Source organism: Oceanospirillum sediminis, assembly GCF_014164585.1.
Lineage (GTDB): Bacteria > Pseudomonadota > Gammaproteobacteria > Pseudomonadales > Halomonadaceae > Oceanospirillum > Oceanospirillum sediminis.
Map to the genome: position 1 here is coordinate 262,189 of NZ_JACJFM010000002.1, position 57,671 is coordinate 319,859.

General features: G+C 47.8%; 35 protein-coding genes, 1 tRNA gene and 1 pseudogene (1 of these 37 running past the window's edge). 21 read left to right on the plus strand and 16 right to left on the minus strand.

What is annotated here, in order from left to right:
- Positions 1-789: 789 nt before the first annotated feature.
- Complete coding sequence (locus tag H4O21_RS27980) at positions 790-1,377, minus strand: hypothetical protein (RefSeq protein ID WP_502243738.1); 588 nt, start codon at positions 1,375-1,377, stop codon at positions 790-792.
- Positions 1,378-1,570: 193 nt separating this feature from the next.
- On the opposite strand from H4O21_RS27980, the gene H4O21_RS27985 reads away from it, so the two are divergent.
- Complete coding sequence (locus H4O21_RS27985; protein ID WP_502243739.1) at positions 1,571-3,304, plus strand: calcium-binding protein; 1,734 nt, start codon at positions 1,571-1,573, stop codon at positions 3,302-3,304.
- A 193-nt stretch (positions 3,305-3,497) separates the two neighbouring features.
- On the opposite strand, the gene H4O21_RS02775 is transcribed toward H4O21_RS27985, so the two are convergent.
- From H4O21_RS02775 to H4O21_RS02790, 4 genes are all read right to left on the minus strand, one after another.
- Complete coding sequence (locus H4O21_RS02775) at positions 3,498-11,129, minus strand: FecR domain-containing protein (RefSeq protein ID WP_182807304.1); 7,632 nt, start codon at positions 11,127-11,129, stop codon at positions 3,498-3,500.
- The gene (locus H4O21_RS02780; protein WP_182807305.1) at positions 11,129-12,454 is read right to left on the minus strand and encodes a surface lipoprotein assembly modifier; all 1,326 of its coding nucleotides are present in this window, start codon (positions 12,452-12,454) and stop codon (positions 11,129-11,131) included. The genes H4O21_RS02775 and H4O21_RS02780 overlap by 1 nt, the downstream gene beginning before the upstream one ends.
- A 798-nt stretch (positions 12,455-13,252) precedes the next feature.
- Complete coding sequence (locus tag H4O21_RS02785; RefSeq protein WP_182807306.1) at positions 13,253-20,185, minus strand: FecR domain-containing protein; 6,933 nt, start codon at positions 20,183-20,185, stop codon at positions 13,253-13,255.
- 2 nt (positions 20,186-20,187) lie between these two features.
- On the minus strand, positions 20,188-21,528 hold the full coding sequence (locus H4O21_RS02790; RefSeq protein ID WP_182807307.1) for a surface lipoprotein assembly modifier: 1,341 nt from the start codon (positions 21,526-21,528) through the stop codon (positions 20,188-20,190).
- Positions 21,529-21,676: 148 nt separating this feature from the next.
- Between H4O21_RS02790 and H4O21_RS02795 the strand changes: the two genes are divergently transcribed.
- Positions 21,677-21,752: transfer RNA gene (locus H4O21_RS02795), tRNA-Asn, on the plus strand.
- 379 nt (positions 21,753-22,131) lie between these two features.
- On the opposite strand, the gene H4O21_RS02800 is transcribed toward H4O21_RS02795, so the two are convergent.
- Positions 22,132-23,427, minus strand: a complete 1,296-nt coding sequence (locus H4O21_RS02800) for a M18 family aminopeptidase (protein WP_182807308.1) — start codon at positions 23,425-23,427, stop codon at positions 22,132-22,134.
- A gap of 168 nt (positions 23,428-23,595) precedes the next feature.
- Here H4O21_RS02800 and H4O21_RS02805 point away from each other — a divergent pair, with 168 nt between their 5' ends.
- A complete protein-coding gene (locus tag H4O21_RS02805; RefSeq protein ID WP_182807309.1) occupies positions 23,596-25,689 on the plus strand; it encodes a carboxy terminal-processing peptidase in 2,094 nt (697 codons plus the stop codon).
- 110 nt (positions 25,690-25,799) lie between these two features.
- Here H4O21_RS02805 and H4O21_RS02810 read toward each other — a convergent pair whose 3' ends face one another.
- Positions 25,800-26,468: a thiopurine S-methyltransferase gene (locus H4O21_RS02810; protein ID WP_182807310.1), complete on the minus strand. Its 669-nt coding sequence runs from the start codon at positions 26,466-26,468 to the stop codon at positions 25,800-25,802.
- A 98-nt stretch (positions 26,469-26,566) separates the two neighbouring features.
- Positions 26,567-26,899 (minus strand): DUF1820 family protein, encoded by a 333-nt coding sequence (locus tag H4O21_RS02815; RefSeq protein ID WP_182807311.1) that lies wholly within the window; start codon positions 26,897-26,899, stop codon positions 26,567-26,569.
- A 281-nt stretch (positions 26,900-27,180) separates the two neighbouring features.
- Between H4O21_RS02815 and miaB the strand changes: the two genes are divergently transcribed.
- The 7 genes and pseudogenes from miaB to H4O21_RS27060 all read left to right on the plus strand — a co-directional run bounded on the left by miaB (position 27,181) and on the right by H4O21_RS27060 (position 35,169).
- Complete coding sequence (miaB, locus tag H4O21_RS02820) at positions 27,181-28,524, plus strand: tRNA (N6-isopentenyl adenosine(37)-C2)-methylthiotransferase MiaB (RefSeq protein ID WP_182807312.1); 1,344 nt, start codon at positions 27,181-27,183, stop codon at positions 28,522-28,524.
- Between the two features lie 373 nt (positions 28,525-28,897).
- On the plus strand, positions 28,898-30,004 hold the full coding sequence (locus H4O21_RS02825) for a PhoH family protein (protein ID WP_255487097.1): 1,107 nt from the start codon (positions 28,898-28,900) through the stop codon (positions 30,002-30,004).
- The gene (ybeY, locus tag H4O21_RS02830) at positions 29,997-30,458 is read left to right on the plus strand and encodes an rRNA maturation RNase YbeY (RefSeq protein ID WP_182807314.1); all 462 of its coding nucleotides are present in this window, start codon (positions 29,997-29,999) and stop codon (positions 30,456-30,458) included. The genes H4O21_RS02825 and ybeY overlap by 8 nt, the downstream gene beginning before the upstream one ends.
- Positions 30,459-30,480: 22 nt before the next feature.
- The gene (locus H4O21_RS02835; RefSeq protein WP_182807315.1) at positions 30,481-31,329 is read left to right on the plus strand and encodes a CorC family transporter; all 849 of its coding nucleotides are present in this window, start codon (positions 30,481-30,483) and stop codon (positions 31,327-31,329) included.
- 186 nt (positions 31,330-31,515) lie between these two features.
- A complete protein-coding gene (lnt, locus tag H4O21_RS02840) occupies positions 31,516-33,063 on the plus strand; it encodes an apolipoprotein N-acyltransferase (protein WP_182807316.1) in 1,548 nt (515 codons plus the stop codon).
- Between the two features lie 252 nt (positions 33,064-33,315).
- A pseudogene (locus H4O21_RS27055) lies at positions 33,316-34,311 on the plus strand (cache domain-containing protein); the annotation flags it as partial.
- 66 nt (positions 34,312-34,377) lie between these two features.
- Entirely contained in the window at positions 34,378-35,169 is a 792-nt protein-coding gene (locus H4O21_RS27060; protein ID WP_370463909.1) for a methyl-accepting chemotaxis protein, read from the plus strand.
- A gap of 306 nt (positions 35,170-35,475) precedes the next feature.
- On the opposite strand, the gene H4O21_RS02850 is transcribed toward H4O21_RS27060, so the two are convergent.
- Entirely contained in the window at positions 35,476-36,975 is a 1,500-nt protein-coding gene (locus H4O21_RS02850; RefSeq protein WP_182807318.1) for a 4Fe-4S dicluster domain-containing protein, read from the minus strand.
- 180 nt (positions 36,976-37,155) lie between these two features.
- Between H4O21_RS02850 and H4O21_RS02855 the strand changes: the two genes are divergently transcribed.
- A complete protein-coding gene (locus H4O21_RS02855) occupies positions 37,156-38,580 on the plus strand; it encodes an aminotransferase-like domain-containing protein (RefSeq protein WP_182807319.1) in 1,425 nt (474 codons plus the stop codon).
- Positions 38,581-38,615: 35 nt separating this feature from the next.
- On the opposite strand, the gene H4O21_RS02860 is transcribed toward H4O21_RS02855, so the two are convergent.
- A complete protein-coding gene (locus tag H4O21_RS02860) occupies positions 38,616-38,762 on the minus strand; it encodes a hypothetical protein (protein ID WP_182807320.1) in 147 nt (48 codons plus the stop codon).
- Between the two features lie 343 nt (positions 38,763-39,105).
- Here H4O21_RS02860 and proV point away from each other — a divergent pair, with 343 nt between their 5' ends.
- From proV to proX, 3 genes are all read left to right on the plus strand, one after another.
- The gene (proV, locus tag H4O21_RS02865; protein ID WP_182807321.1) at positions 39,106-40,296 is read left to right on the plus strand and encodes a glycine betaine/L-proline ABC transporter ATP-binding protein ProV; all 1,191 of its coding nucleotides are present in this window, start codon (positions 39,106-39,108) and stop codon (positions 40,294-40,296) included.
- 2 nt (positions 40,297-40,298) lie between these two features.
- Positions 40,299-41,414, plus strand: coding sequence for a glycine betaine/L-proline ABC transporter permease ProW (gene proW, locus H4O21_RS02870; protein WP_182807322.1), 1,116 nt, complete (start codon positions 40,299-40,301; stop codon positions 41,412-41,414).
- 196 nt (positions 41,415-41,610) lie between these two features.
- Positions 41,611-42,597: a glycine betaine/L-proline ABC transporter substrate-binding protein ProX gene (proX, locus tag H4O21_RS02875; RefSeq protein ID WP_182807323.1), complete on the plus strand. Its 987-nt coding sequence runs from the start codon at positions 41,611-41,613 to the stop codon at positions 42,595-42,597.
- Between the two features lie 158 nt (positions 42,598-42,755).
- Here proX and H4O21_RS02880 read toward each other — a convergent pair whose 3' ends face one another.
- Positions 42,756-44,261 (minus strand): HD-GYP domain-containing protein, encoded by a 1,506-nt coding sequence (locus H4O21_RS02880; protein ID WP_220495473.1) that lies wholly within the window; start codon positions 44,259-44,261, stop codon positions 42,756-42,758.
- A gap of 1,706 nt (positions 44,262-45,967) precedes the next feature.
- A complete protein-coding gene (locus H4O21_RS02885) occupies positions 45,968-47,590 on the minus strand; it encodes a M48 family metalloprotease (RefSeq protein WP_182807324.1) in 1,623 nt (540 codons plus the stop codon).
- Positions 47,591-47,876: 286 nt separating this feature from the next.
- Here H4O21_RS02885 and H4O21_RS02890 point away from each other — a divergent pair, with 286 nt between their 5' ends.
- Together H4O21_RS02890 and H4O21_RS02895 are read left to right on the plus strand one after the other, a co-directional pair.
- On the plus strand, positions 47,877-48,122 hold the full coding sequence (locus H4O21_RS02890) for a sulfurtransferase TusA family protein (RefSeq protein WP_220495474.1): 246 nt from the start codon (positions 47,877-47,879) through the stop codon (positions 48,120-48,122).
- Between the two features lie 3 nt (positions 48,123-48,125).
- Complete coding sequence (locus H4O21_RS02895; RefSeq protein WP_220495475.1) at positions 48,126-49,214, plus strand: AI-2E family transporter; 1,089 nt, start codon at positions 48,126-48,128, stop codon at positions 49,212-49,214.
- Between the two features lie 144 nt (positions 49,215-49,358).
- Here the strand turns inward: H4O21_RS02895 and H4O21_RS02900 are convergent, their stop codons facing one another.
- The 3 genes from H4O21_RS02900 to H4O21_RS02910 all read right to left on the minus strand — a co-directional run bounded on the left by H4O21_RS02900 (position 49,359) and on the right by H4O21_RS02910 (position 50,913).
- Positions 49,359-49,823 (minus strand): peroxiredoxin, encoded by a 465-nt coding sequence (locus tag H4O21_RS02900; RefSeq protein ID WP_182807325.1) that lies wholly within the window; start codon positions 49,821-49,823, stop codon positions 49,359-49,361.
- A gap of 264 nt (positions 49,824-50,087) precedes the next feature.
- The gene (locus H4O21_RS02905; protein ID WP_182807326.1) at positions 50,088-50,540 is read right to left on the minus strand and encodes a transcriptional regulator; all 453 of its coding nucleotides are present in this window, start codon (positions 50,538-50,540) and stop codon (positions 50,088-50,090) included.
- A 31-nt stretch (positions 50,541-50,571) separates the two neighbouring features.
- Entirely contained in the window at positions 50,572-50,913 is a 342-nt protein-coding gene (locus H4O21_RS02910; RefSeq protein WP_182807327.1) for a DUF4258 domain-containing protein, read from the minus strand.
- Positions 50,914-51,273: 360 nt separating this feature from the next.
- Here H4O21_RS02910 and dapA point away from each other — a divergent pair, with 360 nt between their 5' ends.
- The 3 genes from dapA to H4O21_RS02925 are packed head-to-tail and all read left to right on the plus strand — an operon-like array spanning position 51,274 to position 54,044.
- Entirely contained in the window at positions 51,274-52,152 is an 879-nt protein-coding gene (gene dapA, locus H4O21_RS02915; RefSeq protein ID WP_182807328.1) for a 4-hydroxy-tetrahydrodipicolinate synthase, read from the plus strand.
- Between the two features lie 11 nt (positions 52,153-52,163).
- Positions 52,164-53,225, plus strand: coding sequence for a hypothetical protein (locus H4O21_RS02920; RefSeq protein WP_182807329.1), 1,062 nt, complete (start codon positions 52,164-52,166; stop codon positions 53,223-53,225).
- A 36-nt stretch (positions 53,226-53,261) separates the two neighbouring features.
- The gene (locus H4O21_RS02925) at positions 53,262-54,044 is read left to right on the plus strand and encodes an MBL fold metallo-hydrolase (RefSeq protein WP_368737511.1); all 783 of its coding nucleotides are present in this window, start codon (positions 53,262-53,264) and stop codon (positions 54,042-54,044) included.
- A gap of 505 nt (positions 54,045-54,549) precedes the next feature.
- Here the strand turns inward: H4O21_RS02925 and H4O21_RS02930 are convergent.
- On the minus strand, positions 54,550-54,918 hold the full coding sequence (locus tag H4O21_RS02930) for a diacylglycerol kinase (protein WP_182807330.1): 369 nt from the start codon (positions 54,916-54,918) through the stop codon (positions 54,550-54,552).
- Positions 54,919-55,190: 272 nt separating this feature from the next.
- On the opposite strand from H4O21_RS02930, the gene H4O21_RS02935 reads away from it, so the two are divergent.
- Together H4O21_RS02935 and H4O21_RS02940 are read left to right on the plus strand one after the other, a co-directional pair.
- Positions 55,191-57,101 (plus strand): DUF3413 domain-containing protein, encoded by a 1,911-nt coding sequence (locus tag H4O21_RS02935; RefSeq protein ID WP_182807331.1) that lies wholly within the window; start codon positions 55,191-55,193, stop codon positions 57,099-57,101.
- A 277-nt stretch (positions 57,102-57,378) separates the two neighbouring features.
- On the plus strand, positions 57,379-57,671 hold the 5' portion of the coding sequence (locus H4O21_RS02940; RefSeq protein ID WP_220495476.1) for a hypothetical protein. 331 nt of this gene lie beyond the right edge of the window; 293 of the gene's 624 nt are visible here — the first part of the coding sequence; it begins with the start codon at positions 57,379-57,381; the stop codon falls past the right edge of the window.

A 57,671-nucleotide genomic window follows, 5' to 3' on the forward strand; every position in this document is an offset into this window, starting at 1 on the left:
AACCACCATCGAAAGTCTGCTGAATGCGATGACCTATGAAAATACAGCCTCGCCTTTTACGGAAGGTGACCGGACGATTACCCTGACAGAAGTCACGGATGACGGTGGCACAGCAAACAGTGGTGTGGATACCTGGTCTACTGCGAATATCAGTGCAACCGTTACTGTTGTTGATGGCACTAAACCGGTCGCTAACAGTTATACCAGCAACGGCACAGAAGACACGGCTGTCAATTTGTCAGCGACTGAGCTGCCAACAGCGCAGGATTCTGGCAGCGAGACGCTTGAATATATCACCATTAATACCGCCAATATTACCGGTGGTGTTTTATCGCTGGATTCTACCGGCACGACAGGTACATCCACTGTTGGCGGCATCAGCTATTACACAACAGCAGGTAATCTCACTGGAACCGTATATATTAATATTGCGGATATCAGCAAGCTGGATTTCACACCAACAGCGAACCTTGCGGGCACGGGTGCTGCAAGCTTTAGCTGGACCGTCACGGATGCAGGTGGTGATACCTCTCCGGCGGCCACCTGGACACTGAATCTGAGCAACACAGACGACGCCCCTTCTGGAACAGATAAAACCATTGCCGTGACGACCAGTGGCAGTCATACCTTCAGCAGCACAGACTTCGGGTTCACTGATGCGGATACGGGCGATAGTCTGAATCGTGTACAGGTCAATGTTCAGACGATTGATAATGGTGCTCTGAAACTGAATGGTAACGCTGTTAGTGACGGTGACTGGATCAATCTGGCTGATATTGGCAACCTGGTCTACACCCCAAGTGCCGCAGGTTCCGATACCTTCACGTTTACGGTAGAGGATAACAGTATAAGTAACTCTACTGACGCCACACCTAACACCATCACACTGAATGTCACCACACCATCAACTGGCGGTGGCGGTGGCGGTGGCGGTGGCGGTGGCGGTGGCGGTACGCCAACACCAGAGCCAGAGCCAGAGCCAGAGCCAGAGCCAGAACCTGAGCCAGAACCTGAGCCAGAACCTGAGCCAGAACCTGAGCCAGAACCTGAGCCTGAGCCTGAGCCAGAGCCAGAGCCAGAACCTGAGCCAGAGCCAGAGCCAGAGCCAGAGCCAGAGCCAGAGCCAGAGCCAGAACCAGAACCTGAGCCAGAACCTGAGCCAGAACCTGAGCCAGAACCTGAGCCAGAACCTGAGCCAGAACCTGAGCCAGAACCTGAGCCAGAACCTGAGCCTGAGCCTGAGCCTGAGCCAGATACGGTAGAAGAGGTAGATGGTGCAACAGTAGAAACCCGTACAGAACAGGATGATACCGGTGGAACTATCCGTGTTATCCACGTCGAACCCGTTTCGGCTGACAGGGCTGACACCGACACCACTACTGAGCAGGCTGATGTGCCTCTGCACTTTGATAATAACAACAACAATAAAGTTGTTACTGTCGTCAGTCTGCCAACAGGGGTCGGTATTAATGCCCGGGAAAATACAACGGCTCATGCCAGAAATGATCTGGTGGACCTGATTACGCTGATCAATCAGACAGCCGGTGATAGTGAATCTGACCGGGAGGATATGGTCGAAACCGGTGAACGCTTCCTGGAAGCACTGGAAGAAACCGACGACACTTTATGGGTAAATCAGGTCACCCTGACAACGGATGAAACAACAGCACCGACATCACCGATTAAAATTACAGGTACAGCTAACAGTGATCAGAATAACTACCAGGAAGCACTGGTGATTGATACCCGTCAGTTACCGAAAGGAACAGTACTGGATCTGTCCGAGATTGAGTTTGCTGTGATTGTCGGCGATGGCGTTATTATTCGTGGCGGCGAAGGTGCCAATATCGTCTTCTCTGGTAAAGGTAGCCAGAACATTATTCTGGGCCCGGACGACGATGAACTGCATGCCGGTGCCGGTGATGACGTGGTTGGTTCTCAGGGCGGTAATGATATTCTGAACGGTGAGGCCGGTAATGATATTATCGTGGGCGGTATTGGTAACGATACACTGAGCGGAGGTGAAGGTAATGATCAGCTACAGGGCGGTCATCAGGAAAAAGGTACCTGGCAGTTCAGTATTGATAGCCAGGGTCGCCTGAACAGTACTTTCATCCCGGATGATGAAGATATGTCTCACACCGGTCAGGTTACATTAATTGGCGACTGGTACAGCCGTCCAGTCCATATTGTAGCCGGAGGTGAACTGGCTTATCTGCAAACTCAGGAAGAGAATATTGATGATAAGGGTCTGCTGTTCCAGGGCAACAGTCATTACGCCTTCCTGGCTCAGAACAATGATCTTCTGGAAGCTATTACTCTGCTTTATCATGGTGTTATGGGTGAATTGCCTTCTATTGAAGCTCTGAACCTGTATGCTGGTTCGGGATACAACCGGGAGCAACTCACTGACCTGGCCCTGACATACTGGCAGCAGGTATCTGAATTTGATTCTGAAACGCCAACAAGTGTTCAGGTTACAGCCATGTTGAATGCCTTCTGGCCTGCAGATAGTATCAATACGGATCAGCTCAATCAGTACACTGCTATGGCAGAATCATCAGGTCTTTCAGATGTTTTCTGGAGTATTGCCTCACATAGCAATCACAGTCAGCAACTAACAGGCAGTGCCGGGCAACTCTGGTTGACAGAACAGATTCAAACCGACGAACAAGGCATGTCTATTGATGCCGGTGATGACATTCTGGATGGTGGAGAAGGCGATGATCTGCTGATTGGTGGACATGGTAACGATATACTTAATGGCGGAGCAGGTCAGGATACTGCACGCCAGCTGAGAGCTCAGTCCGACTATCAGATTCAGCTGGATCAGGAGGGCAGAGTCACCCTGATTTACAAAGATGGTTTCTACACCGAAACCGATACTCTGATCAGTATTGAGCAAGTTGAATTTTCCGATAATATCGTCTCTTTCAGCTTTACAGATATGGACAGCAGTGAGCTGATGCAGATAGTTGCACTATATCAGCTAATGACAGGAGATGGACCGGCCTTGAATGAGTTGAACCGGTATGCTGAAGCGGATAATTCTGTTGCTACACTGGCTGAAATACTGATGTCTGATGATGGTTATCAGCAGTACTGGGCCGGACTGGATAATCGCAGTTTTGTACAACAGGTTTCTGAAACTGTGTATGGCACAGCACTATCCGGAGAATCCCTGGACTACTGGACCCATGAACTGGATAACGGCTTTACCCGTGCAGAAGGCTTTACCTTGCTGTCCGGAGTATCCGGTTATCAGCAAAGTCTGTTGCAGGATGGCTTTCTGATAGAAGGCTAAGAGCAGATGTTGAAGCCAGTCAGTTTACCAATAAACTGACTGGCTACTGACTCTGAGATAGCAAGCAGTGCTCCTGCACTTTGCTGCTGCAAGCAGGAGAGTACTGCCATCTCTTTTGAGAAACCGTTGTTCAGTTGCTGAGTGTTATCATACAAAAAAGCCGGGCATTCAACCCGGCTTTTCTGCAGATCTCTTATTTAACCCGTGCTCCGGGTATTTCCACAGGGCCTGTTGGATTCCCTAACAATATAACTCCAGATACTGCATCACTGCTGCTCTGAGCTCCAAATGAACTCATAACCCCCGGAGGTGCCTGAAGAGTACTGCTGTTCGCGACCGTGGCAGGAGTCCCGACAAATACCGCATGGGCTTCACCCGCATATACCTGATCAGACGATTCAATCGAAATAGCTCCTCCGCCTAAGACATGATCAATTGCCACTGCGGTCTGTCCGGCATTCTGTAAATTGATACCACCACTATCAAAGTCCATGTTGATATTCAGCGACTGAATCTCCTGACTACCAAAATCAACCCCAATGGTGACAGAGGAATAATTACCTTCCACCCCACTCTGATTAACAGGATTACTGCCACCAATCAGACTGTAATTAATTGTTCCTGTCGCAACCTTATCGCTATTACCCAACTCCCTGATAAGATCATCCGGTGTTCTGTTATTGGTCTGGATATAGTGCAACTGCTGCAGATTCATATCGGCTTTAGCCAGAGAACCTTCCATATCAGAGCTGGCCCAGCGTCCCCAGGAAACCCCTAATGTTGAAGCAGAGTCAATATCTGTCACACTCTGAATAGAGTCATCTTTCAGTGAGCCAGCCACAACAACACAACTGGTGCAATCACTGTCGGTACTGTGTCCTGTAGATATCATGACCGGTTGAGAGTCTTCCACGCTGATTCGGCTATCAGCATCAATGGCGGCTAAAGATGATGCCTGCCCGCTGCTATCCTGGTAGCCAGCCAGTATCTGTAAGCCAGAACTGTCTGTTGACGGAGTCTGAGTTGCAGATAGCTGATAAGCTGCTGTGCCATAAAAGTTTGTATTAGTATCAGTATCAGACAATACAAACGCAGACATAGCATCATGGATCCCATCCGCAGAATCCGTTCCCAATAGAGATACAGACATCTTGCCACTGCCATTCCCACTATCATTCCGGTCAAGAGTGAAGGATACCGAAGTATCACTGTCTGTGAGACTTACCGGAGAATTAGTGCCAAAGTCATATACAGTATCTGGTGCGTCAATTCGTGAAGGTTCCGTAAAAGAGACCTCTGCGTGCATAATCTGCATAGCGGCAAAGTCGATATAGAGTTCGCTGCTCATATTATATGAAGAGTCCCCTCCCATAATCTGTATATCACTGCTATCCGCAGTGAACACACCACCTTTCAGTAATATTCCAGTATCAAATGTTTGCACCGCAGAACTGATAATAAATGGAAGCTTAGTATCTGTTATGGCAGATGCCGTTACATTATCAGAGCTGACTTGCCAGTTCGAACTATCCCAGTAACCCCAGATGACAGCAGAACTCGAATAAGCATCTTTCTGAGCGGTATTATCATCAGTCAGCAATCGACAACTATCAGCAGCAGAACCACCACAGTGACCTGCAATATCCAGGTAACCCGGCAAGCCATAAGCAGAGTTAAGAGAAGTGTATGCTGTCAGCCCTTTAGCGTTGATCAACTCAATCTGATTCGTACCATTCTGATCCACAGGAACAGGCAGGAACAGCGTTTCAGTCAGAGTATCCAGAGTCGTTTGTTGTAAACCAAATACACCGACAAGACGTCCACTGCCTTCAATTTCAGATAGCTGATAACTGCCACTAAGCAGATCCCCGGTATTTCCGATCAGACTGATACTGGCTGTTCCGGCCATGCTTGTACCTGAACTATCTGCAGTCAGATTAATTGTCTGCCAGTTATTATCTTTGGTTGATGCCAGGCTCACCGGAGCTCCGGCCTTATATACAGACCAGTCAGTGTTACCATGTGATAAAGAGATATCCAGAGCGACCAGTTCCTGCTTGCTATAATCCAGCAATAACTGAACACCATTCAGACTACCACCTGTACCTGATAGATCTGTAGGGTTAGTCCCCACACCGGTATAACGAATCAACCCGGATGTGTTACCACTGACTGTGGATAAATTAGCGACATTAGGGCTATACACATAATGAAAGCCCTCTGTCAGCTTTGAGCTACCACTACGAGTGATATTAAGACCTGATGCACCGGACCAGAATCCCCAGTTTAAAGCCTCTGAGCCGGAACTAACCCCGCCATCCTGAGATAGTGATGCCTGACCAGATGCAGTATCAATACTGAACGAACCATCACCATCCCAGTCACTGGACATTGTTTGCCCGGAAACAGGAACATTGCCAATACCGTTAATGGTTTGCAGGTTGAAACTGGTTCCTGATTCAGCTGTATCCAGAGCAACAGCTGAAGCAGTATAAGGTACACCGCCATCAGAAGCGCCATACGTTACAAAAGCAACATTAGCCAGGCCAGTCACTGGTTGTACAACCTGGTAGCCACCAGCCCCATACAACATATCACCAGCGGAGGGCAGAAGATAACTGGCCAGCAGATAATCAGCTTCACTGCCAGAGAATCTCAGGTTAACTTCACCTTTATCAGGTAAAGTCCCATTGCTGATTAAGCCAAGAACGGAGAGCGTTAATGCGTTACCTGCATTATCAAATAAAGAACTGTCTAAACTTAACGGTAAGTTTTCAGCCTGATACTGATAATCTGTACCAGAATAACTCAGGTCGAGAGAAAAACCGGTAACCTGCTGACTGGAAAAGTTAAACTGAATTTCACTACTGTCAATTTCAGCAAAACTGGTACCGTCAGTCAGTAAAATATCTCCCGGAGATTGAGGCTGATAAGTCACCTCGCCCAGACTGCTTAATGCAGTAAGCTCAGATGATGATAATGTGCCTTTAGCCATTGAATAGAAAACGGGTAATGCATAACCCTCACTAAGACCTGTATCTGATGCAGTAATTGAAACATCGCTGCTCCAGTACCCCCATTCAAGATAATCTCCATTATTCTGGCCAAGGCTTCTGAAATCACTGGCATATTCTGAGGCCTGAAGCAGCTTAGTGACACTGGATGAATCTTCAAATACCGCATACATGGGGTTCAGACCCTCTGGCCCGGTAATCACCTGACCGCTACCCGCTTTCATGTGCGCTATTGATGGCGCTGATTCACCAGGCATAATGAAGTGATAGCTACTACTATTTACACCTGTCTCACTATAAACCAGAGCCCCCGATTGCAGGCTTCCGGAATCACTGGCCTCATATGCCGTTATGATTCTTTCCGCATTGCTTCCCACAAAACTAAAACCGATCGAGCCAATGACATCCGTACTGCAGGGATAATCATTGCACAATTCACCGCTTAAACCGGTGGAATGGGATGAATTACCGTAATTAAAGTCCGTTGAGCCTGCTTGCAGTTTCCAGTAATCATTAACCTGTGTATTGGCTGTCAGAGTATGCAGATTGCCGGTATGACTGTCTGAGCCATATCGGATAATGGCGTACCCTGAATCAGGAGTATATCCAGATACACTGGTCAGGTTTGTAGGCTTAGTACCACCAGAAACCTGATACAATTTAAACCCGGACAGAGCATTCAGTTCATCACTGGTTGTAATATCAGTCGAATAAATATAGTGAAAATCACGGGTTGAATAAGCAATATCATTTCCATTGCTTTCACTGTTAACACCCGTAACCATATTCCAGTTATTGTTCAATCGACCATAATAAATACCATATGCGCTATCCTGAGCAGACTCAGCAACAGTAGCAGCAGAAAAATCTACCCCGCAGCTGGCCAGCTCACAGAATGAGCCAGAAGCAGCACTGCTGTTAATGTCTGTGCCAGGTATATTTCCGGTATATAGCGGTTTATCCGAGATCAACCCATTGGTTTTAAAGTTGCTGCCCGCAGAAGTAACGTCTGTATTCACCAGATAACCATAATTGCCAGAGCCACTAGCCAGAAAACTTCCCAGCACAACGGTGTTTTCTGCTAACTCTGCATCTGTTACAGCCTGACCATAATAGCCTCCAACACCATAAATGTTGCCATCACTACCAAACGTCGGAAGATAATAGCTAGCTAGTGCTCTGTCTGCACTTTCACCTGCAAATTGCAAATGAGCAGTTTCACCATTGCCAACACCCGCACCTTTCTCCTGTAACTCCAGAGTCATATTGCCGGATATAGAAGAACCAGGCATATAAAGATCATATTCATAATCAGTTTGACTATACTCTGATCTGAATTTCAGGCTGAAATCTGTAATTTCTGCAGAACCATAATCAACAACAAAATAACTCTCGCTGACAGATAACAATTGATCCTGACTATTGATCAACAGAATTTCAGATGTACTGGCTGGGCTATATTTAAAGCGGCCAGAAGATGGCAGTGTTTCGGTGATATGATCTGACGAAGTAAAGAATAACGGCAGGCTGCTGGCAGCTGACGTTACGCTACCATCTGAATCATTGGTATAAGATCCATTCCAGGCTTGTGATGACCACTTACCCCAATGAATCCTGTTACTCTTCGAAGAAGAGCTGTCACTGATACTGCCATAAATTAACAGACTGTCTGAATTGTCTGTATTTTCAAACCTATAATAATCCGTTCCCGACGTATAACTCATCATCGTCAGATAGTCAGTATTTTCAGCAGATACCAGTACCTGAGCCTGACTATTAGCGACAACATCAAGTAGCCTGATTTGCTGGCCACCATCGACTGACAGAGGAAAAACCATCTGATAGTTAACCGTCGTATCCGGGATCTGATCAAACACCAGAGTACCTACAGCAGAACTGAAAGGATCTGAGTTATTACTATCATATAAATAATAACTGCCAGCCAGACGGTCAGCCTCTGTACCAATAAAGGAATAATTTAACTGACCACTATGCCCTCCTGCATTAAAGCAGGACGCACCGGATGGACATATACTTGTCGTCAGAGAAACATTCTGCTCTTGAGAGGATAAGGCCAGGTTATTTGACACTCCATTGACCGTCAGCACGGCCCCATCGGTCAGGTCCATTTCCAGCTTGAGAGAACTCAAAGCCTCTGAACCCGATGCAGAGAAGTCAAATGTTGCCAGACCACTACTCCAGCTTCCTATCGCATTATTATTCTGATCGGTTGGGGCTGTTCCTGAAGTAGTCAGCTGATAGATTACACGACGCCCTTCATTGCCTGCTTTAGCCCCCAGATTAGCGATAGAGGTCACATCGGGACTATAAATATAATGCAATGCACCAGTAACAGCGGGCTGATTGCCCTCAACAGTAACGTTCCAGCCTGATGTCCATTTCCCCCAATAGACACGCTTTCCGGTATCCGACAGGCTCCCAGTACTATCTGTAGCATTATCATCAGCCCCGGCTGCAGCATCAAAGGAAAAAGAACCATCAGTATTAGAACCTGAGTACACGGTATCAGACGTTCCCGAAGGCGTTGTTGCCAGCGTCAGAGCGCTGCCATCATTATCTCCAAGGGTCAGAGTCACTGACTCAGGTTGATTGCTTCCTGATATATAACTCATTTTCAAAGCTGTGCCGGTAATAGCCGGAGTCGTGGTTGTAACCGCTGGCGTACCGCCACCGCCACCAGTATCTGGCTCAGGTTCTGGCTCAGGTTCTGGCTCAGGTTCTGGCTCTGGCTCTGGCTCTGGCTCTGGCTCTGGCTCTGGCTCTGGCTCTGGCTCTGGCTCAGGTTCTGGCTCTGGCTCTGGCTCTGGCTCTGGTTCTGGCTCAGGTTCTGGCTCAGGTTCTGGCTCAGGCTCAGGCTCAGGCTCAGGCTCTGGTTCTGGCTCAGGTTCTGGCTCAGGTTCTGGCTCAGGTTCTGGCTCTGGCTCTGGCTCTTGCTCTGGCTCTTGCTCTGGCTCTGGCTCAGGTTCTGGCTCTGGCTCTGGCTCTGGCTCTGGCTCAGGTTCTGGCTCAGGTTCTGGCTCTGGCTCTGGCTCTGGCTCTGGCTCTGGCTCTGGCTCTGGTTCTGGCTCAGGTTCTGGCTCAGGTTCTGGTTCTGGCTCTGGCTCAGGTTCTGGCTCAGGTTCTGGTTCTGGCTCTGGCTCTGGCTCAGGTTCTGGTTCAGGTTCTGGCTCAGGTTCTGGCTCAGGTTCTGGCTCTGACTCAGGTTCTGGCTCAGGCTCTGGTTCTGGCTCTGGTTCAGAAACAGGATTGCTGACGGTTATAGATTTGGTGCTACCACTGGCATCGACCAGTAGTTTATCGCCATTATCAGCATCAGCACTGATACCGGCTAACATATCCTCACCGCTTAACGGGTTACCTTGTCCATCACCTGAAGAGTCTCCCCCCTGACCACTCTGAGGGCCATTCTGATTCAGAACATCATTGGCAAAACCATTAACCGTAACATCCAGTAAAGTAATCTGATCATTATCCTGAGCAGGTGTACCACCTGACCCGCCAGCTGCAGAGCCTCCACTATGAGAGGTGCCAGTTCTGCCGGCACCTACAGATGCAATCACATCACCCAGATCAGAGCTTTGTGTATCCTGCTGCAAAATAGGGTCGCCATCGGAACCACTTTCCGCCTGAGAACCCGCTTCACCATTAGCATCAGCCAGATCATCCAGTCCCGGTAACCCTGTGCTGTCTCCACCAAAACCATTAACGTCAGGTACACCTGCATCGTTCCCCTGGCCAGAATCATCCTGGAGGCCACTGCCAGAGTCACTCAGGCCAGCAATATCTGCCACATCTTCTGAGTTATCCGAAATACCATCATCCTGACCATCATCTGAATCTGATACCGACTCAGCTCCAGTGCCAGAAGCGCCATCATCCGACTCGGAACCATCAGCTTCCGGGTCTGTCTGCGCATCAGCAAATTCATCCTCTGAACCAATTTCATCATTTGCGCTTTCTTCTGAATCGCCCTGCTCCGAAGTCTCTGATGTTTCTCCTTCAGACTTTTCCTCTGCAGCATCTTCAGCATCTGACACATCCGCTTCTTCTTTTAGTTCAGAGTCATCGCCTTCATCGTCCGATGAGTGGATATCATCCAGCAGCACAGGGAAAGGCTGAATACTCTTCTGAATACTGCCAGTAGCCGAACCGACATAACCATATTCTCCGGCATCCAGAAGCTGATCACCCGCACGGTTAAACAGACGAACACGGCCTGAATCAACGCCCAGATAAAGGCCTGATGGAGTATTGGCAATCTGATTCAACGAACTATCTTCTGGAGAAACCAGAACAGCGGTATATCCTGTTCCCCGGATACCGATAGTGGCAACAGAAGTTTTTACCTGATAGTTTTCTCTTTTCTTTTTCCCAATCAGTCCTGTCAGCTTGCGCATTCCACCCCGGATCAGAGAGTAATCTGCTTTTCCGTTACTATCAGCCGAAGGCTTAAACTGATATTCATCGACCCGGAATTCAGTATCGGGTTTTAAAGACAGAATGCTGCCATCAGAAAAACGGATATGAATTCGCCCCTTCTTACCCGTTTTGATCGTATCACCACTGAAAACCTGAGCCCGGGTTTTCAGCTTCTCTGATGAACCATCGGCGTGAATCACCTTGTTATTACCCGTACTGATAACAATCTTACCAGCAGCTTCATTCGCATCAGCCCAGGATGGCCAGAGCATCAGCATCGCAGGAGTGAGTAATAACGACGAAGATAAACCTACGGCTGATAAGCCTTTAAGAGAAACACTTAACTTAGGGTTGTTTGAAGTATCCATCATCAGTACTCGTATTTCACACCAAAGGAGACAACATCCCGATCATATGTATACAGCTCAATCGAGGAATCATTATTAATAAAGGAGGCATTCAGATTAAAATTCAGTTGCTTATTGAACTGATAACGCCAGGACAGGTTGAGAGCCTCATATTTATCGTGGCGGCGCACCCCATACAACCAGTCACGCCCCTGATACTGTGCATCCTGATAAATAAGTGCTGCTGTGGCGATATTGGCATCGGTTACAGGTAACTGCAGGCCCAGACTTCCACCCCAGAAATGTTTCTCAACCGATGCTTTACTGACAGTTGTAACATCATCCGGCGTTTCCAGACCGGAAAAAGCATTCGCAAACAGAATAGGGCTGTGCCAGACAGGTAAAGTGGTATACAAATTACCACCACCGCTCAACTGAACTGAATCTCGCCAGGATATACTGCTATCAGGGTAAAGAAAGCGTGATGCTGTAATATAGCCACTAATCGCCAGAGTATTACTGAGGTTATGGCTCCAGTCACCGGAAACACTGAACATATTCCGGAAAGTATCGCCATCAGTACGATAATTCTGCGCACTGGCCATCAACTGAAAACGATCATCCCGGTCCAGTTTGTAACGCCAGCCTCCGGTAACATCCAGGCTACTGTTATTAAAGCTTTTTTCTGAGTGATACCGTTTCTGATTCGCTCCGGCTCTGGCAAACAGGCTGTGCTGTTTATCCAGAGGTTTCGTAATTGATCCTCCGGCTTTGATCTGAATGTAATGATCACCTTTACCTAACGACTCTTCTGTCAGTTCTACTCTGTTCAACTGATCTTCAGGTGCACTGTTCAAATTGCTGTCATGCCCCAGAATAGCTTCGGCATAAAGCTTTGAGGTGGTTTTATAAAGCTGTTCCCGTTTCTCAATAAGCGCCAGATACCGACGGATCTTGATGGCAACTGATTCTGGAGGATTCTTTTCCAGTACCTGAGAAAACTCTTTCTTCGCAGTCTCATTATCTTCCAGCAGATACATACCACGGGCATATTCCAGACGCACCCGATCATTCTCAGGATGGACAATCAGCACTCGCTCCAGAGCCATAGTGCCTTCTCCTGCATAGCCGGAATCAACAGCAGCAATGCCAAAATAAAAGTCAAACAGAGGATCACCTTCCAGTTCCTGCAGCCATTCTGCTGCCATCTGATAGGCTTCAGCTGATTTGCCCTGTTCTGTAAGAGTCTTGAGCTGTTTGATACGAAGTTGAGAGTCACTGTCAGCCAGTACCAGAGTACTGCCCAGAAGAGTTATGCATGCCAGTGCATTTTTTATATGATGGTCCAATCTGGAATACCGGGACATAAGATGCCTTTTAATGTAGGTCTTCTACTTTTACAGATTCGGTTACATACCTGAAAAAGTATTTTGATATTATCCAGCCAATGGATGACGTATACAGCAACGCCTGGCAGAGAGATCTTTTTCCAGGCAATCATGAATACATCTAATACAAAAGCAAAAACTTGTTTATTTTATTAATAAAAGCTATTTACCGCTCCCACTCAATACATTTGAAAGACATGAAGAAGGTTACGAAACGGCAAAGGAAAAGTAGAGTTTTTACACACTAACGAACAATTAGTAAAGAAATACTCAAAAGTAATGTAAAAAACAGGAGACAGGTCACTACAACGCCTGACATAACTGTTTCCTGTGCCATCATACGCACCTGAAAGTCTTGTCATATATGGCCTGCAGAGCGTCAGTCCTGAAAAGTCAGGATGATAAAAAGTAGCAAAGAAACATTACAGCAGTCATTGAGATAGTATCGGTCAATCCTGTTATCAATTTGCCAAAAGTGATAGCGAAGGTATTTTATATTTAACAGCTATCCCATAGATCATAAGACCTGATCAGTTATGAATATCAATTATTTTTTTCATAATTAAAATAGCACCCAATATAAAAAGATATATTATATCATTACATCTGTATTTTATGGATGATTACAAACTGTAATGGTGATCACTCCCCTGATCTGTCACACCTGTTCAGGAATGAAAAATGCCAGGCTTATCAGGCCCGGCATTTCTACAGTATTTAAAGCTATTACAGAAAGAGAACAAGAAGCTCACGGCTGCACTATTTCACTTCAGGATTACCCAGTAGTACAGCGCCGGATACGGCATGAGTTCCATTCGAAGCCCCGAAGGTACTGATAATGCCTTCTGGTGCATTGATTGTACTGACAGGGGTTACAGGACCGACAAAGACGGCACGGGCTTCACCATTCAGACCGGATATATCACCACCTCCGGATTGCAGAGTAATACTTCCACCAGACAGAACATCCTGGATAGCTGTGGCTCCGGTATTCTGCAGAACCACATTATTACCGCCGACAGTCAGATCAATCTGTGTTGATGTGATTTGCTGAGCACCAAAATCAACCCCCATACTGGCAGAGTTATACAGACCTGCATTGCCATCCTGATCTGTTGGTGCACTACCTCCTATCAGATCATAGGTTACTGTACCTGCGGTAGTACCACTCAGACTGGTAATATCACTATCAGGCGTTCTATTGGTTGTAGTGATGAAATGAGCCTGTTCCAATGTCACTTCTGTATCAGAGAATGCGGACGCATCATTGGCAGCCCAGCGTCCCCAGCTGACACCTAACTCAGCATTACCACCGATAGAAGTTGTCACCACTTCAGCTGTCAGATCATTACAATCACTACAATCAGAGACAATGTTCCCATTAGTGCTGACAATGTCGCTAAAAGAGTCCTCAGTCACAGATACCTGCTGACTATTGTTCAGAATAGCCATCGTACCGGTATCATTAGCACTGCTCTGGGCGCTTAACAGAACCTGAGCAGCCCCGTTGCCCACAGAGCTATTAGCCTGCTGAGCACTGGTCTGTTCATAAGCCGCAGTTCCCCAATACTGAGTATTGTTACTGGTATCCTGCAGATGGAAGCCTGACATAGCATGCTGATAGGTATTGTTCTCTGCACTGTCCACCAGAGAGAAGTACATACTACCATCGCCACCAGTAGAATCTGTCCTGCTCAGGGTAAACTGAGCGACATCGCTACCAGTCGCCAGGGCAACGGGAGATAAGGTTGAGAATACGTAGTTTGTGCCCCCCGATACTTCTGTAAAGGCAATACTGGCACTGGTAATCTGCATACTGGTAAAGTCCAGATTCACTGTACTACTCATTCCTGAGGAACTTACAATGCCGCTGGTTGCAGATAGCTGCATGGTATTGAAGTCAGCGTTATAGGTAGCGCTGGACAGAGTACTCACACTGTCAAAATTCACCGTTACAGGGCTGGTGATAAAGGGCAGGAAAGTTGTCATAGGATCAACAGAGCTACTCTGCGAATCAACATTCCATTTACCAATAAACCAGACCCCCCAGTTCAGGTTCTGCACAGCATTAGTACTGACAGGCTCAGTGCCATTACGTTCTGTCAGCAGGAAGCAATCTGATGAACTTCCACATTTACCCTGTAAATCCAGATAAGTGGGTAACCTGTACTCGCTGCTTGAAGAGATATAGCCTGGTGCCCCCTGCAGGTTCAGTAGCTGAATAGAGTTGCTGCCACTAACCGTCAGCGGCAAAGGCATAAAGAAAGGATCAGGCATAGCTGCCAGATCAGTCTGCTCCAGCGCAAAAGCCCCTGCCAGAGCGAAGCTGTTACCTGAGTTTGATAACTCATACCCTCCGGCTACCAACCCGCCATCAGCTCCGACAAAGTTGAAATTAGCATGACCGGATAACGTACTGGAGATTGAATCCTTCCGATAAGCATCCAGAGCCAGGCTCTGAATATCTGCTGACGCCAGTGATAACGGATCACCATCCTGATAAACCAGCCAGTTCGCGCCATCATGGGTCAGATTCATATCCAGTGAAATGATTTCCTGTTTGCCGTAATCAATCAGCATCTGAGCATCATTCAGCGTGCCAGCAGTACCATCCTGATCCACTGGTGCTGTGCCTCCGGCTAAGGAATAACGAATCACTCCGGACTGATCAATACTACTCAGAGCAGTCACTTCCGGGCTATAAGCATAGTGGAAACCGGCCGTTGAGACAGTATTGCCACTCTCTGTCAGCGTTAAGCCGTTAGCACTCCAGTATCCCCAGTTTACTGAACTGCTATTACGGGACACAGATCCTGCATTGCTCAGAGTAGCAGCTCCGGTATTGACGGTGAATTCACCAGGCTGATCATTCCAGCCAGAGTTCGTTGTCTGACCTGACACAGGAATTTTCCCGCTCTGGTCTTCGATACTCTGGACACTAAAGCTTGAATCCCCGCCAGCAGTCATCGCCACCGCCGATGTATCCCAGGACGAAGAAGAACCAGGATTAGACAGGAAGGCTCCATGGAGAATCCCTGTACCCGTTTCAGACTGAACTTCCTGTTTATAACCACCAACACCGTAAATCCATCCATTGTCGGTCGCTGCAGATGCATCAGCCGGAAGCTGATAACTGGCCAGTGCATAATCCGCTGCACTGCCTGTAAAGCGGATACTCGCCTGACCTCCGGTCAGAGTTCCGTCTGTAGATTGAATCCCTAACTCCAGCGCATCATCAGTAAACAGGCTATTCAGGCTCAGCGGCAGCTCACCTGACACAGAATAAGCATAATCTCTTTCCTGACTGCCGATTGTCAGATCAAGAGAGAAGTCTGTCACTTCCTGAGAGGTGAAGTTGATATCAAAGTAGCTACTATTAACGGATGCCAGCTCGCCATTGCTGTTGACCAGATAAACCGATTCCAGGGATACAGGGCTATAGCGGATCTCCCCCTTATTACTCAGAGCACTGATATCGGATTGTTGCAGTACAGATTCTGCAACGGAGTACAGTAAAGGCGCTGAACCGGTTTCCACAGAGTTATTGGCAGTTTTCTCCCACCCGGATGACCAGTAACCCCACTCCAGATGTACATTACTTCCCGCACTGCCTTCTGAAGAAGAGATCAGAGCTGGTGCATCCGTTGTCTGTATCAGGTGAGCAATAGAATTCGTTCCGGAATATGCCATTACAGAGGGGGCTAGCACATTATCATAGGTAATCAGTTGTCCATTACCAGGCATAGCCCGACTGAAATCAGCCCCCGGCATCACAAACTGATAGTCATACTTATTGGAAGGGACTGGCTCAAACATCAGAGTACCGGACAATCGAGAAGTGCCTGAGCCATTCGACACTTCATATCCTGCAATAAGATAGTCGGCAGTATCGCCAGCAAAGCTGTATACTAATGGGCCACTATGTGATGCCACCTGATTACAGGTGCCTGCCGATGAGCATTGCAGCCCCGACAAACTGGACAAATGTGTCATATCAGATACTGAAAACGAAGTGTTTGAAGCACTGAAAGCCCAACGCCCCGGCAGCAGGGGTTTAATATTCATGGATAGCAGCATATCCGAATCAAAGTCTACGATTGCCAGTCCACTGCCTGTACTACCTGTAGCACCACTCTGATTAGTCGGTGCCGTCCCCCCTGCAATCTGATACAACTTAAAGCCATTCAGGCCCGCTAACTCTGATTGAGCAGATGCATCCGTTGAATAAATATAGTGAAACTGGCCTGCAGGCTGTTGTTCGGTGCCATCAAAGGACACCTGCCAGTCACCGCTGATCCGGCCATAAAATATCTGTTTTTCACTGTCGCTGAACGATTCCTCCAGAGTCCCTGAACTCATCAGATCAAGGGTACAGGCAACCCCGGACTGACAATGTAACTGATCCTGACTCAGACCACTGATCATGCCGGAAGATATCTCACCGGACGACAGTGCCCTGGTTTCACTGGCGACGTTCAGAGCATCACCGCCATCAGCAGTTTCAGCTTTCAGCAGATAACCTGTCGACGAGCCACCACTGCTCACAGCAAAACTGCCCAATACAGGTGTGCCGTTATCCAGAGCGACGTCGTCTTCAATAGTATCGTTACGATAACCACCGACGCCATAAATATGGCCATCACTGCCAGAACCATTCAGCTGATAACTTCCCAATGCACTTTGAGCCTGATCTCCAGAGAATTGCAGAGTAACACTACCAACTCCATCATTCTGATTATCCTGCAAAGCTATCTGCCATAATGTTCCGCTGGCCGGAATACCTGTAGATGCCTGAAGTCCGAATTCATACTGTTCTGTGGATGAACTGAAATTCAGGGAGAAATCCGTAATCTGTGCTTCGCCATAATCAATCGTGAATTCATTAGCACTGATATTCATCAGCTCATGACTATCATTGACCAGAAGCACTGAGTCTGTGCTATCAGGAGAATAAGTAACCTGTCCACTTGATGGCAGATTACTCAGATTCAGAATATGATCTGCAGATGTGAAGAATAACGCCGTATCATCTCCCGTACTCAGTTTCACTGAATCAACAGAGTGGCGCCATTGACCGGCTGACCATTGCCCCCAGCTAACTCTGTCACTGTTCAGAGTTGCTCCCGTATTACTCAGAGTATGTGTTGTTCCCGGTGCCGCATCCGTAACAAAAAGTGAATAATTATTACCATCCTCAATACCCAATAATTCAAAAGCAGAACTGGTACTATCAATCAAAGCTGCCTGCCCGGCTCCCGCATCAAGATTTATCAAAGATGAGGCCGAGGAACCATCAGACAACAATACCTGATAATTCGCTACATTCTCAGGTACCTGATCCAGTACCAGCGTACCTACAGCACTACTGAATAAGCCAGGCTCTGAGCTGTTAAGGAATATACTCGCAGCAATACGGTCAGCTTCAGTCCCGAGAAATGAATACAAAAGCTGACCGATAAATGGCTGAGTAAAGTTGGTAAAGGTTCCGGAAGTAGCACCATCCAGATTAATCACATGCTGTTGATTACTGACATCAATCGTCTGAATTCCTCCGGCTCCAACTACCAGGCGCGTCGAAGGGGAAGCTGCTAAAGGTAACTCCAGATTCATTTCTGCAAAACGTTGCCCGGATGAAGACAAATCAATAACGGCAAACCCTTTATCCCAGCTACCGATATCAGAGCCACTGGCATCAGTAGGCGATGTACCTGCCCCGGAGACAAACTGATAAAGCACATGCCTGTTTTCTGAGTTTATCTTTGTACTGAGTTCAGAAACACGGGTGGTATCCGGACTATGGATATAATGCAAAGCACCGTCAGGTGATATCTGTTCATCTCCAGTATTCAGGCTCCAACCTGAGGTCCATTTCCCCCAGTACACTCTTTTTCCTGCATCAATCAGGGAGCCGGTATTGACGATCAGATCATCGTCAGCTGCCTGCATCGCATCAAAGGAAAAACCATCAGCCCGACTGCCATCATGAGCAGTATCAGACTGACCATCTGGCGTTGTTGCCAGAGTGAGCGTATTACTGCTATCCGTTACCCAGCCAGACGATTTGCCACTACCACTGATATAACTGAGCATCAGGGTCGTTCCTGAAACAGCTGGTGTTGTTACAGTTTCTGGCTCTGGCTCTGGTTCTGGTTCTGGTTCTGGTTCTGGTTCTGGTTCTGGCTCTGGTTCTGGTTCTGGCTCAGGTTCTGGCTCTGGTTCTGGCTCTGGCTCTGGTTCTGGCTCTGGTTCTGGCTCTGGCTCTGGTTCTGGCTCTGGTTCTGGTTCTGGTTCTGGCTCTGGCTCTGGTTCTGGTTCTGGCTCTGGTTCTGGTTCTGGCTCTGGTTCTGGTTCTGGTTCTGGCTCTGGTTCTGGCTCAGACTGAGCAAGATCAACAAATGAGTTACTGCCATCAGCCCCAATCGTCAGGCCATCACCTTCACTTGCAGATTCCCCTACAGCATCCAGCCCTTCCTGCCCTTGTTCATCCAGGGTGGTCTGAGCAAAATCGTTCAGTGTATTATCCAGCTCTGTTACCTGCTCCGCTTCCTGAGAGGGCTGACCATTAACAGAGCTTGTCACTCTGGGCAGACCTGTCCGGGTTGCTCCGGCTGAATTAACACCATCAGCAAGGTCAGCATCCTGCTGATCCTGATTAAGACTATTTTCTGCCTGAGCAGATGAAATACCATTGGCATCAGCAACATCATTCAGATCAGGTAATGAATTATCCGTTATTGATGCACTGCTGCCCTCAGACTTACTGGTATTAGCAGACGATGCTGCATTGCCCCCGTCAGCACTGCCAGAGTCATTGTTACTGCTGTCATTGCTATCTGAATCGGAAGAGTCATCATCTGAACCAGTAGCATCATCTTCTGAAGTATTGTCCTCTGAAGTACTATCATCGTCGCCATCAGAATCATCGGAATCAGCTTCACTGGATGCCGTCACATCAATATCAGCATCGTCATCTGACGAATCATCTCCAGGTTCCTCAGAACTATCCTGTAATACAGGATAAGGCACAATCGTTGTCTGAATAGCACCGGCTGCTGATGCAGCAAAACCAAATTCACCGGCACTGAGTAATTGTTCCCCGGTCTCATTGAACAAACGGACAGTACCGGAGTCGACTCCCAGATATAATCCCGCAGGTAAATTAGTCTGCTGATTCAAAGCAGCGTCATCCGGACTGACCAGAACTGCTTTATATGCAGTTCCCCGGATACCAATTGTGGCAACAGCAGTATTAACCTGATAATTCCCGGATTGTTTTTTACCGATTAATCCCGTCAGTTTGCGCATACCACCTTTCAACAGAGAAAAGTGAGCCTTACCATTACTGTCTGCATTCTGCTGAAAACGGTAGTCATCTACCCTGAATTCACTACCCGGCCTCAGAGAGAGAATACTGCCATCAGAGAAACGAATATGAATCCGGCCTTTTTTTCCGGTTTTAATCGTATCTCCGCTAAAAATCTGAGAACGGGTTTTCAGAGCTTCCGTTGTACCATCAGAGTGAATAACCTGGTTCTTGCCCGTACTGATTACGATTTTACCAGCCACCTCATTGGCACTGACCCACTGGGGCCAGGTCAGAGTTGCAGGCAACACAAGAATTGTTGAAGACAGGCCAACAGCAGACAGCCCTATTCTGGAAAAACGAAGTTTCAGATGCTTTGAAATATCCATAATCAGTACTCGTATTTCACGCCGAAGGACACGACATCCCGATCGTATTCATACAGCTCAATCGAGGAATCATTATCAATGAAAGAGGCATTCAGGCTGAAGCTGAGGTTTTTACTGAACAAATAACGCCAGGAGAAATTCAGCGCTTTGTATTTATCATGACGACGAACACCATATAACCAGTCCCGTCCCTGATATTGAGCATCCTGATAGATGATAGCTGCAGTCGCTATATTCTCATCCGTTACCGGAAGCTGAAGCCCCAGGCTGCCGCCATAGAACTCTTTCTCAACAGATGCTTTACTGACGGTAGTAATGTCATCAGGCGTTTCTTCACCATAGAAAGCGTTAGCAAACAGGATCGGACTATGCCAGATCGGCAAAGTAGTATAGAGGTTACCGCCACCGCTGATCTGAACCGAATCCCGCCATGACACACTGTTATCCGGGTAAGTAAAACGCGATGCGGTCAGATAGGTACTGACAGCCAGAGTGTTACTGATATTGTGGCTCCAGTCACCGGAAATGCTGAACATATTCCTGAACGTATCACCATCCGTCCGATAGTTCTGTGCCCCTGTCAGTAACTGGAAGCGATCATCCCGGTCCAGTTTATAACGCCACCCCCCCGTGACATTAAGACTGCTGTTATTAAAGTCGTCTTCTTTTTCATAGAGTTTCTGATTGATATCCGCTTTAGCAAACAGGCTATGTTGCTTATCCAGCGGCTTCGTCACCGAGGCTCCGGCCTTCATCTGCACATAAGTATCGCCTTTACCCAGAGATTCTTGTGTCAGTTCTACCCGATTCAGCTGGTCTTCAGGTGCACTATTAAGATTACTGTCATGTCCGATAACCGCTTCGGCATAGAGTTTTGTGGTGGTTTTATAAAGCTGTTCACGCTTTTCAATTAAAGCCAGATACCGTCGAATTTTAATGGAAACAGCTTTAGGCGGGTTCTTTTCCAGTACTTCGTTAAACTCCTTTTTAGCGGTTTCGTTATCTTCCAGTAAATACATCCCCCTGGCATATTCAAGACGAACCCGGTCGTTTTCCGGATGTACCATCAGCACCCTTTCCAGAGCCATAGTGCCTTCACCGGCATACCCCGAGTCTACCGCAGCAATCCCGAAGTAGAAATCAAACAGAGGCTGTCCTTCAAGATCCTGTAACCATTGCAGGGCCATATCATAAGCTTCTTTTGATTTGCCCTGTTCTGTAAGAGCTTTCAACTGCTTAATTTTTTCCTGAGATTCGCTTTGAGCATAAAGAGGAGAAGCGCAAGTCAATGCTGCTAATAAAGGAAGCATGGTAAAACTGGCTTTAACCTTAAACCATCCCATAACCTGATCATCCTGTGCTAATAACCCACATCTGATGTAATTACCCGGATTCATCTGATGTAAGCAGTGAACTATAAAAAATAATTCTAAAAAGTATTGACGCATCAAAAAATAAAACTATAATTTGCCCGCGAAAGTTGAGCAAAGTTCCTCGATAGCTCAGTTGGTAGAGCAGTAGACTGTTAATCTATTGGTCGCAGGTTCGAGTCCTGCTCGAGGAGCCATTCAACGTAAAAAACACATTCAGGTGTTTATACAAGGCCGGCATGATACGTCGGTTTTTTTATGCCTCACGTTAAACCCCTTCCCTGGTCGTGCTTACGCTGCTTTTTTATTTCTATTCTGAATTAATCTCTTTGAAATATATGATTTCAGATAACCTTCTCAGAATATTTAATTATCTGAACTAAACCCGACCATCTGAATCAAACGTAAACCCGGAAAAACTCTGCCTATCAGAATAGACACTGTTCTTCCGATATACCAGTATAAAAAGGCTCATTAATATAACTGAATTCTGTTTCAGATCATCAAAACAAAAAGTGACCAATATCAATTAATGGCCACTTTTTACATTGACACAACAATCAGATTATCTGTGTATCATGACTCCAGCTTTTCCTGTAACAAAAATGACCTCAGTGCACTCTGCAGGTAAAAAGCGTCACGAGCTCCAGCCATTTCCCGAATCGAATGCATTGCGAACTGAGGCACCCCGACATCCAGCGTCCTGACACCTAACTCTGATGCAGTAATAGGCCCGATGGTACTGCCGCACGCCAGATCACTGCGCATAATAAAGCTCTGCACAGGCACATCAGCCTTCTGGCACAACAAACGGAACCAGGCTGATGTCTCACTGTTTGTGGCATAACGCTGGTTAGCATTAAGCTTGATAACAGGTCCCTGATTCAGCAAAGGCGCATGATTATTATCATGGTACTTTGCGTAATTCGGATGAATACCATGAGCGTTATCACAGGAAATCATCATTGATGCAGCCAGCATCTGCTGATATCTCTCCTCAGTTCGGGCAATACGTTTCAACACAGATTGCAGAAAAGGCCCCTGAGCACCAGAAGCACTCATACTGCCGACCTCTTCATGATCATTACACACCAGTAATGCAGGTACTTTCTGTTCAGTATTCAACATCGTCTGCATACCAATATAACAGCTTAACAAATTATCCAGACGCGCCGAAGCGATAAACTCCTGCCTGAAACCAGTCAGCGCAGCAGATTGAGTATCATATAAGAAACACTCATGCTCCAGAATCTGCTCAGCATCCTGAACGCCCTGAGTATTAAGTTGTTCCATCAACAACTGATCAAAACAAACACTTTCTTCTGCCGACTGATGCATAAGCAATACCGGCAAATCTGTCTGTGCATTGATCGCAACCCCCTTATTCACTTCACGGTTCAGATGAATTGCCAGATTCGGAATCGAGCCAATCGCCCGATCAAAATTGATTAATGTCTGTTTTACGCTTCCCTCAGTGGAACGATATGCTACCCGTCCTGCAACAGACAAATCCCGGTCAAACCAGGTACTCAGCAGTACCCCGCCATAGGTTTCAACACCTAAACGCAGATACCCCTGATCATTCAGGTCCGGATTTGTTTTTACTTTCAGACATGGGCTGTCTGTATGTGCGCCCAGCATTCTGAAACCTGTTGCAACAGGGTCAACCGGCAGCGTGAAAGCAACGATGGAAGAACCGTTGCGGGTTACAACATAAGACTGTCCCTGCTTAAGATCCCAGGCATCCCGTTCATTCAGACGCTGATAACCCGCTTGCTGAAACGCTTCCAGCATCGAAGATACCGCATGAAACGGGGAAGGTGATTTATTCAGAAAATTAAGTAATTGCTGGTTAAAATCAGACTCAGTCATCAAAGCACCTGTACACGGGTTGAATCTCATGAAAAATTCACAATGATAGGAAACATGAACTAAAAAGCAGCTCATGGTGTACTATAACAAAGTCTGCACCAGGAAAGACTACAATGATAACTGTATGACCTGATATCCTTTTCAGGATCACAGATTCCGGAGAAATCAATGTTACTCAGGGTAATTCAAACATCGCTGAAGCCAGTACAGTCAGCCGCTATCGGTCTGCTGCTGCTGTTTTCTGCTTCGGCTTACAGCGACACCAGTGCTCAGAGCCCACTGGCACCCAGTCAGGCTCAGAAAGATGCAGCTCAGTCGGTGGTCGACAAGCTGAGCTACGGCCACTACAACAAAGTCGAACTGAATGACGACCTGTCTGTCGAGATTTTTGAACACTATCTGGATCAGCTGGATGGTTCAAAAGCGTATTTCACTCAACAGGATATTAATAGCTTTGCTCCCTTCCGTAAGCGTCTGGATGATGATCTGGAAGCCGGAAACCTGGAAGCGGCCTTTACAATTTATAACCGCTATCAGAGTAAAGTACTGGCTCGTCTGGATAATCAGCTGAAGGCACTGGAGGCTTTTCCGGATGATTATCAGTTCAACAGCGATAAGCGCCTGCGTCTGGACAGAGAAGATCAACCCTGGGCTGCTTCAGAAAAAGAGCTGAGCGAACTCTGGGCAAAGCGTCTGGAAAACAGCATGCTCAGCCTGAAGCTATCAGGCAAAACCATTGAAGAAGCGAAGAAAACGCTGAAGCGTCGCCTGGAAAACCAGCGCAACCGTGTCAGTCAGGCCCGTAATGAAGATGTCTTCCAGCTGTATATGAATGCCTATACTCAGCTGTACGACCCTCATACTCAGTACCAGTCTCCTCGCAGCTCAGAAACCTTTAATATCCGTATGAAGCTATCACTGGAAGGTATTGGTGCTCTGCTGCAAAGTGAGGATGAATATACAAAAGTCGTTAGTCTGGTACCCGGCGGTCCGGCAGACCTGGCGGGCGAGCTGAAACCAACCGATCGTATTATCGGCGTTGGTCAGGATAAAGAAGGTGAAGTGGTTGATGTCATTGGCTGGCGACTGGATGAAGTGGTTGATCTGATTCGAGGCCCTAAAGCCAGTACAGTGCGCCTGCAGATTCTGCCATCCGATGCGAAAGATAACAGCAAAAGCAAGGTTATCTCTATCGTTCGCAATACGGTCAAACTGGAAGATCAGGCCGCTAAAAAGTCTGTTATCCAGCTTGAACGGGATGGACAGACCCAGCGCATCGGTGTCATTGATATTCCCGCATTCTATGTTGATTTCGAAGCCTGGCGCCAGGGCAAGGAAGATTTCCGTAGTACCACCCGTGATGTGGCACGTCTGATTGACGAGCTACTGCAAGAGGGCATTGATGGCCTGATTATTGATCTGAGAAACAACGGCGGCGGCGCCCTGCAGGAAGCCAACTCATTGGTTGGCCTGTTCATCGAGCGTGGAGCAACCGTTCAGGTTCGCAATGCCGAAGAACGTATCGACCTGCTGGGTGATCCGGATCGCAGTGTTGCGTACTCAGGCCCATTAGCGGTACTGGTTAATCGCCTGAGTGCATCGGCTTCAGAAATTTTTGCTGGTGCTATCCAGGATTATCAGCGTGGTGTTGTGATCGGCAGCCAGACCTTCGGTAAAGGCACGGTTCAGTCTGTAACGCCCCTTGAACATGGACAGTTAAAACTGACTCGGGCTAAGTTTTATCGCATCTCAGGTGAAAGCACACAGCACAAAGGCGTTATCCCCGACATTACACTCCCAAGCCTGGTAGACAGCAAAGAAGTCGGTGAAAGCTCACTGGAATTTGCTCTTCCATGGGACAAAGTCAGCCCGATTCGTCATCGTGATTACAATCAGCTGAATATCTGGCTGCCAGAATTGCGTAATCGACATGATCGTCGTCTGAATGAAAACCCTGATCTGGTTTACCTGCAGGCCCAGAAAACCCTGCTGGAGAAAAACAGAGCAATTGAATTTATCAGTCTGAATGAAAAGGTTCGCCAGCAGGAAACCCAGGCACTGGAAGATGAGCAACTGGCTCTGGAAAACCAGCGCCGTAAGGCTAAGAATCTGGAACCCCTGGAAAGCCTGGATGATATTGAGGACACCAGTGATGATCCACAAAACGATGCAGAACTGGTAGAAAGCAGCGAAATCATCCTGGATATGATCGAGGTCAGCCAGAAAAATGGCAGCCCTGCGATGGCTGGCAGCCAACAATAATCTCTGGTTTATATTCAGACGTATATCGAGGCCATTAATATAAAAAGCCTGTGCAGATTACATGCACAGGCTTTTAAGCACCAGAACAACTGAATATCATTCATATTTGTTCAGCAACGCATGGCTTTTTTCTGCGCTTCACTCATTCCGGTCCGCCCTTTACGTACCATGCGATAAGCAACATCCGTCACATTACGATCATCTTCCGGCAAACGTTCCAGAGGCTGAATCTCGAAGTTAGATCCGAATAACCAGCGAATTTCATCCTCCTCAACAGAGAAAGGAGGCCCTGAAGACTTTTCGTGCTCCAGACTGATCAGTAATACGGAAACCCCCGGAGATAGCATCTGAGCCATATGAAAGGCATACCGATGACGCAAAGCCTCTGGCAACGCCACAAGCGATGCACGGTCATAAACAGTACAGATATCAGCCATCTGAGCTCGATGCAGATGAAAAAAGTCGCCGCAATAAATCTGATAGGCCCCGGCCTCAAACAGCAACAGACTATCGGCCACCTCCGTTCTTACCGGCTCCAGCTGCCGGGCGTCAAAAAAATCGATAATGGCTTTCTCACTCAGCTCAACACCGACAACCTGCCAGCCCTGCTCTGCCAGCCAGACCATATCATTGGACTTACCACATAAAGGAACAAAAACCTGCCCTGACGCTCCATGGGGAGTATAACGCCAGTGACCAGGCAAAGCCGGATGCACCTCATCCTGGTGAAAACCAATACGTCCATCCTGCCAGCGCTGATGCCAGAATGCTTTATCCATATTATTTACCTGTTATCTTTGCCTGAAATATATGATCTGTTATGCCTGAAATTATGTCTGATCCTCTGCACGATTGCACTGATGCTTCTGACCAGGGATCAGCTTTGTCCGGGAGGCACAGGTCTGCCCGGGAAATGAGCAACCTTGCTCTCTGATTTCCACTCACTGACTTTAGCCACACCTTCCCGTTCCACTTCATCAATCCGCACAATAGAGTTATAAGGAATATAGCTGCGTTTCACTCCGGCGAATTCCTGTTTCAGTTTATCTTCTCCCGGATCAATCACCAGTGAGCTGCGCTCACCAAAAATAAACGCTTCCACTTCCAGAAACCCAAACAGATCACTCTGAAAAATCTGACGGGCATAAATCTCGTATACTTCATCCCGATTCAGAAAAACAAGCCGATAGATATGCTCTTTATCGGACATAAAGACTCCGGTAACACTGTGATAAATAAGAATTAAAGATAAAACCTGATCTATCATAAAGCATACACAAAGATCTGTATTCAGCGATCGGAATAAATCCCTCTTCACCAAAGGGTATTACTTCGCCGGTAATATTTTATCTGAGCAGGCTAGGCGCTTTGCATTATGGTTCGTATAATAGTGCGCTTTTTTAAAGGCGGTGAATATTTATCCATAAAAAGATAAAGGTTATCGTCTGCAAATTTCTCTCTATTCACGACTGATTGATACAGGTGTAATCCATGGCTAAAAAATTGTTCATCAAAACCCACGGGTGTCAGATGAATGAATATGACTCCGCACGTATGGCAGATCTGTTAGGCGAAAGCCATGACCTGGAGCTGACCGACAACGAGCAGGAAGCCGACGTTGTACTTCTTAATACCTGTTCAATCCGGGAGAAAGCGCAGGATAAAGTCTTCCACCAGCTGGGACGCTGGAAAAAGCTGAAAGAAAAGAATCCCGACCTGGTGATCGGTGTCGGCGGCTGCGTTGCCAGTCAGGAAGGCGATAATATCCGTAAACGAGCCAATTTTGTGGATGTCATTTTCGGCCCACAGACCTTGCATCGTGTGCCTGAGATGATTGACGCATCGAAACAAAACCAGATTGCCGTGGTTGATGTGACTTTCCCTGAAATTGAAAAGTTCGACCGCCTGCCAGCTCCGAAAGTGGAAGGTGCTACGGCTTTTGTCTCTATCATGGAAGGCTGTAGCAAATATTGTACTTTCTGCGTGGTGCCTTACACCCGTGGGGAAGAAGTATCCCGCCCATTTGAAGACGTGATCGCAGAAGTGGTTCATCTGTCAGAACAGGGTGTGCGTGAAATCAACCTGCTGGGACAGAATGTTAATGCTTACCGGGGCTTCAACGACGACGGTGAAGAGATCGATCTGGCAGAACTGATCACCTTTATCGCCGCGGTCGATGGTATTGACCGTATCCGTTTCACCACGTCACATCCAGTTGAGTTCAGCGACAGTCTGATTGATGTCTATGCCGAAGTGCCTGAACTGGTCAGCCATCTGCACCTTCCGGTACAGAGTGGGTCAGATCGTATCCTGGCAGCGATGAAGCGTGGACATACCCGCGACGAGTACATCGCCAAAATGAACCGTATCCGGGAAAAACGTCCGGATATCTGCTTCTCTTCTGATTTTATTGTTGGCTTCCCGAACGAAAGCGATGAAGACTTCCAGGATACCATGAACCTGATTGCAGAGATTGGTTTTGATATCTCCTTCAGCTTCATCTACAGCCCCCGTCCGGGAACACCTGCTTCTGATATGACTGACGATACACCGGAAGACATCAAAAAGCAGCGCCTGAAGATCCTGCAGGATCGCATTAATCAGCAGGCGATGCAGATTGCCCGTCGTATGGTTGGCGGCGTTGAGCGCGTGCTGGTGACAGGTTTCTCCCAGAAAGATCCAGGCCAACTGCAAAGTCGTACTGAAAATAACCGGGTCGTTAATTTCCGTGCGGAAAACCCTATGGAGCTGATTGGTCGCTTTGTTGATCTGAAAATTACAGAAGCCCTGCCCCATTCACTGCGCGGTGAAATGATTGACGATCAGAGCTATTGATTATTTACCGGCAGGTTACCCCTTATTCAGACGATAGAACAGCCTGATCAGTATCCGGAGTTCATCTCATAGAATGAGATGCGCTCCCTGATAAACATGCTCCTCTGCTGATAATCTGTATCAATACGGTTATCAGCTCACACTCTGATATAAGTGGCTTTTATTTTTAAACAGATCTGCTATTGAATTCCTTCCTCTTCGCCCGGATTTTAAACCGGGATAAGAAGCATCTGATCCACACCCGCTATACTGTAAGTAAAGCGTCACAGGACAGGCGCATGCTGGTCATGGAAATATCCCTGACCACAGACCTGGTATCAATCGGGTCAGCAAGCAGACGGAATTCTGAATGACGGCAGTAACAGGAAATATTTTGAATACACAGACACATATTCTGAAAATTGAGCTGGAACCCAATGATACTCAACAGCTGGCAAATCTGTGCGGCCTGCATAATGATCATCTGAAACTGATCGAGAACCGGATGAATGTCATTATCCGTAATCGAAGCAATCAGTTTCAGCTGGCCGGTGAACAGAACCGTGTCCGGGCAGCGGCCAACTTACTGGAAAGCCTGTACCTGGAAGCTGCCAGCACAGAACTGAGTCCGGAAATGATTCATCTCCACTTGCAGGAATCGGGGATAGAAGAGCTGGAGCAACAGACTCAGCAGGATTCTGAAGGCGCTGCAGACAGCATTGTTACTCTGCGTACACCTAAAGGTACAATCAAACCCAGAGGTCCGAACCAGCAGCGTTATGTACGAACTGTACTGACGAATGATATTAACTTTGGCGTCGGCCCCGCCGGTACTGGTAAAACCTACCTGGCTGTTGCCTGTGCCGTTGAAGCCCTGACTAATGATGAAGTACGACGTATCCTCCTGGTTCGTCCTGCTGTAGAGGCCGGAGAAAAACTGGGCTTCCTTCCCGGAGATCTGTCACAGAAGGTCGATCCTTATTTGCGCCCTCTCTATGATGCTCTGTATGAGATGCTGGGGTTTGAGCAGGTGGCCCGCCTGATTGAAAAAAATGTGATCGAAGTCGCCCCTCTGGCTTATATGCGTGGCCGGACTCTGAACAACGCCTTTATTATTCTGGATGAAAGCCAGAATACCACCCGTGAGCAGATGAAAATGTTCCTGACACGGATTGGCTTTGGTTCAACCGCAGTCATCACCGGTGATGTGACCCAGATCGACCTGCCGAAAGGCCAGAAATCAGGGCTGGTTCATGTACTGGATGTACTGGGGGATGTCGACGGTATAGGTGTCACCCGTTTTGAGTCTAAAGATGTTGTACGCCACCCTATGGTTCAGCGTATCGTTGAAGCTTACGACAAGCATGAGACAGAAGCCAGAATACAGGAAGACGCTGAGCGTAAGGCTCGAGCAGAAGCTCGAATGAAAGCTCAGGCTGAGGCAATCGCACAGAACACTCAACAGGCTCAGCCAGTAAAGGATTCATCAGATCATGAATAACGCGGTGATCGACCTTCAGCTGGCCTGTGATAACACAGGTCTGCCGGAAGAGTCTGATTTTACATTGTGGGTACAGCGTGTACTGGATGCACACGAAAATACGGGCCACGAAGTCACTGTCAGAATCGTGACTTCCGAAGAAAGTCAATTACTGAACCATCAGTACCGGGGCAAAGATAAACCGACCAATGTCTTATCATTTCCTTTTGAATCTCCACCGGGAATTGAACTACCCTTACTCGGTGATCTGATAGTCTGTGCTGACGTGGTTGCAGCAGAAGCGGCTGAACAGGGTAAACTATTATCTCATCACTGGGCTCATATGATTATTCATGGTTGCCTGCACCTGCTGGGATATGATCATATAGAAGAACAGGATGCCGAGGAGATGGAAGCACTGGAAGTGGAACTCCTGGCCGAACTGAATATCAAAGACCCTTATCACACGGATTAGGGGCCACAGGAAGAAAAAAAACATGAGTGAAGATCGATCGAGCAACGGTCAGGGTCAACGATCCTGGCTCAGAAGCCTAATGACCTCCATCACCGGAGAGCCCAGAACTCGTCGAGAGTTACTGGAATTCATCCGGGATGCCGAACAGCGTTTAAAACTGGATGCCGAAGCGATGAATATCATCGAGGGGGCATTACAGATTAATGAAATGCAGGTTCGGGACATTATGATTCCTCGCTCGCAAATGGTAGCCGTCAAATCAGGCCAGTCTCCTGAAAGCTTCCTGCCACAAATTATTGACTCTGCTCACTCCCGTTTTCCTGTACTTGGTGAAACGGCTGATGAGATTCAGGGCATTCTACTGGCCAAAGATCTGCTTCCTCTGGCCCTGCAAAAAGATCAGGACAATTTCGACCTGCAACAGATCCTGCGCCCGGCCACCTTTATCCCGGAATCAAAACGGCTTAATAGCCTGCTCAGCGAGTTCCGAGTTAACCGTAACCACATGGCAATCGTGGTGGATGAATACGGCGGTGTAGCGGGACTGGTAACCATCGAAGATGTCCTGGAGCAGATTGTCGGCGATATTGAAGACGAATATGACACTGAAGAAGATGATATGGATATCAGGGCGATCAGTGAACATGAATTTATTGTAAAAGCTCTGACTCCCATTGAAGACTTCAACGATTACTTCAACACAGAATTCAGTGATGATGACTTTGACACCATAGGCGGTATTATCATGCAGCGCTTCGGTCACTTACCGAACCGTAATGAGTATACTATGCTGGAGGGGCTTGAGTTTAAGGTGCTTAATGCTGATAACCGCCGTATCAGGCTGTTACAAGTCAGTACAGAAGCCTCCTGATCTGATATCACCCGATTGCTTATATTACCGGGCGGCACCCGCTTTTGCCGCTCTGTCTTTTCCTCCCCCCCCTGTTTTCTAATAGAAACATTCTGTTGCATCTTTCTGCTGACTACAGAGTTTTCACCCTGCCCGTCATCTGATAGTCTGCCCTGATAACGGATCAGGACAGGCATAATAAAAAAGATGGCAATATCAGGCGTTCTGCAACAGGCATCAACCCGTAAAGGGTTGCACAAGTATCTGCTGGCGGCATTCGCCGGGGTACTCTTTCCGTTATCCTTTTCTCCTTACCATTTCTGGTATCTCACTCCTGTCAGCATTTGCCTGCTGTTACTGGCTTTGTCTGATAATGGCCGATCATCCAGACACTCTGCCTTTAAAACAGGCTGGTTTTATGGTCTGGGGATGTTTGGTAACGGCACGTCCTGGATCTACATCAGCATCCATGACTACGGCTTTACCGGAATGCCTCTGGCAATCCTGATGACGATGTTTTTTGTCATGGGGTTATCACTGCTGCCTGCGCTTCAGCTAACCCTGTTTAAACGGGGCTTTTGCAATATATCACCCGTCTGGAGTTTTCCGGCACTCTGGGTACTGTTTGAATGGGTAAGAAGCTGGATACTGACCGGTTTTCCCTGGTTATTTGCCGGTAATGCTCTGATTGACTCCCCTTTATCCCCCTGGCTGCCTGTCGGAGGTGTTTATCTGGCCAGCTTTATTCTGGTTATGTCCGGGGTGCTTATTTTTCGCTTTGTGATGCAGAAACTCAGACTCAGAACATTGCTCGCTTATCTGATCATCGTGTTTGCAGGCAGCCATTTACTGAATGGTATCCAGTGGGTTACTCCGGCAGCAGAAAAGCCACTGAAAGTCGCTATGGTTCAGGGCAATATCGATCAGAATAAAAAATGGATGCCTCAGCACAGAGATGAATTTCTGTTTCTGTACAGGGATCTGACTCAGGATATTCAAAACGCAGATCTTGTGATCTGGCCTGAAACATCTGTCCCTATGCTGATGCAGCAATCCAGAGCCTATATCAACCGTATTCTTGCAGACCTGCCTGCAGGTACAGCCTTCATCGCAGGTATGCCAGAGCGTGCGACTCCTGCCGGTGTACGCCCGGCTCAGTATTATAATGCGATTATGGCCAGAGGAGATGCACAAGGCATCTACCGTAAGCAGAAGCTGGTGCCTTTTGGAGAGTATGTTCCTTTTGAATCCATGCTACGGGGAGCCATTGCCTTTTTTAATCTGCCTATGTCCAGCTTTACCGCCGGAGAAGCCTCTCAGTCAGAACTCACAGCGAAAGGGTTTACGGTAGCGCCTTTCATCTGTTACGAAGTCGTCTATCCGGAATTTGTACGCCAGCGTGCTACCGACAGCGATCTGTTAATCACAATTTCTAATGACAGCTGGTTTGGCCACTCAGCCGGGCCTTTACAGCACCTGCAGATGGCCAGAGTACGCGCAGCAGAAAATGGCCGATATATGCTCAGAAGCACTAATAATGGGGTTACTGCAGTAATTGATAATAAAGGGCGTATCACCAATACAGCACCTCAGTTTGAACAAGCCATTGTCAGAGGGGAAGTCTGGCCTATGCAAGGACAAACACCTTATAACCAGCTGGGTTCTGCGCCTTTGCTGATATTCCTTGCTGCTCTGCTCCTTATTCAGTTTGTCATCAGCAGAAAATCCAGACCCAGAAATATTTTCAGTGTCTGACCCGGAGACAGAATCAGAGAGCAAATCGGCTGCGGGCAATATCTTTCCATAGCTTTTCTGAGTATCAACTCTTATATTTGTATAGATTTTAATCAGGCATGTCCGGCAGCTGCTGCCTATGAGTAACAAGAACAGGCAGATCGGAAAATCAGATGACAGCACTTCCTGATACCCGGTGTCCGGTGCCCATATCTGTCATGAAGAGGGATTACTCAAATGAAGGGGATTTCACTTAAGGTCAAAATCATTCTGATGGCGACCTTAGCAGTATTTGTTACATCCTTATCATTAACCGGATTTTCCGCCTGGCGGTTATCCACTCTGACTCAGGAGAGTGTCACCCAACGGGTCGATGGCGTATCTGATGCAGTCAGTACTGGTATTGAACGCTGGCTGTCCTCAAAATACCAGCTCCTGAACACTCTGGCAGAAAAGCCTGCCGACAAAGACGTATTCATAGAACAGCTACTGCTGACCCGAGATGCCGGAGAATTTGTCGCCATTTTTGCCGGTCTGACCGATGGCACCCGAATCGGCAGTAACGGGCGCACCCTGTTTGTTAATGGCTATGACCCTCGTAGTCGCCCCTGGTACAAGCAGGCAATGGCAGAAAAGCAGATGGTACTGATTGGCCCCTATGAAGACCGTACCACTAAAGAGATGACCTTCACCATTGCCCGCCCTCTGAACAGTAATGGCAAGATTACAGGTATTATCGGAGCTGATTTGCAGCTGCGCAGCCTGTTTAAAGAGATCACCGGTTTTGAAACCGGTAAAAACAGTCAGCTGTTTTTACTGAATAATGAAGGCATTATTATTGCCCATCAGGATCAGTCTCTGCAGTTGAAACCCGTCAATGACCTTTATCAGAGCCTGCCCCCCTCTCAGGTCAGAACACTGGCAGCCGAAAAGCGATTAATGGAAATTGACACTCCGGCAGGCACTAAACTGGTTCGGCTGGTTCAGGTAGATGATTCCAGCTGGTTATTAGGGGTTGAAGTTGATAAAGCAACTGAGATGGCCTCTCTGAATGAGACCCTGAAGATTGAGATCACAATCGGCATCGGCATATTTATTCTGGTGATGCTGACGGTGGCTGTCCTTGTCCGCTTCCTACTGACAGACCTGTTACGAATGGGACGTGCTCTGGGCTATATCGCCGCCGGAGAGGGTGATCTGACCAAACGTATCGAAACCAGCAACAAGGATGAAGTCGGCAAAATTGCTACTGACTTCAACCACTTTATTGCATCTTTGCATACCATCATCAGTAAACTGGAGCACACCGCTACAGACCTGGGCATCCAATCCGACATGATTGCCGAAAAAACAGAGCAGAACAGCCGGAAAATCCATCAGCAACAAACTGAAACGAATCAGGTTGCCGACGCAATTGATCAGTTATCGGATGCCACTGACAGTATTCTAAGCCACGTAGGCAATACCTCCGACCAGGTCAGAACGACCCTGAAGCTGGGGGAACAGGGCATCACTCAGGTCGACAAAAGTCAGCAATCGGTTAAAGAACTGGCCGATAAGCTCAGCACTGCCAGCCAGGTAGTCATTAACCTGAATAACAGTGCTCAGGGTATTACCAGTATTCTGAACACCATTGAAGAGATTGCAGAACAAACCAATCTGCTGGCACTTAACGCCGCCATTGAAGCAGCACGAGCCGGAGAAGCCGGACGCGGCTTTGCTGTAGTAGCCGATGAGGTCCGCAGCCTGTCTCAGCGCACCAGCAGCTCCACCAATGAGATCCAGCATGTTATGGAATCCGTTCAGCAATCAGCGATGGAAGCCACAGACCTGATGAACTCCAGCGGTGAGCTGGCTCAGCGCAGTGTATCAGATGCCATTGAAGCTCAGAGCATGCTATCTGACATTGTCAGCGCCGTTCAGCGGATCAGTACTCTGTCTGAGCAGATTGCTGCGGCAACGGAACAACAGGCTGTAATCAGCCGTGAGATTCATAGTAATACGCAGAATATCCGCTCCGTGGCAGATGATCTGGCCCATGATGCAGAAGAAAGTGAAGAGCAGGTTCACAGATTATCAACCCTGGCAGGAGATTTGAAAAAAGAAGCCGGTAAGTTTGTGATCTGACCACTCTCCTCACTATAAATACACTGCCTTCGTAACAGAACAGAGGGCAGTGGGTACAGACTTTTCGTCCCTCATAAAAAAAGCCCGGTGGGACCTCTGAACACCGGGCTGAAAAATGATTGCAGAGTGTGCAATCCCGAGCTGTAAATTCTTTCGATTAAAACAAGGTATGGCTAACAGAGTACCGGAATCAACCCGGTTTGTGCTTCCTGAACGATGAGTGGAGGGATTCTCTTCCGGTCAATACCACCCGGAAGAGAGTTGGGCATCCCTGCCCTGCCACAAGGTAAAGCTTTACAGATCCTGTCAAATAGAGCTGGTCAGGAACGTCGTCTTTTTACGCACTTCAGCATCTGGTGTACTGAAAACAAACTGGATCTCGGTACGAGGTACACTGGCCTGGGAAGTACATACCCGATAAGAGCGCCATGCTGCATTATTCTCTTTAATATCAATTTCTTTCTGACCGTGAAGCTTCACACCACTCAGGCCGTCAACAGATACGGTCACAGCATCAATCCCCTGATTAAAAGACTCCACTTTCAGGTGATAGTTATTGCACACAGTCTGGTCATCAATGCGGGTAAACAGTTCCAGACGATCCCGGCGTACTTCAACCAGCAGGTCAATGGTATTCATAAAGCCCAGCATCACTGCGACAACAGCACAGCTCATCACAGTGGCATAGCCTGCCAGCTTAGGCCGGAATACTGCCCGCCAGCCATTGCGTCCATCGCTGTTTCCAGCCAGTTCGGCCTCAGAGGCAAAGCGAATCAGTCCTTTTGACAGACCTATTTTCTCCATCACACCATCGCAGGCATCGATACAGGCACCACAATCAATGCATTCGGCCTGTAATCCATCCCGGATATCGATACCCACCGGGCACACCTGCACACAGATACCGCAGTCCACACAATCCCCACGGGATTTCGCAGCCTCTCTGGTCTGTACATCATGTACCGTATGTGCCACAGCAGCCATTGCCAGGTTATCAGCACCAGCCACTGAATCCGTACGATCAGCCATCGCAGCACGCTGTTTACGACTCATGCGACGAGGTTCACCACGGGCAACATCGTAGGTAACGGTCTGAGTATTCTTGTCAAACATCACACTCTGGAAACGGGAGTACGGACAGGCATGCAAACAGATTTTTTCACGTACCAGACCGGCATTCAGATAAGTCAGTGCCGCCATACAGATCACCCAGCCTACGGTATACAAGGGGGCTTCCCAGGTAGCAAGATCAACAATCAGCTGCTGAATCGGCACAAAGTAACCTGAGAAAGTCAGCGTGGTATACAGTGCCGTAGCAATCCAGAGCACATGCTTCAGCACTCTGCGTGCCAGACGCACACCGGTCAGTGGCAGCTTATCGTTTTTTGCTCTCTGACTGGCTTTCCCCTCAGCCCAGTCTTCTATACGGATAAACAGCCAGGTCCAGATGCTCTGAGGACAGGCAAAGCCGCACCATACCCTTCCCCAGCCAACGGCCATAAAGAACAGTAAACAGGCTCCGGCAATCATTAATCCCGCCATAATCGGCAAATCATGCCAGGACAGTGTCAGGCCAAACAGATAAATCGTTCGTTCAGCAAACGAGAAGAACAGCAGAGGCTGACCATCCACCTGAATCCAGACCAGCGAAAAAAACATCGCCAGCAACGGCCAGCTGACCAACCTTCGCAGGTTCTGAAAACGACCTTCAATCAGGCGGACATAGAATTTGTCCTCCGGAGGATAATAACTGCGGATCTCTTCGATCTGCGCCTCATCAATCTGGGTTACAGGTATTTTATTCATGGCATTTTCTGTCTTCTGATCACGGTTGAGAAAAGAGTACACGGAATGCCACTTGAGGTTCAGGCATAAAAAAATTAAATTTAATAGGTACAGATTGACAAAAAACCAGGTAAAACGCTGCGTTAAAGGGAGAAAAATCTTATAATTAATCACTTAAAATCACGGAAAACAAAACGATCCATGCCACGGGAATATCGTTATCAAACGCTTGAGAAGTGGCTGTTGAAAGGTTTGCAGGAGCAACGCTGGCCTCCAGGCGAACGCCTGCCTTCTGTCAGGTCACTCTGTCAACAGCAACAGGTTTCTAAAGCGACAGTTCTGCACGCCTATCAAAGACTGGAAGCTTTGGGTCTGATCGAATCAAGACCTAAGGCTGGCTACTTCGTTCTGAAACCCTCTACAGAAACCTGCGAACCTCGCACAACAGGCACTATGTTGCCTCCACGCCCCGTCAGTCTGAGCGATGTCTTTGCCGACATTATGGGGCGCAGTGCTGCATTTGATATTCTGCCCGATCTGAAAGCAGGAGAAGCCTCACCGGGCATCAGCGCTCTGAATCGCTGCCTGGGCCGGGCTCTTCGCAGCCAGAAAGGAGACAGATCTCAGTATTACGATCAGCCCGCCGGAGATCCGGGTCTGAGAGAACAACTGGCCCTGTTGTACCATCGCCGGGGTTATCAGTGTGAAGCGGATAATTTCTGTATAACCTCGGGTTGTCAGAATGCCATGTTTCTGGCACTGATGGCCTGCTGCCAGAAAGGGGATATTGTTGCGGTCGAGTCTCCGGGTTTCTATGGCATTCTTCAATTACTGGAACAGCTTGAACTGAAGGTCATTGAAATTCCTTCTTCTCCTGCTACCGGTATGGATATTGACGCCCTGGAAGCAGCCATACAGCAGTGGTCTATCCGTGCCTGCGTAGTAACACCGGCCTACGCCACACCATCCGGCTCTCTGATGCCAGACAGCGCCCGCCACAAATTGCTGAATCTGGCGGAAAATCACGACCTGGCCATTATTGAAGATGATATTTATGCCGATACCGGTTTTGTTCGTCAGCCCGATCCACTGAAAGCACTGGATCAGAGTAACAGGGTCATTCTGTGCAGCTCTTTTTCCAAAAGCCTGTCCAGAGATCTTCGCCTGGGCTGGATTGACGGGGCTCGCTGGCACGCCAGAATTCTTCGCCTGAAACTGGTGACACAGCTGGCCAGCAGTCGCTATCTGCAGCAAGGTGTCACTGAGTTTATTCGCGACGGAGGTTATCGCTCTCACCTTAAGAGACAACGACTGGAGCTACGTCAGAACAGGGATCAGCTGATTCAGTTGATTCAGCAACAGTGGCCTTTGACTCTGAGCCGCAATACACGCATCAGTCAGCCTAATGGCGGACTGGCCGTCTGGCTGGAACTGGATTCAGATAAAGATATTCTGACCTGTTATCAGCGAGCTCTGGAAGAGGGAATCATCATTACCCCCGGCAGCCTGTTTTCGGTATCCGGTCAACACAGCCATTGCCTTCGCCTGAGTTTCGCCCATCACTGGGATAATAAACGGACACAGGCACTGAAAAAACTGGGGCAGGTGCTGCACCATTTCGCCTGATATTTCGCCATAATTCAGCCGGGGGCTGGCATAAATCAGCACTGCAGGCGGAGTTTAATCTGCACTCTGCCTTTTCTTTTTTCTATACCTGTATCGTTTTTTACTCGCCTGTTTTTATCCTGTGATCTTTCATCAGGTGGTTTTACTTCTTTTGCTTTAACTCTTAATGACTCATAAGTCATCTGATTTCCTGCTGAAACGATGGAATGCGTTTTTTACTGTAAATAAATAGTCAATCGGGACAGATAAAGACCATATGCTGCCAGATAGGGTTATTCAGACAATGCGTTTAAAGACACTCTGGCTTCAGAAAATCAGGCTATACACCACCATGCCACAAATTAAAACTGGTCATAATATTTAGAGAACAAATAAAAAATATAACAAACAGACTTAACAACCCCTCAAAATGCTATGTTAAGATAAAAAAAACGATACACCTGTAATTAAAACAAACAAAAATATATTCTCAGTAAGCATACCTGTAATATTTAGAATCAAAATCAGCCAGGGTCCGAAGGATTTATGCCTGTAAAACTTGAAGTAAAAAACCTGTGTAAAGTGTTTGGCGAACAACCCGCTCAAGCACTCGCGTTACTTGATCAGGGTGTTGGCAAAGACGACATTTTTGCCCGGACCGGTCATGTCATTGGCGTCAAAGACGCCAGCCTTTCTATCAATGAAGGGGAAATTTTCGTCATTATGGGCCTTTCCGGCTCCGGAAAATCAACCCTTGTCCGCCTGCTGAATCGACTGATTGAACCCACCCGAGGCCATGTGCTGATTGATGGTGAAGATATTGCAACCATGAATCCAGATGCCTTGCGGTCAGTACGCCGACAAAAAATCAGCATGGTATTTCAGTCATTTGCTCTGATGCCCCATATGAATGTGCTGGATAACGCGGCCTTTGGACTTGAACTGGCCGGAGAACCACTGGAACAACGTCGTGCCACAGCACTGGAGGCACTGCAACAGGTTGGACTGGGTGCACATGGTGATTCCTATCCCGATGAGCTGTCCGGCGGTATGCAGCAGCGGGTCGGTCTGGCTCGCGCACTGGCCAACAACCCGGATGTGATGCTGATGGACGAAGCATTTTCAGCACTGGACCCGCTGATCCGCACCGAGATGCAGGATGAACTGCTCAGATTACAGTCGGAGCATCAACGTACGATTGTCTTTATCTCTCATGATCTGGATGAAGCGATGCGAATTGGTGATCGAATTGCCATTATGCAGGGCGGCGAAGTGGTGCAAGTGGGCACACCCGATGAAATTCTGCACCAGCCTGCTAACGATTATGTTCGCTCATTTTTCCGTGGTGTGGATATATCCAATGTATTCAGCGCCAAAGATATTGCGCAGAAAAAGCAGGTCACCCTGGTCCGTAAAGATAGCAGCGAAGGCCTGCGAACCGGCCTGAAACTGCTACAGGACAATGACCGGGAATACGGCTATGTCATAGACAAGCAGGGCGCCTTTATCGGTGTTGTTTCCACCGACTCGCTACAGACTATGATTGAATCCGGAGCAACACTGGATGACGCTCTGTTGAAAGATATCCCGACGATTGATGGCCAGACATCAATAGGCGATCTTCTGGGCACCGTCGCCCGCAGTCCATTCGCAGTCCCTGTTATTGATGACGCTCATCAGTATCTTGGCAATATCAGCAAAGGCCGCCTGCTGGAAACACTGGACAGGGAGATTTAATCATGACGACCGAAAACAACCCTTTTGCGACTCAGGGCAATACCCGTGATGAAGGCAGTAATCCTTTTACCAGCTCTTCAGATTCACAAAGCAACCCCTGGGGCAACTCAGAGCGCTCAGCGGAAGAAGTGACGCAGTCTGAAAGCTGGCTGACCGCAGCGCCAGCAGACACCAGTAGCACACCGGAACCCACACTGGCCAACCCTTTTGTTGAACCTGTGATTCCTCTGGAAAGCTGGGTTGAAAATGGACTGGAATGGGTGGTTGAAAACTTCCGCCCTTTCTTCACCGGTATTAAAGCCCCTATTGATGCGACACTGAACTCCATTGATCTGCTACTGAATGCCACGCCGCCGCTGGTCATGATCGCTCTGTTTGGTCTGATGGCCTGGCAACTGGCCAATAAGCGACTGGCTGTGGGCACCGTGTTAAGCCTGCTGTTGCTGGGAGGAGTCGGTGCCTGGTCAGAAGCGATGACAACCCTGTCTCTGGTACTGACCTCGGTCTTCTTCTGTGTGCTCCTTGGCCTGCCGCTGGGCATTATTATGGCCAATAGCGAAAAAATGAACCATATTCTGCGCCCTACCCTGGATGCGATGCAAACCACACCGGCGTTTGTATACCTCGTCCCTATTGTCATGCTGTTTGGTATTGGCAATGTGCCGGGGGTTGTCGTGACAATTGTTTTTGCCATGCCTCCGGTTATCCGGCTGACGAATCTGGGTATACGCCAGGTACCGTCTGACCTGATCGAAGCCTCTCACTCTTTCGGAGCCAGCCCCAGACAGATGCTGTTTAAAGTGCAGTTGCCACTGGCAATGCCAACGATTATGGCAGGTGTTAACCAGACCCTGATGTTATGCCTGTCAATGGTGGTGATTGCTTCCATGATTTCAGTCGGCGGTCTGGGCCTGATGGTTCTCAGGGGCATTGGTCGTCTGGATATCGGTCTGGCCACTGTCGGAGGAGTGGGTATCGTTATCCTCGCCATTATTCTGGATCGTATGACCCAGGCACTGGGGCAGGATGCCAGAGCACGGGGCGTCAGACACTGGTATGAAGCCGGACCAGCAGGGCTGCTTATGAAACTGATCAATAGAAAAACAGAATCAGCCTGACCATACCCATAAGCACCTTGAAGCCTTGTCTTTATCAGAGCTGAAAAAATTTCGATAAAGACAATCACCTGAAGAGGCAGAACACCGGGGCTGGCACTTCGTCCCGTCCCTGCCCATTCAGATAAGCGTGCCGTATCTGTCAACTGACTTTATATAACCAACACCTGTATATCACTAACACTTTCCGGAGATAACAATGCGCTACAGCACTCTTGCCGCGTCTATGACACTGGCCCTGGGCCTGTCTGCTAACCTTCACGCCAGCCTGCCAGGTCAGGGCGTCAGCGTTCAGGCGTTCCACAGCCCGATTGCAGAAGAAAAATTCCAGACCGTTATTGTTAACAAAGCACTGGCCAAACTCGGTTACGATGTTCAGCCAATTAAAGAGGTCGACTACAGCGCCGGTTATACCGCTATGGCCAATGGCGATATCACTTACACCGCTGTTAACTGGTTTCCACTGCACAACAACATGTACAGCAATGCCGGTGGCGATGACAAATTCTACCGCAAAGGCACCTATATCAGCGGCGCTGCTCAGGGCTACCTGATTGATAAGAAAACGGCAGATCAATACGGTATCGACAGTATTGATGATCTGAAAGATCCGAAACTGGCTGCCCTGTTTGACACTGATGGTGATGGCAAAGCTGATCTGGCGGGTTGTCAGGCAGGCTGGGGCTGTGAGGGCGTGATCGAGCATCAGCTGACAGAATTCAAACTGCGCGACGCCATCACCCATAAGCAGGGACAGTATGCTGCGATTATTTCTGACACCATCGCCCGCTTTAAGCAGGGTAAGCCTGTGCTGTACTACACCTGGACTCCGTACTGGGTCTCTGGAAAGCTGGTACCGGGCAAGGATGTGATCTGGCTGGAAGTACCTTACTCCGCTAACCCGAATGGCACAGACACCAAACTGCCTAATGGTAAAAACTACGGCTTTGATATCAACTCAGAACGTATTGTTGCCAACAAGAAATGGGCAGAAGCCAACCCCGCTGCAGCGAAGCTGTTTGAAATCATCAAGCTGCCAATCAATGCGGTCAGCGCGGAAAATATGATGATCAGTAACGGTGAAGATTCGCTGAAGGATATTGAGCGTCACGCCGATCTGTGGATCAATGCCAATCAGGCAACATTTAATCAGTGGATTGAAACTGCTAAACAGGCAGCTAAGTAATCAGTAATACCGGATCACCACACGATGACCGGCTGAATCAATGGCTCTGGTCATTCTGCTGAATGACCAGGGCCACTTTTTATCTCATCACTGAGTCAATCACAGTGCTGCTCTGAACGTGTCGTTTGGTCCCTATTTCCCCATGAACGCCGGGGTATTCAGTGCTGATCCTGATAGGTCTGAGCAATCGCCACAAAAGCATCTTCACAGTGCAGAAAAGCATCAATAACCACCGGATCAAAGTGGCTTCCAGCTCCTTCAGTAATGATATCTTTTGCTTTGTCATGACTGAACGCAGGCTTATAAACCCGTTTACTGATCAATGCATCATACACATCGGCGACAGCCATCAGCCGGGCTGATAGTGGAATATCTTCTCCCCGCTTGCCCTGTGGATAACCAGAACCATCCCATTTCTCATGGTGGTTGGCCGCAATATCCTGAGCATGGCGTAAGAACGCATTCTCTGTGACAGATTCAACCGCTCCCTGCAAAGCATCGGCCCCCAACTGAGCATGGGTTTTCATAATGACAAACTCATCATCTGTCAGTTTACCAGGCTTTAGCAGAATATTATCCGGGATACCTACTTTGCCGATATCGTGCAGAGGCGCCGCTTTATAGATCAGATCAATGGTCTGCGGCGTCAGAGCATCACCATATCCGGGCTGAGAACTCAGATACTCAGCCAGCACTCTGACATAACGCTGGGTTCGCTGAATATGGGCACCGGTTTCGTTATCTCTGGCTTCAGCCAATGAAGCCAGCGCGACAATAGTCGCGTCCCTGGTTTCCTGCAGATTATTCTGTGCGGTTAACAGACTGGACACCATAGCATTAGTCCCCTGAGCCATAGCACCAAACTCATCATGGGTCGCGACAGGCACTCTGACCATCAAGTTACCTTCTGCCACCTGACTGAGTACACTGTTCTCAAAGTTCAGATACATACTCATATTGCTGGCATAGCGACGGATAATCACCAGTGCATAACCCAGTACCACCACCGTGATAAAAGCAAACTCTTGCAGAATACTGTTACGGGATTCTTCCGGGCTAAGCACCACCCCTTCCGCCAGTAGCCAGTCCAGATCTTTGTTAACGACCAGAAACAGCACCAGAGCAATAGTGATCAGCAACACAGCGGCCATAGCTGCAAATTTCTGTACAAACGAAGAAGCCCGATGCTCCAGATTCAGCTCTTTCCGGGCCTCGACCAGATCATAAGCCAGTTGACGCTCCTGCAATAATGCCAGATCAACTGCAACAAAGGTTCCCAGAGTACTCAGGCCAAACAGAACTTTCAGATTACTGTGCCAGGGAGCCTCGTAAAGATAAAGATTGGTCAGAACAATGCCTGCAGCTGTCGCCAGAAAGATACCCAGGTCCAGACAAAAACACGCGGTCACTCTCTGATGTAAGGGTCGCCGCTGTACGACACCGGAAATCATCTCCCGGATAGCAAAAGCGATCATCAACGGAATAAACAACTGCCACCAGGTAATCGTTTCCAATAAAGGACAGACCTGACCGCCATACACCGCAAAAATGCCTGCGGCAATAAAATAATGCACAAAAGCCGTCATCTGCACATGATGAACAGGTTTCACGGAGGGATAAAGATAATCAGCCGCCTGAACTGGCTGACTAAACATGCCAGACATATTGAACCTCCCTATAGCCAGGCTATTTTTGATCAAATTATAGAAAACAGTCCCACTGGACTTCAGCATACTCCGGGTAACTACGCAGCAGACGACAATATAGTTTCGCAATGACAGATAGATATTCAGATGCTGAAAAATAGTGCACACGACTGTATCTGTGCCCCTATAAGAAGCCCTGATTCATACGCCACTCATTACGCATCTGAATATTCTGCACCGAAAAACAAATAACCCACTGATAAATAATGATTTATTTTTATTGGCACGCCCTATGCTAAATATAAATTAGTCCAACGCAGGACGTGGTTGTTAGCTTAGTTAGTAACCTGACTAATCACTTTTTATTTTGAGCCTTTTTTTTAGCTCCTTTGAACAATGGCGTTTCTTCTTCTGCCTCCGGGTAAAAGATGAGCGCCTTTTTTTTGCTTCTTTCAGCGACCTTTCTCAGCAGATATCAGCGATTAGTAGCGGCTCGATCCCCTCCCAGAAACAGAATGAAGACACTCCATATCTGAGCTATCAGGCAGGTTATCACTCCGGGTTAACATTTCTCAGGGAAGTGTTATCTGAACTAATGTTCCACGAGTATGGAAAGTGGCCAAAATGGGGACGGTTTGGTCATCCTGGTTAACACTTTGCAAGAATTCTGTTAACCAATGTGATGCAAGATGTAGCCGCTGTTAGCTCAATATAAATTAGATAAAGATGTGATAGACTCTACTGCAACGGATTTTCCAGAGTGTATAGGTAGCGCAGGGGAGTGGTTCAACATTGCAGGTTTTTTTGTTAATACGGTGGTTGGCTTGCTGACTGTCCGTGACTTGAGAACACTATTTAATGAATCATTCAGGGTTCGACTCCCACTTGGAAGAAACAGCGAGGAAAAGCTTATGGAAACAAATAACTCAATTTTTAATCGCATTGGATTAGATTTTAAACGAGGTATTGACTCCTTCTTTTTTCGAGCCGCTCTCTTCTTGCTAGGAATGAGGTTTTTCCCCTCGCTTCCTATACGCTTTGACTTCCATAGCAACATCTTAAACAACTAGCAAGAAAAAACAGGATAAAGTCCATCCTTAAACCTTGCTCATCGTCGCTGAATAAGTTAACACTTTACTATGAAGTGTTAACCATCCGCATATGATGACCTTCCAGCAAAACAGATATTCCCGCTATAACAACATTTGATAACCATCCATCAAAGCAATGAAGATTGGCCAGTCATCCTGACTATACTAAAAAATGTGCTGCTATTAGCAAAGATGATAGTCATGGTTCCAGATGTGTGCATCCAGACAGAGCAATGATTCTTAAATGTGCACTCTCAGGCGCTTACGGTATCTGGCACGATTATTCCCCAGGGCGGACAGATAAAAAATATCCTTTAGAATCAAACACTAAAAAATAATTATCAGTGTTTTTCATGTATTGGCACTGCCCGTGCATTATTAGAGTCAAACAAAAACAATCCCCCTTCGGCAAGGGACACAAGCATTTCATAAATCACTGGTCATGATTTATGAAATGCAACGAGGCAACGTAGCCCGGAATAGATATGCGATCTTATCGCATATCTATTCCGGGCTTTTTTTTACCCTGTATTTCTGCTCAGCTCATGCTGTACCTGCCACAAAGTTCCTTATCGATCTATTACCCCGTCAGACGATCAGTCCTTATTACCGGGTAGTTTACGGACAGGCTAATCAGCCACCTGATTTCATGCGTTTAAAGACCTGTTGCAGCTCCTGCATACGATGGCTGATACGAGCATGCTCCAGGGAGCCTTCCGTTGCACTCTGTTTTGCCAGTTTCAGCTCTGCTAATGCCTGAGACATATCCCCTGTCAGTTGATGCTGTTCAGCATTTGCCTGATAAACCAGCAGCAGATTCTGAGCCTGGCGGGCGCTTAAAGACAGTTGCTGCCAGAGCCAGGGGTCTTCCGGACGCTGATCCAGCAATTCCCGATAGATCTTAATAGAGCGCTCAGCCAGTCCGGTTTCCCGGTAATAGGTGGCTAACAGGCTACGTACCGGGTAACTTTCAGGCGTCTGCTGTAACTGGGCTTCCAGCAACTCAATCGCCTGATCAGCACGACCACTAACAGCCATCACACGCGCTTTCAGTAAACGGAAATAGAGATGATCCGGCTGTAACGCCAGACCTTCAGCCAGATGCGCCGCTTGCTGATTATTATCCTGTTTAAGGGCCAGCAGAATGTCGGTATAAAGCCCCACAGCTGACTTTAATGCATCAGGCACAGAATCCAGCAATGCTTTTCGCGCAGCAACCAGACCGGCACCTTCCACCTGATGCACCAGAGCATGAGATCTGGCCAGCTGAAACTCCAGGTTGGAATACTGAGAATCCGTGCTGGCCTTCTCCCGTTCACGAGCAAAAGCGATACGGCTCTGAGTCAGCGGGTGTGTCAGCAGAAACTCCGGCGCATTGCCTCCCTGAGTACGGGACTGCTCCTGCAACAATTCAAACATCTGCGCCATCCCCCGGCTGTCGTACCCGGCTTTGCGCAATACTTCAAAACCGATGGCATCGGCTTCCTGTTCATGTAAGCGACTGAACCGCAAACGATTCTGCATCGCCAGAGCCTGAGAACTGACAATCGCAGCACTGGCAGCGTCACCCTGACCATTGGCACTGAGTACCAGACCTGCCAGTAACATGGCAAACAGTGACGTCTGCTGCTCTTTTGCTGCTTCAACACTACGGGCATAATGACGCTGACTCAGGTGAGCCAGTTCATGAGCCATGACAGATGCCACCATATCCTCATCACGAGCCTGCAACAGTAAGGCGCTATGCACCCCAATCACACCGCCGGGTACGGCAAAAGCATTGATGGTATCCGCTTTTACCGCCACCAGATTCAGCCTGCGTTCATACAGGTCAGCTTCCACCGCCAGCTTACTGGTCAGCTTCTCCAGATAGTCCTGAAATACCGGATCATAGATAATAGACGTCTGCGCTCTGAACTGCCTCAGCCAGGCTCGGCCCAGAAAATACTCCTGACTGATGGTCAGTGTATCCGGTATATTACTGCCAATGTCAGGCAGTTCAGCCGTCTGAGCTAGCAAAGCCCCAGATGGAGCCAGCAAAGCTAACACCAGAGGCACAGCATACAGACGCTTCTTCAGAGTCTGAAACTTCACAGACCAGATACTCCGGCGCTTACTCCATGTCACTCGCCTGCTCATCCCCGCTTTAATAGCTAATGCTGATTCAGGAATAAAAAGTGCCTGAATGCCGGAATTTAATGCCGTTCGGAGAGTCTTAGTGCGATAACTCAGACGGCGTGCTGTACTGACTGACAAAATAATGGCCCATCTCTGCAACAGGTAAAAAACACCACAATACCGAAGTGATCAGACAACAGGATAAACCCGATGTTGCCAGTAGCAAGTATTGTTGGAAAAATTTACAAACACCTTACCTTTAACCAGAGCGCCATGATTATTTAAAATACAACGTGCGTACAGGACTAAAGGCGGTAAGGTACTATGATTATCAGGTCTTGCACTTTATAGGAAGTTCCCCTTTAATCAGTCGGTTAAGCAAAATAATTAATCATATACCTGTCTTCATCTGCTGAGAAAAATCATGAGCATAAGCGTTGATCAAGAATTAGACACCCGAGGCCTGCATTGCCCGATGCCTCTGTTAAAGGCCAAACTGTCGTTGAATCAGATGCAGGAAAATCAGGTACTGAGAGTAGTAGCAACCGATGCTGGCTCCTGGGATGATTTTGAGGCTTTTTTACGCCAGAGCCCACACACTCTGCTGGAGCGAGTAAAACAGCAGGATGAATTTATTTACTGGATTCAAAAAGGCAATCAGGAGTCTTAACTCATGGCCATGAAGGATGTTGCCCGTTACTGGCTGCAACGCTATTTCTCGGACGAAGAAGCGGTTATCTTTTTTCTGCTTCTGGTAGCCGGTTTCAGTGTCGTTATTTTCCTTGGCACTATGCTGGCACCCTTTCTGGCCAGTGTTGTACTGGCTTATCTGCTGGAAGGGATTGTCAGTAAACTGGAACAGCTCAAAGTTCCGTTCAAACTGGCTGTTGTCAGTGTGTTTCTGATGTTTGTCAGCCTGCTGTCTGCTCTGATTTTCGTTATTCTGCCACTGGTCTGGCGTCAGCTGATCTCACTGGCAGAAGAGTTACCCGGTATGCTGGAAAAGGGGCAGAAGTTTCTGCTATTTCTGCCTGAACAATATCCAGGCGTGGTCAGTGAAGAGCAGGTCCAGGAGCTGGTCAGCCTGATTGCGGTTGAAATCGGCCAGTTCGGCCAGACCATGCTATCTATATCTCTGGCGACCATTCCTAACGTATTTGCCATTTTTATCTATCTGATTCTGGTCCCTATTCTGGTCTTTTTCCTGCTGAAGGACAGAGATTATCTGGTGAGCTGGTTTCTGAGTTATCTGCCGGATAAACGTGTACTGATGACCCGCATCTGGAAAGAGATGGATCAGCAGCTGGCTAACTATATCCGGGGTAAAGCCATTGAGATTGTTATTGTCGGTGTCGCCACTTATCTGGGGCTGGTCGTCTTTGGTACTCAGTATTCCGCGTTGCTGGGCTTGCTGGTCGGTCTTTCGGTACTGGTGCCTTATATCGGTGCGGCTGTAGTGACTGTGCCTGTGGTACTGATTGGCATGTTCCAGTTCGGGCTGACAGAAACCTTCCTCTATCTGATGCTGGTGTACGGCGTTATTCAGGCGCTGGATGGTAATGTGCTGGTGCCTTTACTGTTTTCCGAAGCGGTAAACCTGCATCCGGTGGCGATTATCGTCGCAGTGCTTTTTTTCGGTGGCTTATGGGGATTCTGGGGCGTATTTTTTGCCATTCCTCTGGCCACTCTGATGAAAGCCGTGCTGTTTGCCTGGCCACGGGCTATAGACTCCTGCCCGCCACTGCCTGATAAGACACCATAAAATATCGGCTTGCTTATCCTCTGACGCCTTCGGCATCATTATAAAAAAATCCCTGATTTCAAAAGAAATCAGGGATTTTTTACGCCGGATAATGCCAGCACCCGGAACGCTATCTGACAACAGAATGCTCTGTCAGTACAAAGATCAAAGTGCCTGCACGGCTTCCAGCACTTCTTCGACATGACCTTTTACCCGGACTTTACGCCACTCCTGAACCAGCACGCCGTCAGCGTTAATCAGAAAAGTACTGCGCTCAATGCCCATATACTCTTTGCCATAATTCTTTTTCAGCTTGATCACATCAAACAGCTTACACAGCTCTTCTTCCGGATCACTGATCAGTTCAAAGGGAAACTCATGCTTGGCTTTAAAGTTGGTATGCACTCGCAGGCTGTCGCGCGAAACACCAAAAATCACCGTATTGGCCGCAGAAAAGGCCGCCGCATTGTCACGGAAATTCTGACCCTCAGTGGTACAGCCTGGCGTATTGTCCTTCGGGTAAAAATAGATCACGATATTTTTACCTTTCAGTTCACTCAGAATCACTGTAGTGTCGCTGGTTGCCTGAGCAGTAAATTCCGGAACGGCAGTATCAACAGCAATAGTCATTGTCGTTCTATCCCCTGTTTATAAAATTATTGTCCGGTTACCTGTCCTGTAATAACCCGGATGGGCAAGGTAACACATGAACTCATTACCTGATATCGGGTCACATTATGCCAGGATCTGCACCAGAAGCTAATGGATAACTGATTTTACAGGATTTATTTACAGATATAATCTCTGCAGCCCCCATCCCTGGGCAACTGGATAAAACGGATTGCCATCTGGAAAACGACAGTCCGACAGTGCAGGAGAGTCACTCAGCAGTGGTTATACTGCAGCCTTCAACCAGTGATGATCTCTTTCTTCCATAATAATATCTGACATCATTCCTTCAGCTTCCGTTTCCGCCAAACGCTGTAACAGATAGCTAAGATTACTATCTTCACTGACCGACTCCAGGTAAAGCTGGCGAATAGCAGCATCAACAGTTTTTGGTATCATACTCTCACCTTTTTCCCAACGACCAACCGTCTGCTGGTCCACCCCCAGAAGTTCACCAAGTACTCGACGCGAGTGATTGAAAATCTGACGAAAGAAGCGAAATTCTTTACCTGTCAGGCCTTGCGTTTTTTCAGCAAGCTGAAGCGCAATAGCATGATGCAACCCCTGAACATCATCAATGCTCAGATATTCTTCACCATCAATTACTTCAAGGATAAAGCCATTTTTTAAATGGACATTAGGCAATCCACATTCAGTGTAGTGATAAAACGTACTCATGTTTTCTCTTCCATCTATGCCAGAAGGTTTATTAAAGCCCTATAACAGTAATAATTAAGACCGATGGATCGCTTTCAAGACGTTTCAGAACCAGAGGAATCCTGATTGAATCACCTGCAGCGATCCCCTCCAGACTCATTGCCCAGTCTCCACTGGGGGTCAGCCAGGGCTGCTCAAAAAAACGGCTTGAACGACTACTTAATACAGAAAAGACCTGTGTCAGTGTTATATCTCGTTCCAGAAGACGCTCACGAGCATGCTTAGAGAACTTAATCCTGGTGCTATGGTTTTCTGATAAATCTCTGATTAAGTTCTTTGCGGACTGAATGCTTAAGGGAAATTCTGAAATCACTGACGGCTCAGTTTTTTCCATAGTGTGTCCTCAATGACGAAATCATGTCCCGGCAATATGCCAGGGAGAGTTTTTACGAACAGATTGACGATCTGTTTTTTATAATCTGGTACAAAATAGCTAACAGCTTATCATTATGCAGCCTTATATCAAATTGATATAATTTTCAAACAAATGAACAAAATCGTTTTCCGGCCTCTCTCCCTGATTTCCTGTTCCGCCAGACTGTTCGAAACTTTCTGTCCTGAAATAAGGTCTATTCATCTGTAAGGACCTGATTCTGAAAAGTAATCCCTCTTATCGTTTCCTGTGCTTGTGTTAACCACCTGGCAAAAGTACCATTAAGCTTTCGTAATTATCGCGCTTTTTCGGAGACAACAGATGATCAAAGGCAGTATTGTTGCATTGGTAACGCCAATGACTACGGCAGGAGCAATTGACTGGGAAGCACTGCATCGTCTGGTTGAGTTTCATCTGGAAAATGGTACTGATGCTATCGTTGCAGCAGGTACAACCGGTGAACCTACCACGATGTCATTTGACGAACACTTTGATGTCATCCGAAAGGTGGTCGATCAGGTCAATGGGCGGATTCCTGTCATCGCAGGCACAGGGGCTAATTCCACATCAGAAGCCGTGGAACTGACTCAGTTTGCTAAAAAAGTGGGTGCAGATTACTGCCTGTCTGTCACTCCTTACTACAACAAGCCCACTCAGGAAGGTTTGTTCCAGCACTTTAAAGCCGTTGCAGAAGCCAGCGATCTGCCTGTGATTCTGTATAACGTGCCGGGCCGTACTGCTGTAGACCTGCATAACGAAACCGTTATACGTCTGAGCCAGTTGCCTAATATTATTGGTCTTAAAGATGCGACCGGTGATGTCGAACGTGGCAAAGAGCTGATGGATCGTCTGCAAGACAGTGATTTCCTGTTATTCTCAGGAGATGATCTGACGGCAGCAGACTTTATTCTTCAGGGTGGCCACGGCAATATCTCAGTGACGGCCAATGTAGCACCTCGCCAGATGTCTGAGCTTTGCGCAGCCGCCCTGGCCGGTGATTCATCGACGGCACACCAGATCAATACCCGCCTGATGCCTCTGCACAAGGCACTGTTTGTTGAGTCCAACCCGATTCCTGTGAAATGGGCTGTACATGCTATGGGTATGGCAGAAACCGGTATCCGTCTGCCATTGACGGTATTATCTCCTCAGTATCACGCCAATGTTCGTGAAGCGATGCAACACGCTGGAATTATCTGATAGGAAACATCATGTCCCGACAGGACTCATTTACCAGAATCACTGGCAGCCTGGTGCTGGCCAGTGCTCTGCTTGCAGGCTGTAGTTCATCCGGTTATTACTATGATCGTAAAACCGATTATATTGATGAAACCACTCACGCACCGCTGGAGTTGCCAGACACGGCAGATAAAGCTCGTTTCAGAGAGCTGATGCCTTTACCCCCTGTTGCACTGAAACGCCCGCTGAATAAGGATTTTACCACGCCTGCTCCGGTACCTATGCCGGTTACAGTAGAGGATATACCTCCGGCAGAACTGATTCAGTACGCTGGCAACGACACCATTGCTGCACGTATGTGGCTGGCCCTGGCAGATTCTCCTGCGGCTGCCTGGCCATTGTTACAGCAAGAGTTCCAGAAGCTGGGCTGGAAAGTGCTGAAAGCCGATCCTGCCACCGGGCGGGTCCAGTTTATCAGTGCCAATTCCCTCAGTGGTCAGGCTGTGAATGCGGTACTGAGACAGAGTGTTCGTACTAATTTCAGTGATCTGGAACTACTGGATAACAGAGGCCAGGTGCGCACTGATAATGCTGCACGCACAGTCCTTAATCAGCTGAAAGAGGGCCTGAGTGCTCCTCGCTCAGCACAGAGTGTCTCTCTGCTGGCACAGAACATCAGCCGGAACAGTTATATGATTCTGGATGAAGAGCCTGGAAAGCCTCCGGTGCTGAAACTGAATGCTGATGCAGACCGAACCTGGATTACTCTGGAAAAGCTGCTGTCCCATCGCCTGGATGAGTCAGAGCAGAAACTGCTGGAAAGTGATGTCAAAGAGCGTACGTTCAGACTGGTCTGGGTACCGGATCAGGATCTGAGCAGTATGCCAACCCAGATTCTGTCTTCATTTGTTGATTATATCCTGTCAGAGACAGGAGATCTGGAGTCGTCATTCGGCCTGTCCCGTAAAGCGGTTTCTGTGAAACTGGCTGGCAGTAATCCGGTTCAGATGACTGTCGTTACAGAAGATGGTCAGCCCGCTGACACCAAAAAAGCGCTTTTCGTTCTGGGTGAAATTCGTCGCCTGCTGAACTGATGCTGAAAACAACCTGATTTTGAGGCATCAGAATACGTGAGTGCCCTGCGTTTTGCTTCCCTCGGCAGTGGTAGCCGGGGGAACGCTACTCTTATTGAAAAAAATAATACCCGCATCCTGATCGACTGTGGTTTTGGCGTCAAAGATACCCGAAATCGCCTGGCCCGTCTGGGTCTGGAACTGGATGATCTGGATGGTATCCTGGTAACCCATGAACATGGTGACCATATTGGAGGCGTTGGCCGGGTCGCCAGGGCCTGTGGTGTGGCCGTGTTCTGTACTGCCGGTACTCACCTGACCGGACGACTGGGCAAGGTGCCTGACCTGCGCCAGATCAGCAGCCACAGAAAGTTTGCCATTAAAGATCTGGAAATTGAGCCAGTTCCCGTCCCCCATGACGCGAAAGAACCTGTTCAGTACATTGTCGGCGATGGTGCACTCAGGCTGGGCGTACTCACCGATCTGGGCAGTATCACTCACCATATTCGTCACTGTTATCAGAAGTGTGATGGCCTGGTCATTGAAGCAAACCATGATCCTGTCATGTTACAGAATGGGCCTTATCCGCTGAAGCTGAAGCGCCGGGTTGCCGGCAACTGGGGGCATCTGAGTAATGGGCAGGCAGCTCATCTACTGGCCGAACTGAATCATCCGGGGTTACAGCACATTATTGCCGCCCATATCAGTGATAAAAATAATACCCATGAACTGGCCTGCCAGAGCCTGGCTGAAGTCCTTTCCTGTAGCACAGATGAAATTCCCTCAATTGACCAGGAAGAGGGCCTGGACTGGTTCAGTCTGCACCCTGCAACCGTATAGATTTCAGTCTCTGCCCCCAGAAGACCGCAGATGTCGCAAACAGCCTCGCAAGGGGCTGTTACAGAGGCTGATTCCGTTACAAAAAATTTCATTCTCTGCTGCTATGCGGCAAGTCTATGGCTACATTCACATTTTTCCTGAAAAGCCACAAACCCTTTATTTATGCGGCTTTCAGCGCATGCAAAACATCTTGCAGCGTAGGAAATACACCTATACTGAAAAGGAGCCCGGCACGAAGTGCGGGGAGAATTCAGGTCAAGGCTAAGGAGGGTTTAGCCATGTTTTTGTCTGACGAACTGTTTGATCTATGGTTTTCTACTCAGCAAAGCGTGCTTGAATGGGAGGCAACCTGGCTCACCTAGGGAGATATGCTGAATGTAATCTACTCAATCGCTTTGGAACAGGATGCCAGTTTCATTTAGCATTAGCGGATTAGCCCGGTTCAACTACCGGGCTTTTTTTGATCCGGCAAAAGCAATCTATGATTTCCACCGAAGTTATCACTTTATAAAAATCGGACCGCTGCCACACTCAGCCACACAAGACAGGTACAAACTAAAGACACCAATACCGCGGCAGAGCCCAGATCCTTTGCTCTGCCAGAGAGTTCATGATATTCAGGGCCGATGCGATCAACCACGGCTTCAATAGCAGAGTTAATCAGCTCAACGATCAGTATCAGTAAACAACTAACTATTAAAATAAGCCTCTCAATTACCGTTTGTCCCAGCCAGATAGCAGCGGGAACCATGATCAGACACAGTAAAAGCTCCTGTCGGAAAGCGGCTTCATGGACAACAGCAGCCTTCAATCCCTTGATTGAGTAGCGTGTTGAATGTATTAGGTGCTTAAGCCCCGTATGCCCCGGTTTCATTAGTATCTATCCCATTTAACCGACTGAACGTAAAAATTCTGTGTACACTGATCACGACCAGATACAGCCAGCAGGAATACTAACACACACGGAACAGATGAAAGGTTATCTGTATCTTAAAAACATTTATAATCCAACACTGCGCAGCTGATTTCCCCAGCCAGTACTTCCTGAATGAAGTACTCAAGCGCCTTAATATAATGAATACCTGTCAGAACAGGCTGATTGGTCATACGGTAAGCCAATAGCCAAACATAAATTAAGGCCCATCTATGTTCAAAAAGAACACAACTTACTTTTTCCAGGCTCTGTTGACTTTAAGCTGGACGGAAAGCAGGCACTATAACCGACGGGACTGGTTACGATTTACGGGCTGGCTAACCATACTGTCAGCCCTGACCATTTATCTGATCGCCAGCTCATACCTGAGCTATATCCATGTCAGTCAGCCACACAGCTTGCTATATCTGGCGAGCGCTTATATCGGACATTTCGCATTATTTGCAGTGCTCGCTGCCCTGCCTTTATCAATAATCACCATCATATTACCATTCAGGGTGCTGATACTCCCTCTGGCCGCTATCACGCTGTTATCCGGTTTAGCTATGCTGGTGATTGATACCCGGATCTATGCCCAGTATCGCTTTCACTTAAGTGGGTTTATCTGGGATATGCTGACAGGGCCCGGAGCCGGTGAAATTATTCAACTGTCCTGGCTGACGTTGCTGACCATTGCCGGAGTCGTGGCCGGACTTATGCTTCTGGTTCCGGGTATCCTCTCCGCTGCGGCCTGGTGTACTGCTCGCCCGTCAACCAGAAATAAAATACCTCATCTATTGTCATTCTGGCTCATTTGCCTACTGAGCAGTCAGGCTATGCACGTCTGGTACGAAGCTCATTATGATACCGAAGTCACAGGCATCACTCGCCACTTTCCCAGTTATTATCCGGCAACAGGTAAACGGGCTCTGGTTAAACGAGGCTGGATTAACCCCGATAAAATAAGAGCAGAAGCCCCTGTTATGGTCCATACAGGTAGCCAATCTCTCAACTACCCTCTGAACCCGTTGCAATGCACACCAAAAGACAAACCAGAGAATATACTGATCATTGCGATTGATGCGATGAGGGCTGATATCCTGACACAGGAGATTACCCCGAACCTTTACCAGCTGACACAACAGGAAAATAGTCAGTATTTCACCAACCACTTCAGCGGTGGAAACGTGACTAAAGGAGGGATTTTCACGTTATTTTTCGGCATTCCTGCAACCTATTGGGATGGCTTTGCCGCGGCTCAGCAGGGAGCATTATGGATCAGAGAGCATCAACGACAGAATTATCAGGTTGGCCTTTTCAGCTCATCCACGCTGCTCAGCCCGGCATTTGACCGCACCGTATTTGCCTCTGTACCGGACCTGCGCTTTAAAAGTACCGGTGAAACACCTTCTGAGCGCGACCAGGATGCGATTAAGGATTTTGAGCAGTTTATTGAAGCCCGGTCCGACAACCAGCCATTTTTCAGTTTTCTGTTTCTGGATGCCGTTCATGGATACGACGTCCCCACCGGATACGAAAAGTTTCAGCCGCAATGGCAACGGGTTGATCACGTAAAACTGAACAATGACTTCAATCCGGATCCTTATTTCAACCGCTACAAGAATTCAGCCTATTATCTGGATAATCAGATCGGAGCACTGTTGGACAGGCTGAAAAGTAAAGGCGTGCTCGATAATACGATAGTGATGATTACCTCTGATCATGGAGAAGAGTTTAATGATCTGGGGCAGAATTTCTGGGGTCATGGCAGCAATTTCAGTGATCATCAGACCCGAACGCCTCTGATCATTCTCTGGCCGGGCAAAAAGGCACAACAGATAGACTATCGTACATCACATTACGACATAGCACCGACCATGATGACTGAGGTTCTGGGGTGTAGTAATCCTATGGCAGACTACTCAACCGGCACCAGTCTTTTTCAGGCATCGGCTCGCCGGGACTGGCTCATTGTAAACAGCTACTTTAATTATGGCATCGTCGGGCGTGATCGAATCATCGCCACATACCCGACAGGAGGCTACGAAATTATGGACAAAAACAGCCAGCCGGTAACCGGTGAAACAATGCCTGCCAAAGTAGGTATAGAAGTACTCAGTCAGGTTTCCCGGTTCTATCATTGATGTCTCCGGATCAGAAGTACTGAAACAGCAGTCCATTCGACAGACGTTTCAGTACTTCAAATCATGAAACTTTTCATCACTTCACCTCTCTTAAAACCACAGCATTCAGATCACGGTTTTATTTCCAGATCACCAGATCCATTGACACTCGCATCTCGCGATTAATTTATTTATTGTAATCCTGGTTGATGAAACGACAAAAATAATAATAATTATTATTAAAGCATTAAAAATTAACACCACAGACTTATCGATCACATAAAATACGGGTAATCAATTGAATTCATTTGGTATTCTTCTCGGAAAAGCATTCTTATATATTCTTTTTATTGTTGGTGTAGCACAACTGATTACGCTTGAGGGCTATTCTGAACTGACAGAAAGCCGCTACAGCGAGCTGTCGCTGACAGAAAAAATGCAGGACCTGTTTGGCTTTATCTCATGTCTGCTGTTTTTACTGGCTGCCCGTATGAGTCAGGAGCTAAGACCCATTGCGGTCATGCTGGCAGCACTGACCGGTATGATGTTTATCCGTGAGTCTGATTCTTTTCTGGATCAGAATGTCTTCGA

Excerpts from the sequence above, each read along its gene's own strand:
- H4O21_RS27985 (WP_502243739.1), top strand. The coding sequence starts at position 1,571 with ATGGTCGAAACCGGTGAACGCTTCCTGGAAGCACTGGAAGAAACCGAC.
- H4O21_RS02775 (WP_182807304.1), bottom strand. The coding sequence starts at position 11,129 with ATGATGGATACTTCAAACAACCCTAAGTTAAGTGTTTCTCTTAAAGGC.
- H4O21_RS02785 (WP_182807306.1), bottom strand. The coding sequence starts at position 20,185 with ATGGATATTTCAAAGCATCTGAAACTTCGTTTTTCCAGAATAGGGCTG.
- H4O21_RS02790 (WP_182807307.1), bottom strand. The coding sequence starts at position 21,528 with ATGGGATGGTTTAAGGTTAAAGCCAGTTTTACCATGCTTCCTTTATTA.
- H4O21_RS02800 (WP_182807308.1), bottom strand. The coding sequence starts at position 23,427 with ATGACTGAGTCTGATTTTAACCAGCAATTACTTAATTTTCTGAATAAA.
- H4O21_RS02805 (WP_182807309.1), top strand. The coding sequence starts at position 23,596 with ATGTTACTCAGGGTAATTCAAACATCGCTGAAGCCAGTACAGTCAGCC.
- H4O21_RS02810 (WP_182807310.1), bottom strand. The coding sequence starts at position 26,468 with ATGGATAAAGCATTCTGGCATCAGCGCTGGCAGGATGGACGTATTGGT.
- H4O21_RS02815 (WP_182807311.1), bottom strand. The coding sequence starts at position 26,899 with ATGTCCGATAAAGAGCATATCTATCGGCTTGTTTTTCTGAATCGGGAT.
- miaB (WP_182807312.1), top strand. The coding sequence starts at position 27,181 with ATGGCTAAAAAATTGTTCATCAAAACCCACGGGTGTCAGATGAATGAA.
- ybeY (WP_182807314.1), top strand. The coding sequence starts at position 29,997 with ATGAATAACGCGGTGATCGACCTTCAGCTGGCCTGTGATAACACAGGT.
- H4O21_RS02835 (WP_182807315.1), top strand. The coding sequence starts at position 30,481 with ATGAGTGAAGATCGATCGAGCAACGGTCAGGGTCAACGATCCTGGCTC.
- lnt (WP_182807316.1), top strand. The coding sequence starts at position 31,516 with ATGGCAATATCAGGCGTTCTGCAACAGGCATCAACCCGTAAAGGGTTG.
- H4O21_RS27060 (WP_370463909.1), top strand. The coding sequence starts at position 34,378 with ATGATTGCCGAAAAAACAGAGCAGAACAGCCGGAAAATCCATCAGCAA.
- H4O21_RS02850 (WP_182807318.1), bottom strand. The coding sequence starts at position 36,975 with ATGAATAAAATACCTGTAACCCAGATTGATGAGGCGCAGATCGAAGAG.
- H4O21_RS02855 (WP_182807319.1), top strand. The coding sequence starts at position 37,156 with ATGCCACGGGAATATCGTTATCAAACGCTTGAGAAGTGGCTGTTGAAA.
- H4O21_RS02860 (WP_182807320.1), bottom strand. The coding sequence starts at position 38,762 with ATGACTTATGAGTCATTAAGAGTTAAAGCAAAAGAAGTAAAACCACCT.
- proV (WP_182807321.1), top strand. The coding sequence starts at position 39,106 with ATGCCTGTAAAACTTGAAGTAAAAAACCTGTGTAAAGTGTTTGGCGAA.
- proW (WP_182807322.1), top strand. The coding sequence starts at position 40,299 with ATGACGACCGAAAACAACCCTTTTGCGACTCAGGGCAATACCCGTGAT.
- proX (WP_182807323.1), top strand. The coding sequence starts at position 41,611 with ATGCGCTACAGCACTCTTGCCGCGTCTATGACACTGGCCCTGGGCCTG.
- H4O21_RS02880 (WP_220495473.1), bottom strand. The coding sequence starts at position 44,261 with ATGTCTGGCATGTTTAGTCAGCCAGTTCAGGCGGCTGATTATCTTTAT.
- H4O21_RS02890 (WP_220495474.1), top strand. The coding sequence starts at position 47,877 with ATGAGCATAAGCGTTGATCAAGAATTAGACACCCGAGGCCTGCATTGC.
- H4O21_RS02895 (WP_220495475.1), top strand. The coding sequence starts at position 48,126 with ATGGCCATGAAGGATGTTGCCCGTTACTGGCTGCAACGCTATTTCTCG.
- H4O21_RS02900 (WP_182807325.1), bottom strand. The coding sequence starts at position 49,823 with ATGACTATTGCTGTTGATACTGCCGTTCCGGAATTTACTGCTCAGGCA.
- H4O21_RS02905 (WP_182807326.1), bottom strand. The coding sequence starts at position 50,540 with ATGAGTACGTTTTATCACTACACTGAATGTGGATTGCCTAATGTCCAT.
- H4O21_RS02910 (WP_182807327.1), bottom strand. The coding sequence starts at position 50,913 with ATGGAAAAAACTGAGCCGTCAGTGATTTCAGAATTTCCCTTAAGCATT.
- dapA (WP_182807328.1), top strand. The coding sequence starts at position 51,274 with ATGATCAAAGGCAGTATTGTTGCATTGGTAACGCCAATGACTACGGCA.
- H4O21_RS02920 (WP_182807329.1), top strand. The coding sequence starts at position 52,164 with ATGTCCCGACAGGACTCATTTACCAGAATCACTGGCAGCCTGGTGCTG.
- H4O21_RS02930 (WP_182807330.1), bottom strand. The coding sequence starts at position 54,918 with ATGAAACCGGGGCATACGGGGCTTAAGCACCTAATACATTCAACACGC.
- H4O21_RS02935 (WP_182807331.1), top strand. The coding sequence starts at position 55,191 with ATGTTCAAAAAGAACACAACTTACTTTTTCCAGGCTCTGTTGACTTTA.